The sequence below is a fragment of the Streptomyces cyaneofuscatus genome (assembly GCF_000718135.1).
Lineage (GTDB): Bacteria > Actinomycetota > Actinomycetes > Streptomycetales > Streptomycetaceae > Streptomyces > Streptomyces cyaneofuscatus.
Window position 1 is genome coordinate 339,634 of the sequence record NZ_JOEM01000005.1, and the last position, 55,617, is coordinate 395,250.

Consider the following 55,617-nt stretch of genomic DNA (forward strand, 5'->3'; position numbering starts at 1 on the left):
CGTGCTGGCCCTGTTGCTCGGCTCCCAGTTCATGATCGCGGTGGACTTCTCGATCCTGAACGTGGCGCTGCCGGTCGTCGGGGAAGGGCTCGGCTTCTCCCTCGCCCACCTCCAGTGGATCGCCACGTCCTTCGCGCTCGCCGCCGCCGGGTTCACCCTGCTCTTCGGCCGGGTCGCCGACCTCGTCGGCCGTAAGAACCTGTTCGTCGGCGGCATGGTCGTCCTCGGCCTCTCCTCCGCGCTCGGCGGCCTCGCGACCTCGCCCGAGGTGCTGCTGACCGCCCGGGTGCTGCAAGGGCTGGCCACCGCGGCCGTCACCCCGGCCGGGCTCGCGCTGCTGACCACCGCGTTCGGTGAGGGGCCGCTGCGGGAGCGGGCGCTCGGGCTCAACGGGGCCCTGATGTCGGCCGGGTTCACCGCCGGGGCGATCCTCGGGGGCCTCCTGACCGACCTGCTCTCCTGGCGCTGGGCTTTCTTCGTCAACGTACCGGTCGCGGCCCTGGTCGTGATCCTCGCCCCGTCCGCGATCACCGACAGCAGGCCGGAGCGGCGCCCGAAGCTGGACGTGCCGGGCGCGGTCACCGTCACCGGCGGGTTGCTGCTGCTCGTCCTCGGCCTCACCCGGGCCGGCGAGACCGGCTGGACCGCCCCCGCCACGCTGGCCTCGCTCGCGGCCGGGGCCGTACTCCTGGTCGCCTTCGTCCGCATCGAGCAGCGGGCGGCGGCCCCGCTCGTCCCGATCCGCATCCTGAAGCGGCGCAGCGTCGTCTGGGGCAACACGGCCGGGCTGATCGCCTTCGCCACGGAGACCTCGCTGGTCTTCCTGCTGACCCTCTACCTCCAGGAGATCCTCGGCTACTCCCCGCTCGCCACCGGCCTCGCCTTCGGGGTCCTCGGCATCGGCACGGTCGTGGGCGGTGTGCTCGGCGGACGGGCGGTGGGCCGGTTCGGCAGCCGGCGCGCGATCGTGACCGGCGGGGTCGTGCAGGCCGCCGCCACCCTCTCCCTGGTGGCGCTCGGCACCTCCGGAGCCTGGATCTGGCTGCTGCTGGCGGCCACCTTCATCGGTGGCGTGGGCAACATGCTGATGATCGTCGGCTTCATGGTCACGGCCGCCTCGGGGCTGCCGGACGAGGAGCAGGGCCGGGCCACCGGGCTGGCGACGATGACCCAGCAGGTCGGCATCGCCCTGGGCATCCCGGTGATGAGCGCGGTGGTCACCGCCAGGACGGGGGCCCTGACCGGCCCGGACGCGGTGCTGTCCGGCGTCTCGGCGGCCGTCCTCGTCAACGCGGCGCTGGTCCTGGCGGGCGCCCTGCTCGCGGGCCGCTTCCTGGCGGTACGGGACGGGGGCGGGGCGCGGGACAAGGGGTGAGGCGCGAGCGATGCGGGGCACGGGGCGGTTCCGCCCGTGGCCGACGGGCGGAACCGCGCCGATCGCGGGAGGATGCGGACATGGCTGCCCCCGCGCCTGATCCCCAGCCCGCCTCTGACCCCGTACGCGACATAAGCCCCGGTCCCGGTCCCGTACGCGACACAAACCCCGGCCCCGGTCCCGTACGCGACACGAATCCCGGCCCCAGCACCACTCCCGATGCGGACGCGGACGCCCCACCCGGCCCCGATCCGCTGACCGTCCCGAGCATGTCCGCGGGCCCGGACTTCGTCCTGCGCCCCTGGGAGATGAGCGACCTGCCCCTGATCCGCGAGGCCGCGCAGGACCCGTACATCCCCCTCATCACGACGGTCCCGTCCCGCTACTCGGACCGGGCCGCCGAGGAGTTCGTCCGCAGGCAGTGGGACCGGGCGGCCACGGGTGCCGGGTATCCGTTCGCCATCGTCCGCTCCCGGGACCGGCGCCCGGTGGGCGCCATCGGGCTCTGGCTGCGCGATCTGCCGGAGGGCCGGGCGTCGATCGGGTACTGGATGGTCCCCTACGGGCGCGGCCAGGGCGTCACCCGCGCCGCGTTGCGTACGGTGACGGGCTGGGCCCTCCGCGACCTCGGCATCCCCCGCCTCCAGCTCTTCATCGAACCCTGGAACACCGCGTCCGCCAGGATCGCCGTGGACGTCGGCTACCGGCACGAGGGGCTGCTGCGCGGCTGGCAGCAGGTGGGCGACGAGCGCCGGGACATGGCCGTGTACGGGCTCCTGAACAGCGACGGGCCGGTGGATGGCCGGGCGGTGGCCTCGAACTGAACACCGAGGCGTTACGATCGCGGGCACCGCCGCCGAACGGCAACCGCACGGCAGCCGAGCTCCAGGAGTACCGAACTTGTCCGCACCACGCATCGGCGTATCCATCGTGACCATGGGGGACCGCCCGCAGGCGGTCGAGGCGCTGCTGGCGTCGGTCGCCATGCAGGACGTCCGGCCCACCCGGCTCGTGATCATCGGCAACGGGACGGAGCTGCCGGACTACACCGCCACCCCCGGTCTGGAGAACCTCGACGGCGGGGTGACCACCATCGAGCTGCCGGAGAACCTGGGCTGCCCGGGCGGCCGGAACGAGGGACTGCGCCGGTTCGCCGAGATCGGTGACGTGGACGTGGTCATCGAGCTGGACGACGACGGGCTCCTGGTCGACAAGGACGTCTTCCGCCGGGTCCAGGACCACTTCGCCGCCGACGACCGGCTCGGCATCGTCGGTTTCCGGATCGCCGACGAGACCGGCGAGACCCAGCGCCGCCACGTGCCCCGGCTGCGGGCGGGCGACCCGATGCGGGGCGGCCCGGTGACGGCCTTCCTCGGCGGCGGTCACGCGTTCTCCATGAAGATGCTGGCGCAGACGGGTCTGTGGCCCGCGGAGTTCTTCTTCACCCACGAGGAGACGGACCTCGCCTGGCGGGCGCTGGATGCCGGCTGGAAGGTGGAGTACGACCCCGAGCTGCTGCTCCAGCACCCGAAGACGAGCCCCGCCCGGCACGCGGTCTACTACCGGATGACGGCCCGCAACCGCGTCTGGCTCGCCCGCCGCAACCTGCCCCTCCCCCTGGTCCCGGCCTACCTCGGCACCTGGACCCTGCTCACCCTGGCCCGCACCCGCGACGCCAAGGGCCTGCGCGCCTGGGCGGGCGGCTTCGCGGAGGGCGTGCGCACCCCGTGCGGCGAGCGGCATCCGATGCGCTGGTCGACGGTGTGGCGGATGACGCGGCTGGGCCGCCCGCCGATCATCTGACCTGCCGCCGGGCCGGGCTCACGGGCTGGCCGTGGCCGGGCGTATCCGTACGTCGTACGCGTTTTCCGTCACGCGCATCACTCCTGCTCTCCGTGCCGCCTGTCCTCCCCCGTGCGGGTGGGGAACAATGACCCCGCGCAGCAGATCACGCGGAGGGGCCGGGGCGCAGGGGAAATACCGTGCGCCGGGAGCCCGGCAGGCACAGGGGGAGGTAGATCGCGATGCACTGGATCTGGTGGATTCTGATCCTGTTCTGGACCGGTGGCTTCGCCTGGGCGGCCGACACCGCCCGCACCGCCCTGCGCAACCGGCACGAACGAAAACTGGAACTGCTGGAGGCGGCGAAGCAGGAGCGCCTCGCACTGGAGGCCGCGCACAAGTCGCCGGAGCCGGTCTGCGGCTGCACCCACCACCTCGCGAAGCACGACAAGCGGGGCCGGTGCCATGAGCAGGTCGAGGTGCCGACGGCCTGGGACGAGAACAAGAAGCCGCTGCGCTACGAGGCGGGCCAGTGCAACTGCCAGCAGTACGTGGGCCCGCAGCCGCTCTCGCAGGTGTACGCGGAGGAACTGACGGACCGCTGGCCGACGGACCCGGCGGCCTAGCTCAGGTGATGCCGCGCCCAGTCGGAGACGGCGCTCATCCGGGCGGCGGCCTTGGCGGGGTCCCCGGTCCGGATCGGCTGGTCCACCTCGAAGTCGTAGCCGGTCAAACCGCTCTCCTCCTCCGCGATGCGCGCGATGCGATAGGCCAGTTCCATCACCGCCGACGCCCCCGCCCCCGAGTGGCGGTAGGCGACCTCGACACCGGCGGTGTCCCCGCAGTAGTCGAACTGCACGCGCCCCGGCGGGCCGACCGTCTCAAACGTCAGGCTGTACAGGTACTCCGCGGATTCGACCGCCCCGATCTCCCCCGAGACCCGGTCCAGGATCCGGTCCCATGCGGCCCGCTGCACGTCGGTCAGCCGGAGCAGGGGCAGGTCGGCGTCCGGGTCGAAGTCGGCGTTGAGACGGTCCACCGCCTCGTGGAGCGTCGAGTCGGCCGGTATCCGCACCAGCATGATGTCGTAGGTCATCGGACGAATCTACGAGACTCCGGGAACGCGAAAGGCCTCGGGCCAGGTTGATCACCCGGCCCGAGGCCTTCTGTCGCTCACCGGCAGACGAGTCGCGCTGTACGCCGGGTTCTGTCTCCCGGTCGCCTCGCGGCGGCCGGGGAGACGGCCATCCATCTAGGACCGGCATTGCTGCCGGCCTCGTGCGGTCTACCCGTGAACTCGGGCGAGCAGCCCTCGAACGTTCACGCAGGGCCGTCCCATTGCTGGAACGCCCCCTCTTGACCTTGCTCCGGGTGGGGTTTACCTAGCCGCCTGAGTCACCTCAGGCGCTGGTGGTCTCTTACACCACCGTTTCACCCTTACCCGGGACCGAGGTCCCGGGCGGTCTGTTCTCTGTGGCACTGTCCCGCGGGTCACCCCGGGTGGCCGTTAGCCACCACCCTGCCCTGTGGAGCCCGGACGTTCCTCGGGAGGAGTCCCGAAGGATCCTCACGCGGCCGTCCGCACGGCTCGTCTGCCGTGTCCGCCATCCTACCGGGCCGTATCGGCGGCTCAGCCGAAGTCCCCGGTCAGTCCCCGGCCCCCAGGTCGAAGGCGGCGCTTGACCTTGCCGCAGCGTCAGGGTTTCTACTGGCCGCATGCGTATCGGAGAGATCGCCGCGCTCGTCGGAGTCACCTCCCGGGCCGTTCGGCACTACCACCACATCGGGCTGCTGCCCGAGCCCGCCCGGCGGGCCAACGGGTATCGGGCCTACACCGTCCGCGATGCCGTGCTGCTGGCCCGGATCCGGCGGCTGACCGAGATCGGGCTCTCGCTGGACGAGGTGCGGGACGTGCTGGCGGATGACGCGGGGCGGGAGCTGGTCGAGGTGCTCGGGGAGCTGGACGCGGATCTGGCGCGGCAGGAGCGGGAGATCCGGGAGCGGCGGGAGGTGCTGGCGGCTTTGCTGGAGGCGCCGCCGACCTCGGACGGGCCGCTCTCGCCCGCCCTGGCCGCGCTCCTGGAGAGTGTGCCCGCCACCGGGTCGCCGGCCGCGGCGAAGGACCGGGAGCATCTGGCGTTGCTGGACACGGCGGGCGGCGGGGCCGGGGCCGAGCTGTACGCGGCGCTGCGGCCGCTGGCCGAGGCCCCCGGTGTCGCCGGGCTGTACGAGCGGCTGGACGAGCTGGCCGGCGCCGCGGTGGACGATCCGCGGATCGCGCCCCTGGCGGCCGAGCTGGTGGCCGCCGTACCGGACGAGGTGCTGGCGGTGATCCCGGACGGGGAGCCGTCGCCGACGGGGTTCGGGCAGGTGCTGCTGGAGGACTATCCGCCCGCGCAGCGCGAGGTGGTGCGCCGGGTGATGGAAGCGCTGGCCGTCCGGGTCCGCGCGACGCGAGGGAGGTCGGTGTGAGAGGGATAGCTCTGCGGGCGGCCCGGGCCGCCTTGTGGGTGGTGCTGCCCGCCGAACTGGCGCTGGTGGTCTGCCTGATGGGCGGGGTACGGATCACCGGGGCGGTCCTGCTGGCGGCCGAGGCGCTCGTCCTGGGCGTGCTCGCGCTGGAGGCCGCCGCGATGTGGCCGCTGTACACGGCCCGGCGGCGGGCCGGCGACGGGCGCCGGGCGGCCGCCCTGTCGGCGGTGCGTGCCGTGGTGCCGGTGGCGGTGCGGCGGCTGATGGTGCACGAGCTGCGGGCGCTGCACAGCCTGGGGGTGTGGGCCGTACGCCGTCGGCACCGGATCCCCGAGGGCGCGCTGCCCTTCTCGTACACCGAACCGCAGACCGGGACCATGTGGGCGTTCTTCTTCGCCTCCGTCCTGGAGACCGTGGTGCTGGCCCTGGTGATCCCCTGGCCGCTGGTCCACCTGGTCCTGCTCGTGGTCGGCGTGTACGGGACGGTGCTCATCGTCGCCCTGCACGCGGCCTGCGTGACCCGGCCGCATGTGGTGGGGGCCGACGGTTCGCTGCGGCTGCGCTACGGCGCCCTGTTCGACCTGTCGGTGCCCGCATCGCTCATCACCGCCGCCCGGGTGGAGCGGCGCTACGACGCCGGCGGGCTCGTGCGGGTCGGGGAGGACGGGGTCCTCGACCTGTCGGTGGGGAGCCAGACGACGGTGACCGTGGAGCTGGCGGAGCCGGTGGAGTTCGTCCGGCCGCTGGGGCAGCGCGGGAGCGCGCGGACGCTCCGGTTCCACGCGGACGACGCACGGGCGGCCGTCGCCGCGCTCGGGCCGAAGCCGGTCACGCCGGAGCGAACAGCACCGTCTTCGACGCCGGGCCCGCCCGCGTGAGCCGGACCCGCAGCCGCTCCCCCAGCGGAAGCGGAGCCGTACCGCCCTCGATCCGGCCCACGATCGCCGGGTCCCGGAGGTGGACCGTGCCGGTGGTCGGGTTCCGGTCCCCGACATCGACCACGTACGCGTCGAACAGCTCGCCCACCCGGCCCTCCAGCAGCGCCGCCTCCACCAGGTCGACGCAGGCCCGCTCCACGGTGTTCGCGCGGCGCGTCCCCTCGGCCATCTCCTTCGGGAGCGCGGGGAGCGCCTCCCGTACCCACTCCGGGGGTTCCCTCCCCGCAGTGGCCGCCAGGCAGAGCTCGGAGGCGTACCGGTCGACCAGGCGGCGCAGCGGCGCGGTGCAGTGCGTGTAGAGGTCGGCGACGGCCGCGTGCACGGCGGGGTCGGGGAGGTCGCCGTGGTCGAAGGCGGTGTAGCCGGCGCCGCGCAGCAGGGTGGTGCACTCCTGGAGGAACGCCGCGTGGGTGCCCTGCCCCGGGTCGAGGGAGCGGACGACCTCCGCGTACGGGACGTGGTGCGGCCAGTCGATGCGCAGGGCGCGGGCGGAGCGCCGCAGCCGGGCGACGGCTCCGTCCGGGGCGATCGGCAGGGTGCGGAGGATGCCGGTGCCCGCCTCGGCCATGAGGTGGGCGGCGGCGATGCCGGTGAGGAGCGAGACCTGGGCGTTCCAGGCCTCGGCGGGGAGCGGGGCGCGGTAGGCCAGGCCGTAGGAGTCCGCCCGTACGACGATCTCCTGCTCGGGGACGTTCAGCGAGATGCCGCCACGGGCCAGTTCCTGTTCCTCGCGCAGCCTGCCGATGTCCCGGAGCAGGGCGAGCGGTTCCTCGGCGGTACCCGCGTCGATCTGCCGCTGGACGCCCGCGTAGTCGAGCTTCGCGCGGCTGCGGACCAGGGCCCGGGTCACGGCGGTGGCGACGGCCCGCCCGTCGCCGTCCAGGTCGATCCGCCAGAGCGCGGCCGGGCGGGTCGCACCGGGGAGAAGGCTGGCGGCGCCCTCGGAGAGGACCGTGGGGTGGAGAGGGATGCGGCCGTCGGGAAGGTAGAGGGTGGTGACCCGGCGGTGGGCCTCGGCGTCGAGCGCGCCGCCCGGGCGGACGAAGGCGGCGACGTCCGCGATGGCGTAGTGCACCCGGTAGCCGCGCCCGTCCCGGCGGCGCTCCAGGTGCATCGCCTGGTCCAGGTCGGTGGATGCGGGCGGGTCGATGGTGAGGAAGGGCAGGTCGGTGGCGTCCTCATGGGCCGACAGGTCCGGGTCCCGCACGGCCGCCTCCGCCTCGGCCATCGCTTCGGCCGGGAAGCCGGCGGGGAGGCCGAGCTCGGTGCGCAGTGCGCGCAGGGCGGCCCCGAGCGAGCAGTCGGCCGCTCCGGTCATACGCAGATGGCGGCGGGGCATGGACCGAGCGTAGGCCGGGAGGGGGCGGGCGGCATCCGGGGCCGTGGCCGTGGCCGTACGGAGAAGGCGGACCCCGCACCGTACAAGGAGCCCGTCCCCGCCCCCGTACCCTTGCCGAGGACCCGGAGAGCCCGCACGCCCCCGGGCCCGCTCGTCGTGCGTACGAAGGAGAACCGCCGTGCTCGTGCTGTTGCCGCCCTCCGAAGGAAAGGCCGCCTCGGGGCGCGGGGCTCCCCTGAAGCCGGAGTCCCTGTCGCTGCCGGGGCTCGCCGAGGCGCGGGCGGCGGTCCTGGAGGAGCTGGTCGAGCTCTGCCAGGCGGACGAGGAGAAGGCCCGCGAGGTGCTCGGGCTGAGCGTGGGGCTGCGGGGCGAGGTCGGGAAGAACGCCGAGCTGCGGACCGCCGGGACCCGGCCGGCCGGGGAACTCTACACGGGCGTCCTGTACGACGCCCTCGACCTGGCCACCCTCGACGCGGACGCCCGTCGCCGCGCCGCGAAGTCGCTGCTGGTCTTCTCCGGGCTCTGGGGCGCGGTCCGGATCAGCGACCGGATTCCGCCGTACCGCTGCTCGATGGGCGTGAAGCTCCCCGGCCTCGGCGCGCTCGGCGCGTACTGGCGTACGCCCATGGAAGCCGTCATGCCCGAGGCCGCCGGGGGCGGGCTCGTCCTGGATCTCCGGTCGTCCGCCTACGCGGCGGCGTGGAAGCCGAAGGGTGAGGTGGCCGCGCGGACGGCGAGCGTCCGGGTGCTCCAGTCGCAGATCGTGGACGGCGTGGAGAAGCGGTCCGTCGTGAGCCACTTCAACAAGGCGACCAAGGGGCGGATGGTCCGGGATCTGCTGTCGGCGGGGGCTCGGCCCAAGGGTCCGGCCGAGCTGGTGGATGCGTTGCGGGATCTCGGGTACGTGGTGGAGGCCGAGGCCCCTGCGCGGGCCGGGCGGCCGTGGTCGCTCGATGTGGTGGTGACGGAGATCCACTGAGCGCCGTTGCGCTCTCCGCAACGGCCGTTGCACCTATCGCAGTCGGCGCGGCAGGATGGGTGCCATGACCTCCTCCCCCGCCTCGCCGCCGCCCGCCGCTCCCTCCGACACCTCCGTACTGGACCTCGCCCCGGTCGTCCCCGTCGTCGTCCTGCACGACGCGGCCGACGCCGTGCCGCTGGCGCGGGCGCTGGTGGCGGGCGGGCTCCCGGCGATCGAGGTGACCCTGCGGACGGCGGCAGCGCTGGAGTCGATCCGGGCCATCGCCGCCGAGGTGCCGGGCGCGGTCGTCGGCGCGGGCACGGTCATCTCGCCGCAGCACGTACGGGACACCGTCGACGCGGGGGCCCGGTTCCTGGTCAGCCCGGGGTGGACGGACGCGCTGCTGGAGGCGATGCGGGAGTCCGGGGTGCCGTTCCTGCCCGGCGTCTCGACCACCTCCGAGGTGGTGGCCCTGCTGGAGCGCGGGGTGAGCGACATGAAGTTCTTCCCGGCCGAGGCCGCGGGCGGCACCGCCTACCTCAAGGCCCTCTCCGCCCCGCTCCCCCAGGCCCGCTTCTGCCCGACCGGCGGCATCTCGCTCGCCTCCGCCCCCTCGTACCTCGCCCTGCCCAACGTGGCGTGCGTGGGCGGCAGTTGGATGGTTCCGGGCGATGCGATCGCGGCGAAGGACTGGGACCGGGTGGCCAGGCTGGCGGCGGAGGCGGCGGCGCTCGGAGCATAGGACCCTCAGCGTCGGAGCGTAAGACCCTCAGCGCACGATCTGGATCGCGTACAGGCCTCCGATCCCCAGCGCCAGCACCCCCAGCAGCAGCCGCAACGCCGTCTCCGGCAGGCGGGGTTGGAGGCGTGCACCCAGGTACCCCCCGCAGAGGCCGCCGAGGCCGCAGGCCAGGCCGAGCGACCAGTACGGGGCGATGTCGCCGGTCGTGGTGAGGGAGAGCAGGGCGTACGTCCCCGCGCCGACGACCGAGGTCACGAAGGTGGCGGCCAGCGCGGCCGGGGCCACCTTCGCGACCGGCATCCCGCGCCCGACCAGGATCGGGCCGAGGAGCGAGCCGCCGCCGATCCCGTAGATGCCCCCGGTGACACCGACGGCCATGGCGAGGCGGGTGATGGTCCGGGGAGACACCTCCGACGGCTCCCGGGCGGGGGCGGCGCCGGGAGCGGTGCGCGCGGCGCGGAGCAGCGTACGCAGACAGAGCCAGCCGCCCAGCGGGAGCAGCAGCACCGCGATCAGCAGCCGGAAGACCGACGGGCCCGGCACCGCGAAGACCCGGATCACCGCGCCGACGACGACCCCGGGAACGGTGCCGAGGACCAGCAGCCGGGTCAGGGGCCCGCGCAGCCTGCCGCTCCTGTGGTGGCGCAGCAGGGCCCCGGGCCCGGCGACCACGTTGTAGAGCAGGTTGGTCGGGGTGACCGCCGGGCTCGGCACCCCGAGCACGCTGACCTGGACCGGCAGCAGGAACACCGCCCCCGACACCCCGACCGGGGCGGTCGCCACCGAGATCAGCAGCCCGGCGGCGAACCCGAGCAGCCCGGTCGGCCAGTCCATGCCAGGTCCTCAGTTCCCGCTAGCGCAGGTGTGAGGTGTCGTTGAGCAGGCGTACGGAGGCGTTGCCGTCCCCGTAGTACGCGACGGTCGAGATCGAGGCCACCGACAGCTCCATCCGGAACATCGCCTTGGCCGGAGCCTCCAGCGCCAGCCGGACCAGCGTCTTGATCGGGGTCACGTGGGTGACCAGCAGGACCGTGCGGCCCGCGTACCGGGCGGTCAGGCGGTCCCGGGCGGCCGCGACCCGCTCGGCGACCTCCGCGAAGCTCTCGCCGCCGCCCGTCGGCGCGGTCTCCGGGTCCGCGAGCCAGGTGGTCAGGTCGTCCCCGTACCGCTCACGTACCTCGCCGAAGGTCAGCCCCTCCCACGCGCCGAAGTCCGTTTCGCGCAGGCCGTCCTCGATGCGGACGGCCAGGCCGAGGCGGTCGGCGACGGCGGCGGCCGTCTCGCGGCAGCGGCGCAGCGGTGAGCTGACGATCTCCTGGACGGTGCCGAGGGCCGCGAAGTGGGCGGCGGCCCGGGCGGCCTGGTCGCGGCCGATGGCGGAGAGTTCGGGGTCGGTGCCGCCGCTGCCGGAGAACCGCTTCTCGGGGGTGAGCAGCGTCTCGCCGTGCCGGAGCAGGACGAAGGTGGCGGGTGCGCCGAGGTCGGGGGCGGCGGCCCAGCCGACCTGCGGGGCGGCTGTGACGTCGGTGGGCTCGGGTTCTTCCGAGGCCCCGGTGTCGACCTCGAACAGCGTTCCGGTGTCTGCCGCACCCCGCGCGGCCGCCAGCGCCGCCCGCGCCTTCGCCGCTCCCGCCGCCGCGTCGCCGGGCGGGCCCCGGTCGGGCAGCGGGGTGCGGGCGGGCGCGTCCAGCTCGGCCGTGGAGGCGGACGCCTCCCACTGCCGGCCGTCGCGGCCCGCGTCCATCGCCTCGTTGGCGAGCCGGTCCGCGTGCTTGTTCTGGGCGCGCGGGATCCACTCGTACGTGACGGAGGACGGCGGCAGGATCGCGGTGGCCCGGGCCGCCAGTGGCTTCATGTCGGGGTGCTTGATCTTCCAGCGCCCCGACATCTGCTCGACCACCAGCTTGGAGTCCATCCGGACGCGGACGTCCAGGGCCTCGTCCGGGAAGAGCGCCTTCGCGGCCGTCAGGCCGGCGATCAGGCCCCGGTACTCGGCGACGTTGTTGGTCGCGACGCCGATGTACTCGGCCGCTTCGGCGAGGGTCTCCCCGGTGGCCGCGTCGATGACGACGGCGCCGTAACCGGCGGGCCCCGGGTTGCCCCGGGAGCCGCCGTCGGCCTCGACCACCAGCCGGCGGACAGCGCTCATTACAGGCCCGACTCCGAGGTGCGGACCAGGATGCGGTGGCAGTTCTCGCAGCGCAGCACCGTGTCGGGGGACGCGGCCTTCACGTCGTTGACCTCGGTGATGTTCAGCTCCAGACGGCAGCCCTCGCAGCGGCGCTGGTAGAGGCGGGCGGCGCCGACGCCGCCCTGCTGGGCGCGGAGCTTGTCGTACAGCTTCAGCAGGTCGGCGGGGATGACCTCGGCGACGACCTGGCGGTCCTTGGTCACCGTGGCGATCTCGGCGTCCAGCTCGGTGAGGGCGGCGTCCCGGCGGGCGGTGGCGTCGTCGACCTTGGCCTGGACGGCGGAGACCCGCTGGGTCAGCTCGGTGACCCGCTCCTGGGCGGCCTCGCGGCGCTCCATGATCTCCAGGACGACGTCCTCCAGGTCGCCCTGGCGCTTGGCGAGCGAGGTCAGCTCGCGCTGGAGGCTCTCCAGGTCCTTGGGCGAGGAGACCGCGCCGGAGTCCAGGCGCTGCTGGTCGCGGACGGCGCGCTGGCGCACCTGGTCGACGTCCTGCTCGGCCTTGGTCTGCTCGCGGGTGGTGTCGCTCTCCTCGGTGGTGGAGGCGACCAGCAGGTCACGCAGCTGGGCGAGGTCGTTGCTGAGCTGCTCGATCTCAGCGTGCTCCGGCAGCGAGGTGCTCTTGTGGGAGAGCTGGGAGAGACGGGTGTCGAGTGCCTGGACGTCGAGAAGTCGGATCTGGTCGGCGGGCGCGGCGTTCAGTTGGGGGCTCCAGAGGAATGGTGGGTGGTCCAGGGGTCGGTGACCTGCGTCGAGACATGGACCCGCAGGTCCCATCCGTGGCGGTCGGAAAGCGCGTCGAGCTGCGCGGCGGCCTGCTCGCACCAGGGCCACTCGGTGGCCCAGTGCGCGGCGTCGACCAGGCCGAGCGGCGAGTGCTGCACGGCCTCGGACGCCGGGTGGTGGCGCAGGTCGGCGGTGAGGAAGGCGTCGACGCCGGTGGCTCGTACGGCGTCGAAGAGGCTGTCGCCGGAGCCGCCGCTGACGGCGACGGTGCGCACGAGCGCCTCCGGGTCGCCGGCGAGGCGGATGCCCTGCGCGGTGGCGGGCAGCCGCGCGGCGGCCCGGGCGGCGAAGGCGGCCAGGGTCTCGGGGTGGTCCAGCTCGCAGATCCGGCCGAGTCCGCGCCGCCCGTGCGGGTCGGTGGGGTCCGGTACGAGGGGTCCGGTGACGCGCAGGTCCAGGGCGCCGGCCAGGGCGTCGGAGACGCCGGGGTCGGCGGTGTCGGCGTTGGTGTGCGCGACGTGGAGCGCGACGCCGTGCTTGATGAGGGTGTGGACGACCTTGCCCTTGAAGGTGTCGGCGGCGACCGTCGTCGTCCCGCGCAGATAGAGCGGGTGGTGGGTGACGATCAGCTGGGCGCCGAGCTTCAGGGCCTCGTCGGCGATCGCGTGGACGGGGTCGACGGCGAACAGCACCCGGTCGACCTCGCCGTCCGGGTCGCCGCAGACCGTGCCGACCGCGTCCCATCCCTCGGCCCGCTCGGGGGGCCAGAGGGCGTCGAGGGCGGCGATGACTTCAGACAGACGGGGCACGGGGGAAAGGCTACCTGTCCGGCGTGGTCCGCCGCCCCGGGCCGCCGGACCTGTACGCCAGGACCGGCGGCCGGACACGAATCGTTACTTCAGCCGCTCGCCCGGTCACTCCACCAGGTCCGCGCGGAGGTGACTACTTCACCAGGTCCGCACGGAGGTGACTACTTCACCAGGTCCGCACGGAGGTCGTCGAGGACCAGGCCGGCGGCGGTGACGCCGAGGCCCAGGTACCAGGTCTCGTCGGAGACGTCTTTGGCCCGGCCCTCCTTCACCGCGTCGAGCTTCTTCCACAGCGGGTTGGCCTGCGCGGTGTCGCGCTGGGTCGCCTTCGCGTCGCCGTAGACACCGGTGAAGATCCAGTCGGCGTCCGCCTCGTCGATCCGCTCCGGGCTGATCTCGGTGGCGAGGTCGTCGATCTGCTGGTTCTTCGGGCGGGGCAGGCCGACGTCCTCCAGGATCGTGCCGATGAACGACGCCTTGGCGTAGAGGCGGAGGCGGTCGGGCATGTAGCGGACCATCGAGACGGTCGGCTTGTCGGCGCCGATGTCCTCGCCGAGCTTCTCCGCCTTCGCCTGGTAGGCGGCCAGCGCCGAGTGGGCCCGCTCGGTGCGGTCCAGGGCGGCCGCGTTGAGGAGGTAGTTCTCCTTCCAGGTGAAGCCCGGGCGGATGGAGAAGACGGTCGGGGCGATCTTGGACAGCTCGTCGTACTTGTCGGCCGCGCGCAGCTGGCTGCCGAGGATCAGGTCGGGCTTCAGGCCCGCGATGGCTTCCAGGTTGAGGCTGTTGATCGTGCCGACGCTCTTCGGGCTCCCCGCGCCCTTCTCCAGGTACGAGGGGATGGCCGCGTCGCCCTCGCTGGGCGCGTAGCCGACGGGCTTCAGGCCGAGCGAAACAACGTTGTCGAACTCGCCGACGTCGAGGACGACCACGCGCTTCGGGGCGGCCTTGATCTCGCTCTTGCCCATGGCGTGGGTGACGGTACGGGGGAACCGGCCGGGCTCGGCCTCGGTGCCGTACGCCGCCGTCTTCTTCGCCGCGTCCGCGAAGTCCTTGCCGCCGGTGGCGACGGCCGCCTTCTTGTCACCGCCGGCGTCCGCCTTGCCCGTGTCCCCGCCGTCGCCGCTCCCGCAGGCCGAGAGGGAGAGGGCGGCGGCGACCGCCAGGGCGACTGCGGCGGTGGGGCGGGGCCGAAGGGACATCGGTTGCTCCTGCTGGTGCGCGTACGTGCATGGGGCACGCCTGTTTGGTTAGGGCTGCCTCACCCTAGGCGCGGCCGCCTCCGCCAGCACACTCACCCCCTCCCGCTCAGGAGAATCCGGGCATCACCACCCTTATGTGTGAAGTGCGGTGGCTCGTGTTGTTCGGCTGGAAGTGCGAAAACTAGCTTTCGTAGCCGGAGGTGACGAGTCCATGACTGCCTGTGCCATCGAGGGCGGAACCGCCGGGGCCGCCACGACGGCGGATCCCGGCCCTGAAGAGTCCGGCGAGCCGGAGGAACCCGTCGGCGCGGAGTCCGCCGGGGCGGAGGGGGCTGCCGGGGCGGAGGGGGCTGCCGGGGCGGTTCGGGCCGGGCCCGCCACACCCTGGGCCGGTGCTCCCCGCGCCCCGGGGACGTTCACGCTGACCGCCGACGGCGCGTACGGGGCCCGGCTGACGGCGGCGCCCGGTGCGCCCGGTGAGCAGCGGGCCTGGTACCCGGAGCGCTGGACGCTGGACGGGCCCGAGCCCTATGCCGTACCGCTGCCGCTCCACCAGCCCGAGGAGCCGGACGCGCAGGTGGTGCCGCTGGCCGACGGGCGGGTGCTGATCCGGCGGCGGGTGGCGGACCGCCAGATGTTCTCGCTGCTCTACCCGACCGGGCCCGCCACCGGCGAACTGGTCCTCGGCGCGGTCGAGTGCGACGGGATGACGCTGCTGCCGCCCTCGCCGGACGGCTCCACCGTGTACGGCCTCTCGGCGGGCGACCACTCCTCCCTGCTGTGGCTGGTGGCCGGCGGCGCCTTCGGTCCTGAGCTGGTCGCGGAGATCCCCGGGCACTGCTCGGGCGGGGTCTGGCTGGACCGGGCGGGCCGGATGCTGGCCCTGGACCGGCAGCTGCCGGGCGGCGGGCCGGTCAAGGCGGTCGCCGTGGACCTGGAGCGGAACGGCGAGGTGACCCCGCTGCTCCAGATCGCCCCTTTGAGCGACGACCGGCTGCTGCTGGCCGACCCGGACAGCGGGCTGCTGCTGATCCGCTCGGACGCGCCGGGCCACGACCGGCTCGGCTGGGGTGTCCTCGGCAGCTGTCTGCCCGTGCGCTTCCCGGAGTGCCTGCGGCCGGCGGATGTGGCGGTGACCCCGTTCGCGGTGCAGCCGGGGCAGATGCTGATGCCGGAGAGCTGCGCCGTCGCCCTGCGCATCGACGGGGCGGCGGGGAGCTGGGTGGGGGTGTGGCGTCCGCAGGGGCGGCGGCTGCACCAGCTCGCGGCGCCGGAGGGCTGGTCGGCGGGGGCCGGTTACTGGAGCCGGGACGGGGTGCTGCACCTGCCGTACGCGAACGCGGCGACGCCCTGCGCCGTGGCCCGGATCGAGGCCCCGGGCGACGACGTACCGCTCCCGGAGACCGGCGGGACGGACGGGACCGACGGCGATGCGAGCGGAACGGAACCGTCCGGCGCCGTCACCCCTCCTGTCGTGTGTAAGCCGGTTCCGTTGGGGCAGGCGCCTCTGCACCGAGCGGCGGCGCCACCTGACTAAACTCGGCGCCTGGGCTACGCAGCCGTACCGGGCGGGCGCCGACGGTGACCGCGCCGGAGGGCGGCAAGGCTTGCGAACACGAGTACGCAACACGCATACGTACGTGCGACACAGGTAACAGGTAAGCGATCACAACGGGGTGACTTCCCAGATGTCTGAAGCCCGAACCGACACGACCACGCCGCGTACGCCGGGGGGCGACGCGGAGGGGGCCGGGACCGGCGGTTCCGGAAAGCACCGAGGGGGTGCGTCGATGGAGAACACGTCGGTGCAGCCGCACGGGCGCCACCGCAGGCCCGCCCAGGAGGAATCCAGGGCGGCCTGAGCTGTAGCGCAGCAGCATGAGTTGGGCCCGGGTGCATACGGCTGTTCGCCGTATGCACCCGGGCCCACTTTTTGCTTTCCCCTACTCCCGCTTGAGGCCGAGCACTTCGGCGGCCGCGAAGGTCTCGTTCGGCGGCCGGTCCGCGTAGTACGGGGTGATCAGCTCGTCCAGCTCGGCGAAGGTGAACGTCTCCTTCGCCGCGTCGAACTTGGCCGCCACCCTGGGCCGTTCGACGATCGCGACCATGCCCCCGTGGACGACGAGCAGCTGCCCGTTGACCCCGGCCGCGGCGGGTGAGGCGAGATAGCCGACGAGCGGGGAGACATGCTCGGGGGCCAGCGCGTCGAGCGTGCCGTCGGCCGGTTCCTGGAAGCCCGCGAACACGTCCTCGGTCATCCGGGTCCGGGCGCGCGGGCAGATGGCGTTGGCGGTGACGCCGTACTTGGCGAGGGCGAGCGCGGTGGAGGTGGTGAGGCCGACGATGCCGCCCTTGGCCGCCGCGTAGTTGGGCTGCCCGGCGGAGCCCGCGAGGTACGCCTCCGACGAGGTGTTGACGACCCGCCCGTAGACCGGGCCCCCGGTCTCCTTGGAGCGGGAGCGCCAGTGGGCGGCGGCGAAGTGGGTGGTGTTGAAGTGGCCCTTGAGGTGGACGCGGATGACCGCGTCCCACTCGTCCTCGCTCATCGAGAAGATCATCCGGTCGCGCAGGATGCCCGCGTTGTTGACCAGGATGTCGAGCTTTCCGTAGGCGGAGACGGCCAACTCCACGAGTTCTCGCGCCTGTTCGTGGTCGGAGACGTCTCCGAGGTGGGCGGTCGCCCGGCCGCCCGCCGCACGGATCTCGGCGGCGACCTCCTCGGCGGGGGCGGCGGACGCCTCGCCCGAGCCGTCGCGGCCGGGCTGCCCGTAGTCGTTGACGACGACAGCCGCGCCGAGCCGGGCCAGTTCGAGGGCCTCGGCGCGGCCGAGACCGCGGCCTGCTCCGGTGACGATCGCGGACAGCCCGTCCAGCGGGAGGGGAAGTGACATCACGGTCCTCGGCTTCCTTCGGTACGGGCGGGGTTCGGAGTCGGGCGGGGTTCAGAGTTCGATGCAGGTACGCAGCGACTCCCCGGTCCGCATCTGGTCCAGCGCGTCGTTGACCTCCTCCAGCCGGACCCGGTGGGTGATCATCGACTCCAGGTCGATCCGGCCGGCCCGCCAGAGCGCGATGGCCCGCTCGTAGGAGCGCAGGACGTCCCCGCCGCCGTACATCGAGGGGAGGATGCGCTTCTCGTCGAAGAACAGCTCGAACATGTTGACCTGGAAGTGGTCGTCCATCGCCCCGGCGCCGACGACGCAGAGGGTGCCGCCGCGCCGGGTGTGCTCGTAGGCGGTGCGGGCGGTGGCGGACTTGCCGACGACCTCGAAGACGTAGTCGAAGCCCTCGCCGCCGGTGATGCGCTGTTTGGCGTCGGCCAGTTGGTCGGGGGCGACGGCCTCGGTGGCGCCGAAGCGGAGGGCGGCCTCGCGGCGGGAGGCCACCGGGTCGACAGCGACGATCTGGGCGGCGCCCTGGACGCGGGCGCCCTGGATGGTGGAGATGCCGACGCCGCCGCAGCCGATGACGGCGACCGACGAACCCGCCTCCACCTTTGCTGTGTTGATGGCCGCGCCGAGGCCGGTGGTGACCCCGCAGCCGATCAGGGCGGCGATCTCGAAGGGCACGTCGTCGGGGATCGGCACCGCGCAGCCCGCGCCGACGACGACCTCCTCGGTGAAGGTGCCGGTGCCCGCGAAGCCGAAGACGTCGCCGCCGGGGCGCTTGAAGTTGGGGGTGCCCGCGTTCATGAAGCCCGCGAGGCAGAGCTGGGTCTGGCCGCGCTTGCAGGACGGACAGGCTCCGCAGGCGGGCAGCCAGCAGACGAGGACCCGGTCGCCGGCGCTGAGGCCGCTCACCCCGTCCCCGACGTCGACGACCTCGCCCGCGCCCTCGTGGCCGGGGATGAAGGGGGCGGGCTGGGGGAGGATGCCGCTCATCGCGGAGACGTCGGAGTGGCAGAGGCCGGTGGCCCGGATGCGGAGCTTGACCTTTCCGGGGCCGAACCCCACCGCCTCGACGTCGTCGAGGACTTCCAGCTTCTCCTGGCCTATCTCGTGCAGTACGGCTGCGCGCATGGGTACGGCTCCCCTCGAATCGGCTGCCAGAAAGGGTGCTGCTGAGTGCTGCTGGGTTCCGGTGTGCTCAGGAGTGTTCGACGAGCGTGTCCGCGAGGACCGGTGCGTCGTCCCGCTCTGCGGCGCTGACCGTCACCTGGACCCGGCCGTCCCCGGCCGCCCACATCCGGATACGGAGGGTCTCGCCGGGGAAGACCACTCCGGCGAAGCGGGTGCGGTAGGCGGTGATACGGGAGACGTCGCCGTCCAGCAGGGTGTCGGTGACGGCCTTGAGGGTCATGCCGTACGTGCACAGCCCGTGCAGGATCGGCCGGTCGAAGCCGGCCAGCTTGGCGAAGGCGGGGTCCGCGTGGAGCGGGTTCCAGTCCCCGGAGAGCCGGTAGAGCAGCGCCTGGTCCTCGCGGATCGGGCGTTCGACCGTGCGGTCCGGGTCGCGGTCCGGCGGGGTGAGGCGGTCGGACGGCCCGCGCTCTCCGCCGAAGCCGCCCTCCCCCCGTACGAAGATCTGGGCGTCGTTGGTCCAGAGCGGACCGTCCTCGTCGCTCGCCTCGGTACGCAGCACGATGACGGCGGCCTTGCCCTTGTCGTACACCGCCGCGACCTTCGAGGTCTGTTCGGCCCGGCCGGTCACGGGGATCGGCCGGTGCACGCGTACGGTCTGGCCGCCGTGCAGGACGGCGGCGAGGTCTACGTCGATGCCGGGCGCGCCCATCCCGCTGAACGCGGCCGTTCCGGCGCCGGCGACGGTGGCGAAGCTCGGCAGCACCTGGAGCCGGGACTCCAGGGTGTAGCGCAGCTCGTCGGGGTCGGTGGCGGGGATCCCCGCGCCGAGGCCCAGGTGGTAGAGCTGGACGTCCTTGTGGTTCCAGGCGATCTCGGCTCGGCGGGGGTCGGCGGCGAGGGCCGCTGGGGCATCGATGGGCATGGCGAAGCCGCTCCTTGACGGGGGAGACCGACGGGAGGCCGACGGGAGGCCGACGGTGGAGACCTCGGTGCGGCTGTCCGCACCGCCGACCGCACCGAGGCCGCGCGGGGACCGGCAGGACGCGCCGTTCTAGAACGCGTTCTAGCCGATGGCCCATGTATAACGCAGCCCCCGGAAGTTGGGAAGACTGCTGACATCACGTCAGATACGCTGCCCCCGCATGCGGTTGCTCAGACCCGCTCCTGCGCCTTCACCTTCGCCGCCTGCTCCTCCCGTACGCGGGGCGTCCGGTGGTTCGGCAGCCACGCCAGCATCACCAGGACCCCGACCAGCAGCACCCCGCACGCCGTACGGAACGCCGTGGCGTACCCGGCGGTGACCTCGGCCGGGTCGACCGAGCCCGCCGTGCGGGCGGCGGCGACCGTGGACAGCACCGCGAGGCCGAGGGCGCCGCCCATGGTGCGGGAGGTGTTGACCAGGCCGGAGACGAGTCCGGCGTCCCCGGCGGCCGCGCCGGAGGTGGCGAGGGTGGCCAGCGGGGTGGAGGCGAGCCCGGCACCGGCCATCATCAGGACGCCGGGCAGGCAGATCGCGGTGAGGTAGGAACCGTCGACGCCCATGGTGGACTGCCAGCCGAAGCCCGCGGCGGTGATCAGCACCCCGCCGACGGCGAGACTCTTGGCCCCCGTGCGCGCCATGATCCGGGGCGCGGCCTTGGAGCCGATGATGACGGCAGCCGAGGTCGGCATCAGGGCCAGACCCGCCTCCAACGGCGAGTAGCCCAGCACGTTCTGGGCGTAGACGGTCATGAAGTACCACATGGAGAAGGTCGCCGACCCCATGAGGAACATCGACACGTTGGCCGAGGAGACGGCCCGTACGCCGAACACCCGCAGCGGGATCAGCGGCACCGACGTCCGCGCCTCGACCAGGACGAACGTGGCCAGCAGCACCGCTCCCGCGAGCAGCGGTACGAGGGTGGCGGCGGCCGTCCAGCCGACGGCCTCCGTCTGGACGATGCCGTACGCGACGGTGGCGAGGCCCGCGGTGACGAGGACGGCGCCCAGCAGGTCGATGCGGCGGCGGTCGCCTGCCCTGCCCTCGGTGATCCACAGGGCGGCGGCGACCAGGACGAGGGCGCCGACGGGGACGTTGATGAGAAGGACCCAGCGCCAGGAGAGGGCGTCGGTGAGGACCCCGCCGATGAGCCCGCCGGCCGCGCCGCCGCCCGCGCCGACCGCCATCCAGGTCGCTATCGCCTTGGTCCGGGCGGGCCCCTCGGGCACGGCGGCGGTGAGGATGGTGAGCGTGGCGGGGGCCAGGACGGCGGCCCCGAGGCCCTGCGCTCCCCGGGCCGCGAGGAGCTGCCAGCCCTCCTGGGCGAAGCCGCCCGCGAGGGAGGCCGCGGTGAAGACGCCGAGCCCGACGAGGAACATCCGCTTGCGCCCGTAGATGTCGGCGGCCCGCCCGCCCAGCAGCATGAACCCGGCGAACGCGATCGAGTAGGCGTTGACGACCCACTGGAGCGCGCTGTGGCTCAGCCCCAGGTCGGCGCGCATGGAGGGCAGCGCCACGTTGACCACGGACACGTCGAGGACGACGAGGAACTGGCCGGTGCAGGCGGCGAGCACGACGGCCCAGGCGCCGGTGGGTATGCGGGAGCGGGAGGTACGGGTGGGCGCGGGTGCGGGGACGTCTGCCATGCCGGTCATGGTCGCAGGTAGTGGATGCCCCGTACATCGGGTATCGGTAGGAGATCCTGGGCCCGGGGCGTCCTAGGTCAGAAGTCCTGGCCCCGGCCCTCGTCGGCGAACCCGCCGGGCCCTCACCGCCGCAGCAGCGTCACCACCGCCGCCCCGCCCAGTCCGATGTTGTGCGCGAGGCCGGTGCGGGCGCCCGGGACCTGGCGCGGGCCCGCCTCCCCGCGCAGCTGCCAGGTCAGCTCGGCGGCCTGGGCGATCCCGGTCGCGCCCAGCGGGTGCCCCTTGGAGATCAGCCCGCCCGACGGGTTGACCACCCACCGACCGCCGTACGTCGTCGCCCCCGACTCCACGAGCTTGCCGGACTCCCCCTCGCCGCAGAGGCCGAGCGCCTCGTAGGTGAGGAGCTCGTTGATGGAGAAGCAGTCGTGCAGCTCGATCACGTCGAGATCGCCGGGGCCGAGGCCGGAGGCCGCGTACACCTGCTCGGCGGCGGCACGGGACATCGGGGCACCGACCGCGTCGATGCAGGTGCCGGAGGCGAAGGAGGCGTCGGTGTCGGTGGTCATGGCCTGGGCGGCGATCTCCACCGCCCGCTCCCCCAGGCCGTGCGCCTCGACGAACCGCTCGGAGACCACCACGGCGGCCGCCGCGCCGTCGGAGGTGGGTGAGCACTGGAGCTTGGTGAGGGGGTCGTGGACGGTACGGGCGGCGAGGATCTCCTCCACCGTGTACGGGTCCTGGAACTGGGCGTACGGGTTGTCCACCGAGTGCCGGTGGTTCTTGGCCCCGACCGCCGCGAGCTGCGCGGGCGTGGTCCCGTACCGCCGCATGTGCTCGCGGGCCGCGTTGCCGAAGATCTGCGCGGTGGGCGGGGACATCTCGAAGCCGTGGGCGGCGGCCATGACCCCGTAGTGCCGGGCGACAGGTGAGGCCGCGAAGTCCCCGCTCCCCTCACTGCCACCGCCCAGTGAGCCCCGGGCCATCTTCTCGAAGCCGACGGCGAGGACGCAGTCGCCGGCGCCGCCCTCGACGAACTGCCGGGCCAGCATCAGGGCGGTGGAGCCGGTGGCGCAGTTGTTGTTGACGTTGTAGACGGGGATGCCGGTCAGCCCCAGCTCGTAGACGGCCCGCTGCCCGGCGGTGGAGGCCTGGAAGCAGTAGCCGACGGGGACCTGCTCGACCTGGTCGTACCGGACCCCCGCGTCCGCCAGCGCGGCGGCGCCCGCCTCGCGGACCATGTCCCAGTACTGCCAGTCGCGGGTCTCCGGCTTCTCGAATTTCGTCATGCCGACGCCGACGATGTAGGCCTTCATCTTCCGAGTCCTCTCTTCTGCCCGTGCTCAGTCCCGGGGGAGGCCGAGGATCCGCTCGGCGACGACGTTCAGCTGGATCTGGGTGGTGCCGCCCGCGATGGTCAGGCAGCGGGACATCAGGAAGCCGTGCAGGGCCCGCTCCCCCGCCTCCGGTTCGTCCACCGCCCCTGCCGGGCCGAGGAGTTCGAGGGTGAGTTCGGCGACCTTCTGCTGGTGGACGGTCTGGACGAGCTTGCGCACCGAGGCCCCGGCGCCCGGTTCGAGGCCGGAGACCTGCTGGAGGGTGGTGCGCAGCCCGATGCAGGCGAGGGCGTGCGCCTCGGCGGCGAGTGCGCCGATCCGGGTACGGGTGGTGTCGTCGAGCCCGGCCGAGCGCGCGATCAGCGCCTCAAGCCCGCTGTCGAAGGTCATCTGGTCGGCCATGTGGACGCGTTCGTTGCCGAGCGTGTTGCGGGCGACCCGCCAGCCGCCGCCCACCTCGCCGACGACGGCGTCGGCGGGCAGGAGCACGTCGTCGAAGTAGACCTCGTTGAAGAGGGCCTCGCCGGTGATCTCCTTCAGCGGCCGGATGTCGATGCCCCGGGCCCTCTTCATGTCGACCAGGAAGTAGGTGAGCCCCCGGTGCTTGGGCGCGTCCGGGTCCGTGCGGGCGAGCAGGATGCCGTGGTCGGCGGTGCGGGCGGCGCTCGTCCAGACCTTCTGCCCGGTGATCCGCCACCCCTCGGCGGTCCGTACGGCCCGGGTGCGCAGGGCGGCCAGATCCGACCCGGCCTCGGGCTCGGAGAAGAGCTGGCACCACTGGAGGTCGCCGCGCAGGGTGGCCGGCAGATAGCGCTCGCGCTGGGCCTCGGTGCCGTACGCGATGAGCGAGGGCACGACCCAGGTGGCGATGGAGAGGTCGCTGAGCCGGATGGACTGGTCGCTCAACTCCTGCTGGATCGCGAGCTGTTGTACGGGGCCCGCGCCCAGCCCGTACGGGGCGGGCAGGTGCGGGGCGGCGTAGCCGGTGGCGGCGAGGGCACGGCGGGCCTCGCGGGGCGCCAGGCCCCGGGCGGCGGCGAGGTGGGGGCGGGCGTCGGCGCGGTGGCGGGCGGCCTCGGCGGGGAGTTCGAGGGAGAGTTCGCGGCGGGCACCGGCCCCGGCGAGGCGGGCGGCGCGCAGGTGGTGGGCGTCGGCGGCGCCGAGGAGCTGGCGGGCGAGGACGGCCCGGCGCAGCTGGAGGTGGGCGCCGTGCTCCCAGGTGAAGCCGATGCCGCCGAGGATCTGGATGGCGTCCTTGGCGCAGCTGTACGCGGCCTCCGGCGCGGTGGCGGCGGCGAGGGCGGCGGTGAGCTCGCGCACTTCAGATGGTTCATCGGCGGCGCGGGCCGCGTCCCAGGTGAGGGCGCGGGCCTGTTCGAGGCGGACGAGCATGTCGGCGCAGAGGTGCTTGACGGCCTGGAACGCCCCGATGGGCCGCCCGAACTGCTCGCGCACGCGGGCGTGTTCGGCGGCCGTGTCCAGGCTCCGGGCGGCGGTCCCGCAGGCGTCGGCGGCAAGGAGGACGGCGGCCAGGTCGCGGACGAGCGCGGAGTCGAGGGGCAGGGTCCGGTGCGCCGGTACGAGGACGGCGTCGGCCCGCACCTCCGCTGTCGGCCGGGTCGGGTCGACGCTGCGGTGCGGGCGCACGGTGAGCCCCTCGGCCCCGGCGTCCACAAGGAACCAGAGCACCCCGCCGGACGCTTCGGCGGCGGGCAGGAGCAGCAGGTCGGCCGCCTCGCCGGAGAGGACGGGCGGGGCGGCCCCGTCGAGGCGGTGGCCACCCTCGGCCGGGGTGGCGGTGAGGGTGCCGGGGGTGAGGGCGAGGGCTGCGGTGCGCTCCCCGGCGGCGAGGCCCCGGAGCAGGTCCCGGACCAGATCCCGGTGCGGGCCCCGGACCAGGTCCCCGGCCCCCGCACCCGTCGCTCGCCGCACCACCGCCCCCGTCAGCGCGGTCGCGAGGTACGGCCCCGGCAGCGACCCGTAGGCCGCCTCCTCCAGGACCACGGCGAGGTCAAGGAGACCGCCGCCCCCGCCCCCGTACTCCTCGGGCAGATGGATCCCGGCCAGCCCCTGCCCGGCGAGCGCCTCCCAGTACGCGGGGCGCACCCCGCACGGAGCGGGGCTCCCCGCGTCCAGGAGCTTGCGCACCTCGCCGGGCGGGACGGCCCGCGCCAGCCACCCCCGTACGGAGTGCGCCAGCGCGCGGTGCTCCTCGGTGATGCCGATGCCGGTACCGATACCTGTGCCGATGCCCATGCGAATCCTCGCCGGTCGCAGCCACTGGAACGGCGCAAGAGTAGAACACGTTTCAATTGGACGGAAGACCTGACGGACAGTCAGGGAGTTGTTGGAAAGTCGGCGGGCCCGAACCGGAATAGGACCCACCAGGGAAGCGTTCACCATGCACACACTTGGGGGGAGCCCGGGTGGTCGAGGCTGCCCGGGAGGCCCCACGGATGCGACGGACGAAACAGACACGGCACACAGGGGGCCTCCCCCGGCCGCCGAAAGCGCGCTCAGGACCCATCGTGCCCGTCCTCGCCTTCGCGGGGATCACCGTCGCGGTCATGCAGACCCTGCTCGTCCCGGTCATCAAGGACCTGCCGGTCCTGCTGAGCACCGACCCGGCCAACGCCACCTGGGTGATGACCGCGACCCTGCTGGCGGGCGCCGTCTCGACCCCGATCATGGGCCGGCTCGGCGACCTCTACGGCAAGCGCCGGATGCTGCTCGCCTCGCTCGCCGTCATGGTGATCGGCTCGCTGATCTGCGCGTCCACCGACGACCTGGTCGTGATGATCGTCGGGCGCGCGCTCCAGGGCTTCGCCATGGGCGCCATCCCGCTCGGCATCGGGATCATGCGCGACGAGCTGCCGCGCGAGAAGCTCGGCTCGGCGATGGCTCTGATGAGCTCGTCGATCGGGGTGGGCGGCGGACTGGCGCTGCCCGCCGCCGCGCTGGTCGCCCAGCACGCCGACTGGCACGCGCTCTTCCTCGGATCGGCCGGACTCGGCGTGCTCGCGATGGTGCTCACGTACGCACTCGTCCCCGAACCCCCGCTCCGCGCGCCCGGCACCTTCGACTTCATCGGCGCCTTCGGCCTCTCGCTCGGCCTGGTCCTCCTGCTCCTGCCGATCACCAAGGGCGGCGACTGGGGCTGGGCCTCGGCCCCCACGCTCGGCCTGCTCGCCGCGTCCGTCACGGTCCTGGTGCTGTGGGGCCTGTTCGAACTGCGCACCCCCGCGCCCCTGGTCGACCTGCGCACCACCGCCCGCCGCGAGGTGCTGCTCACCAACCTCGCCTCGATCATGGTGGGGGTCGCCTTCTACGCGGTCTCCCTGGTCCTGCCGCAACTGCTCCAGCTCCCCACATCCACCGGCTACGGCCTCGGGCAGTCCATGGTGGTCGCCGGGCTCTGCGTGGCCCCGCTGGGCGTGACGATGATGTTCGTCGCCCCGCTCTACGCCCGGATCTCGGCCCGCCGAGGCCCCAAGTCCACGCTCATGCTCGGGATGCTGATCATCGCGATCGGTTACGGGGCCGGGCTCGGGCTGCTCAGCGCCGCCTGGCAGACCGTGCTGATCGCGGTCGTCCTCGGCGCCGGGATCGGCCTCGCCTACTCCTCGCTGCCCGCCCTGATCATCGGTGCCGTCGACCCGTCGGAGACCGGCGCGGCCAACGGGCTCAACACCCTGATGCGGTCCATCGGTACGTCGGTGTCGAGCGCGGTCATCGGCATGGTGCTGGCCAACACCTCGGTGACGATGGGCTCGGCGCAGGGCCCGGTTCAGGTGCCGTCGATGGAGGGGTTCCGGATCTCGTTCCTGATCGCCACGGGGGCCGTGCTGATCGGCCTGGTGCTGGCGGCGTTCCTGCCGTCGCAGCGCCCGTCGGGCCACCCGGTGCTGCTGGCGAGCAGCTCGGACGCCGGGCCCGCTCCGGTCGCCCCGGTCGCCCCGGTGCAGGCGGCCCCCGCTGCGACGGCCGGCCGGACCGTACGGCACGATGGGGCGCCGTCGTAGGCAGACCCGCTGCCGTATGCCCTGTGCAGACCCGCCCCCACCTGGAGGAACCCCGTGACCGCCGCCACCCCCTCCCCGTCCCCGGACGTGCTCGCCGCGTTCGAGGCCGCCAAGGGCTTCATGCCGGTCCACGAGGGGCTCGCCCTGCACGCGGCCGCCACCGAGGCCGGGGCGCTCGGGCTGCCCCTGCTGGAGGTGGGCACGTACTGCGGGCGCTCCACGATCCTGCTGGCCGACGCGGCCCGGACGGCCGGGGTGGGCGCCCTCACCGTGGACCACCACCGGGGAAGCGAGGAGCAGCAGCCGGGCTGGGAGTATCACGACCCGAGCGTGGTGGACCCCGAGGTCGGGCTGATGGACACCCTCCCGACCTTTCGCCGCACGCTGCACCGGGCAGGTCTGGAGGAGCACGTGGTGGCGCTCGTCGGCCGCTCCCCGCAGGTCGCCGCGGTCTGGGCCGGGCCGCTGGGCCTCGTCTTCATCGACGGCGGGCACACCGACGAGCACGCGAACGGCGACTACGACGGCTGGGCCCCGCATGTCGCCGAGGGCGGGCTCCTGGTGATCCACGACGTGTTCCCGGACCCGGCCGACGGCGGGCAGGCCCCGTACCGGGTGTACCTGCGGGCGCTGGCCTCGGGGGCGTTCACCGAGGTGTCGGTGACGGACTCGCTGCGGGTGCTGCGGCGCACGGACGCGGGCATCTGAGGCGTACCCGGGCGCGGGTCCTGAGGCGTACCCGGGCGCGCCTCCCCCGTACGGATAGCATCGCCGCGTGCCGTACGACGACAGCGTTCCCCCCACCCGCCGCGCCCGCCCGCTCCTCGCGGCCGCCGCGCTGGCCGCGCTCTGCCTGACGACGATCACCGGATGCGGCGGCTCCCCGGACACGGCGGAGGGGAAGGGCACGGACGCCTCCGCTTCCCCTTCCGCCTCCGCTTCCACCTCCCCTTCCGCCTCGGCCGCTCCGGAGGCTTCCCCCAGCGCCTCGCTCCCCCAAGGTCCGCTGACCGGCAGGACCGTGGTGATCGACCCGGGCCACAACCCGCGTAACCGCGAGCACACCGAGGAGATCAACGAGCAGGTCGACATCGGCACCGGCCGCAAGGAGTGCGACACGACCGGCACGTCCACGGACGACGGTTACGCGGAGGCCCGATTCACCCTCGATGTGTCGCACCGGCTGCGGGAGTTGCTCCAGGCGCAGGGGGCCCGGGTCCTGCTGACGCACGACGACGACCGGCCGTTCGGGCCCTGCATCGACGAGCGGGCCCGGATCGGCAACGAGGCGAAGGCCGACGCGGTGGTCTCGGTGCACGCGGACGGCTCGGCGGTGGGCAACCGGGGCTTCCATGTGATCCTGCCGGCGGCGGTGAAGGGCGGCGGGGCGGACACCTCGAAGATCGTGAAGAGTTCGGCCGACCTCGGGGCCCGTATCGCCGGGCATTTCGTCCGCACGACCGGAAGCGCGCCTTCCAACTACATCGGCGGCGGCACCGGTCTGGACACCCGTGACGATCTCGGCGGACTGAATCTGTCGACCGTGCCCAAAGTCTTCGTGGAATGCGGCAATATGCGTGACCCGAAGGACGCGGCCCTGCTCACCGACGCGCGTTGGCGGCAGAAGGCGGCCCAGGGGATGGCGGACGGCATCGCCGCCCACCTGAAGGGGTAGGTCTGCCCGGCGGGCAAGGGGTGGGTCTGCGGGGATATTGGGGGGATAACTGTTCAAGAACCGGGCACGGGCGCAACCCGCCCGGTCAGACGATAGATTCATCCGTACGATGGGGAGCCACCCCCGAGCTTCATGCCGTGCCCGCCGCAGAGGCGGCAGCGACGACCGCCCCGACGAGACGACCGACTAAGGACCTTCACGTGAATATCCGCTCCCTCACTCGAGGCGACGGCGTGGTGATCGGAGCAGCGGTCGTGCTGTTCATCGCCTCTTTCCTCGACCTCTCCGGCTACGACTGCCCCTCCGGCGTGGACTGCTCCCGGTTCAGCAGCCCGAACGCCTGGGACTCGCTCGGGCTCCTGATGAGCGTCTTCCTCGCCGGCATCATCGGCGCGGCGCTGGTGATCGTCGGCCGGCTGTCGCCCCGCAAGGTCGTGGGGCTCGACCTCGGCCAGTTCGGGACCGCGTTCACCGTCTTCGCGCTGTGGACCGCCTTCTGGACGATCATCGACGTCAGCGACGCCGGCGCCGGCCTGATCCTCGGCCTGCTGGGCACGCTCGTGCTCGCCGCGGCCACGGTCGCCGGCCCGCTGGTCCCCGCGCTCAAGGCCCCGCTCGTCGGCGCCCCGAAGCCGCCGCAGGCCGTGCAGCCGCCGTACGGTGGCCAGCCGGGCCAGGGCTACGGCTACCCGGGCGCCCAGCAGCAGCCCTACGGCGCGCAGCCGAGCCAGGGGTACGGCTACCCGGGTGCGCAGACCGGTGGCCAGCCGGGTCAGCCGAGTCAGGCCGACCCGGCCGCGGCTCAGGCGCAGGCCGCCCAGGCCCAGCAGTCCGCCCCGCAGGGCGGCGCGGCTCCGGCGGGCGACTTCACCCCGTTCTGGTTCGCCGTTCCGGTGGCCCGCCCGCTGTACGGCGAGGACGGCGCGCCGAACCCGATCGCCGAGCTGGCGCCGGGCACCTGGTACCTCGCGGTCGAGCAGCGCGGTCAGGGTCTCATCGCCCAGACGCAGGACGGCCGTCGCGGCGTGCTCCAGGACACGACGGGCATCCAGCGCGGCTGATCCCGTACGCGTGACCCCTGCGGCCCCTCGCCCTTCCGGGCGGGGGGCCGCTGCCGTACAGTCCATGCCTCACGCTGCTCACCTGACGGACCGTCACTTACGGCCGGAGGCAACGGAACCGGAGGCAACGCCATGCGGCTCGGACTGGCACTCGGATACTGGGGCCGCGGCCCGGACCCCGGCCATCTCGCCCTCGCCCAGGAGGCGGAGCGGCTCGGCTACGACTCGGTGTGGACGGCGGAGGCGTGGGGCTCGGACGCCTTCACCCCGCTGACCTGGATCGCGGCGCACACCTCACGGATCGGGCTGGGTACGGGCATCGCACAGATGGCGGCCCGCACACCCACCGCGACAGCCATGCACTCGCTGACCCTGGACCACCTCTCGGGCGGCCGGCTGCTGCTCGGCCTCGGTCTGTCCGGGCCGCAGGTGGTGGAGGGGTGGTACGGGCGCCCCTTCCCGAAGAGCCCGCTGACCGCGACCCGCGAGTACGTCGAGGTGATCCGCCAAGTGCTGGCCCGCGAGGCCCCGGTGGAGGTGACGGGCCGCTTCCACTCCCACCCGTACACCGGCCCGGACGCCACCGGTCTCGGCAAACCGCTGAAGCCCATCACGCACCCGCTGCGCTCCTCACTCCCGGTCCTGCTGGGCGCGGAGGGGCCGAAGAACATCGCGCAGACGGTCCGGATCGCGGACGGCTGGCTGCCCCTCTACTGGTCCCCGCACCGCACGGACGTTTACGAGGCCTCGCTCGCCGGACTCCGCGAGGGCTTCATGATCGCACCGATGGCCCGCGCGCACGTCTGCGACGACGTGGCGGAGGGGCTGCTGCCGGTGAAGGCGATGCTCGGCTTCTACATCGGCGGGATGGGGCACGCGGCCCGCAACTTCCATGCGGACCTGATGGCGCGGATGGGGTTCGAGGAGGAGGCGCGACGCATCCAGCACCTCTTCCTCCAGGGCCGCAAGGAGGAGGCGGTCCAGGCGGTCCCGGACACCTTCGCCGACGAGATCTCCCTCATCGGCTCGCGCGCCCGGATCGCGGAGAAGCTCGCGGAGTGGCGCAAGGGCCCGGTGACGGACCTGCTGGTCACCGCCCCGGACCCGCACACGCTGCGGGTCCTGGCGGAGCTGAACAGCTAGGGCGGGTCCGGCGGATCTTGGCCGGGTCCACGCCGCCGGACACGCCCTGGCGGTCCGGGCTCACCCGAATGACGACCGGTCCAGCCAGAAGTCCAGCAGCTCCGCGTCGCCGAGCACCTCGACCCGCTCGCTCGTCGGCTCCAGACGGCGGTTGAAGACGAGCATCAGATCGGTGAGCGACCCGCGCAGGGCGACCGTCGCCTTCTCGTGGTCGTGCCGCCAGGTGAAGCGGTCCTCGCCGAGCTCGATCAGCCACTCCGCCCCGGGCACGTCGGTGGCGTGCAGGTGCAACGAGCGTCCGCCGCCGCGCAGTTCGTCCGCCTCCGGGTCGCCGCCCTCCTGGGCGAAGGAGACGATCCGCAGCCACTCGTCGATGGTGTCGGCGGCCACCTCCGGGGCGACCGTGTACGGCACCCGCGCGGCGAGCGCCGCGTCCGCCCGGTGCACCACCGTCTCGTGCGTTACGCGCCGCGCCCAGAACGCCGTACTCCGCTCCCACGCCCAGGTCCACACCTCGGCGTCCGGCCCCGCCTCCCGCAACGCCTCGACGGCGGCGGCCGCCCCCTCGGCGAGCCAGGCGTCCAGCGCGGCCGGGTCGTCACTGCCGGGCCCCTCGAACCCCGGCACCTTCTCCTCCGGGACGTCCTCGGTGGCCCGCCCGCGCACGATCTCCCCGACCCATCGGTGGGCACCGCCGACATGCACGGCGAGCTGCCGCAGGGTCCAGTCGGGGCAGGAGGGGACGTTCGCGGTGAGATCCGCGCCCTCGAGGGTGGCGCGCAGGGCGTCGGTCTGCGCGAGGATTTCGTGGCAGTAACGGTCGTAGGAAAGAAGAGTCATGCCGGGGACCCTAGCCGCGCCACCGGAGTAGATCACCCGGATATCCGCCAGGACCAGGGACCAGGGGCCGGGGACCAGGAGCCGGGGCGGCCAGGGGCGGTCAGGAGCGGTCGGCAAGAATCAGGGGGAGGCTCTTCCCCCCTGCCGGCATCTCGAAGAAGGGATACGTGACGCACTGATGCGGTTCTCCCCCGACGCCGTGGTCTTCCGCGTCCGACTCAATCTGGAGCGGGTGCACACCGCGGAGGCGGCGCTGCGCGCCTGGCTGCCGCTGGTCTCCGAACTCCGCCCGGTTACGGCGAAGTTCGAGGAAGCCGACCCGTCCGGACTGCGTCGGGGATTCCTGGCCGACCTCCTCGTGGTCCTCCCCCGCACGCAGGACAGGGCCGCAGAGAGCGGGACCGTGCGGGACCGGCTGCTCGCCTCGGTGGGCGTGCTCGCCCATCGGCTCGGCCTGGACCCGACGGCGTTCGAGGTGGACGAGAACGGCGCCGGTGGTGTGCTGAATGTGAAGGACCCCACGGACACGGAAGACGCCACGGAGGGGGGCAGCGGTACGGCCCATGGGGCCTACCTCGTCCTTGCCCTGACCGGCGCGGACCCGCTGAACCCCGAGGGCAGCGAGATGGACTACGAGGACACAGGCGAGGACCTGCTCTGACGGCGTTCTCCGCGGCCTCCCGGCAGGGACATCACGACGGGTGACCGGCCTCGGCGCTCCCGGTCAGCTCTCGCCAGTCCCCGCAAGGCCCGCCACCCGGTACCGCCATTCGGGTTTCACTCAGGGTAAAGCGGTAACCAGGACCCCATGTCCTACAGAACCCGTTCTTCAGGCAGCAGTTCAGCGGCGAGGATCATCGCCGTCGTGGCCGACATCCTGGCCTTCATCATCATTCTCTGGATCCTGATGTACCTGCTGGACGCCAACCGGGGCAACGACTTCGTGCAGTGGGTGCACGACGCGGCCACCTGGCTGGCGGGCTGGTCGTACGACCTGTTCACGTTCGACGCGGCGTGGGCGCGAGTCGTGGCCGGTTACGGTCTCGCGGCCGTGGTCTACCTGTTCATCGGGCACGCCATCGCCGGCCGGATCCGCCGCTGACGGCGGACCGGCCGAACGAACGGTCAGCGCCGGACTGCTACCGGCGAGCGCCTACCGGCTACCGGCAGCAGTCCGGCTCCAGGCCGACCGGCAGCCGCTCCCCGGAGAAGACCGCGGTGGTCGCCTCGTCCCCCCCGAGTGCGGCCACCGCCAGCAGCAGGGAGCCCGCCGTCCAGGTGGTGAGCTCCTCCGGCCAGAAGGCCTTGTTGCCCTCGAAGACGTACCCGGTCCAGTAGAGCCCGCCCTCGGCGCGCAGGTGCTGGATCGACTGGAGGATCTCCAGGGCCCTGTCCGACTCCCCGGTCACCCAGAGGGCGAGGGCGAGTTCGCAGCTCTCGCCGCCGGTGACCCAGGGGTTGGGCAGCACGCAGCGCACCCCGAGGCCGGGGACGACGAAGCGGTCCCAGCCCTCCTGGATGCGGGCGGTGGCCTCGGCCCCGGTGACGGCACCGCCGAGGACCGGGTAGTACCAGTCCATCGAGTAGCGGTTCTTGTCGAGGAAGCGCTCGGGGTGGTTGCGGATCGCGTGGGCCAGTGCCCCGGTCGCCAACTCCCAGTCGGGCTGCGGCTCTTCGCGCCGCTCGGCGATGGCGAGCGCGCAGCGCAACGCCTGGTGGACGGAGGACGACCCCGTCAGCAGGGCATCATCCACCGCCGTCCCGTCCGCCTCCCTCTTCCAGCCGATCTGCCCGCCGGGCTGCTGGAGTCGGAGCACGAACTCGATCGCCGCGAAGACGGTCGGCCACATCCGGTCGACGAACGCGTCGTCCCCGGTGGCGAGATAGTGGTGCCAGACGCCGACGGCCACGTATGCGCAGAAGTTGGTCTCGCGGCTGCGGTCGGTCGGCTGCTGCGGGTCGCCGTCGTGGTAGGCGGCGTACCAGGAGCCGTCGCCGTTCTGGTGGCGGGCCAGCCAGTCGTAGGCGCGCTCGGCCGCCTCGTGCTCGCCGGCCGCGTCCAGCGCCATCGCGGCCTCGGTGTGGTCCCACGGGTCGAGGTGGTGCCCCCGGAACCAGGGCAGCGCCCCGTCCTCTCGCTGTACGGCGGCGAGTGCGGCGACCGTCTCGGCGGCCTGAGCCGCCGTCAGTACCCCGGGAAGGACCAGATGCTCGGTCTGTTCGGGAGTGCTCACGCCTGCGCCTTCGGAAGGTGCGGCTTGGTGGCGTACGCGACGAAGCTCTTGCCGACGACCGGGTTGAGCAGCTGCTCGGCGACCCGGGTGGCGAGCGGCTTCTTCATGATGTCCCAGACCAGCAGCTTGTGGTACGCCCGCACCGGCAGCGCACGATCGTTGTCGACGCCGAAGGCGCACTTCAGCCACCAGTACGGCGAGTGCAGGGCGTGGGCATGGTGGGTGCCGTACGGCTTGAGCCCGGCCTCGCGGATGCGGGCGAGGAGCTGGTCGGCCTTGTAGATGCGGATGTGGCCGCCCTCGACCTCGTGGTAGGCGTCGGAGAGGGTCCAGCAGATCTTCTCGGGGCCGTAGCGCGGGACGGTGATGGCGATGCGGCCGCCCGGCTTGAGGACCCGGACCATCTCGGCGAGGACGCCCTTGTCGTCCGGGATGTGCTCCATGACCTCGGAGATGATCACGACGTCGAAGGAGTCGTCGGGGAAGGGCAGGTTGAGGGCGTCGCCCTCCATCGCGGTGGCGGTGGCGCCCTCGGGGGCCTCCCCGGCCTCCTTCATGGCGGCGAACCACTTGGCGACCTCGCGGATCTCCTCGCCGTTCTGGTCGAGGGCCACCACCTGGGCGCCGCGCCGGTAACACTCGAAGGCATGCCGGCCGGCACCGCAGCCCAGGTCGAGCACTCGGTCGCCTGCGGCGAGCGGGAAGCGGGTGAAGTCGACGGTCAGCACGAGGGCCTGCCTTCGAGGTCGGAGGTACGGGTTCAGAGAAGCGGGTTACGGCAGCCGGTGAACGGGATCGCCGTCACCTGCGGGCCCCGGCTTGACGCACGGCGATCGCCTGACGGTACAGCTCGGCCGTTCCGGCGGCCGCCCGGGCCCAGGTGAAGTTGGCCAGCACCCGCTCCCGGCCCGCCGCGCCGAGGCGGGCGCGCAGCTCCGGGTCGGCCAGCAGCCGGGCGAGCGCCCCGGCCAGGGCGTCCGCGTCGCCGGGCGCCACGGCGAGGCAGGTCTCCCCGTCGCGGCCGGAGACCTCGGGGATCGCGCCGCCGGTGGTGGCGACGAGCGGCGTGCCGGTGGCCATGGCCTCGGCGGCGGGCAGCGAGAACCCCTCGTACAGCGACGGCACACAGGAGACCTGGGCGCTGCGCACGAGGTCGACCAGCTCGGCGTCGCTGATGCCCTTGACGAACTCGACGGCGTCGGTGAGCCCGTGCCGCTCGATGGCCCGGGCGACGGGCCCGTCCTCGGCGCGCTTGCCGACGACCACGAGGTGGGCGGCGGGGTTCTCCGTACGGAGCTTGGCGAGCGCGTCGACCAGGTGCACGAGCCCCTTGAGCGGGACGTCGGCGCTGGAGGTGGTGACGATGCGCCCCGGCACCTCGGCGACGGAGGGGTCGGGCGACCAGAGGTCGGTGTCGGCGCCGATGTGGACGACGCTGATGCGGTCCGCCGGTACGCCGAGGTCCTCGACGATCTCGGCGCGGGAGGAGCCGGAGACGGTGAGGACGGTGTCCAGCTTGCGGGCGACGCGCTTCTGCATCCGGGTGAAGGCGTACCAGCGGCGTACGGAGGCGCGCCGGCGGCGGCTGGTGGCGGCGGCCAGGTCGAGCCGGCGGTCCACGGTGATGGGGTGGTGGATCGTCGTCACGAGCGGGGCCCCGAGGTCGCCGAGGAGCCCGTAGCCGAGGGTCTGGTTGTCGTGGACGACGTCGAACTCGCCGCGCCGGGCCAGGAGATGGCGGCGGGCGCGGAGGCTGAAGGTGAGCGGTTCGGGGAAGCCGCCGGTCCACATGGTGGCGACCTCGGCGAGGTCGACCCAGTCCCGGTACTCGCCCCACTTCGGCGTACGGAACGGATCGGGCTGCCGATACAGATCCAGGCTGGGGAGCTCGGTGAGCGGAACGCCCTCGTCGAGCACGGGGTAGGGCTGCGCGCCGATGACCTCGACACTGTGCCCCAGCCGCGCGAGCTCACGCCCGAGGTGCCGTACGTACACACCTTGGCCACCGCAGAACGGGTTGCCCTTGTACGTGAGGAGCGCGATGCGCAGCGGCCGGTCACCGGCCCCGGCGGCGGAGCTGCTGCCGCCCGTGCGGGGGCCCGTCTCTATGGCCTCAGCGGTCACACTCGGCCCCCTTCTGACTGCGTGTTCGCCGGAGCGTAACCGGTAGCGCTAATCTAGAACAAGTTTCAGACTCGATCGTTCGACGTGCATCGAATCTACCGGCAGGTAGCGACGGTGTGAGGCCCGGATCAGGTGATTCGCGCCACGACGGAGGCCCTGGCATGCTGTGCGCGCCCGGACGCGTGCGCTTCGTCCGCCCGGGTGCGGGATCAACGCCATGGATCGTGAACGGGGACAGCATGACCGCGGACGCCAGACCGGCAGCCCAGCCGCCCACGGACCGCGCGACGCCTCCGCTCACCGAGCGGCAGGAGGCCCGCCGCCGCCGTATCCTGCACGCCAGCGCCCAGCTCGCCAGCCGCGGCGGGTTCGAGGCGGTGCAGATGCGGGAGGTGGCGGAGGCGGCCGGGGTCGCCCTGGGCACCCTCTACCGCTACTTCCCCTCCAAGATCCACCTGCTGGTCGCCACGATGCAGGACCAGCTCCAGCACATGCACTCCACGCTCCGCAAACGCCCCCCGGCCGGGGACGACGCGGCCCAGCGGGTCGCCGAGACCCTGATGCGCGCCTTCCGCGCCCTCCAGCGCGAACCCCACCTGGCGGACGCCATGGTCCGCGCCCTCACCTTCGCGGACCGCAGCGTCAGCCCGGAGGTGGACACGGTCTCCCGCCTCACGACGGCGATCATCCTGGACGCGATGGGCCTGGAACACCCGACGCCGGAGCAGCTTTCGGCGGTCCGGGTGATCGAGCACACCTGGCACTCCGCGCTGATCACGTGGCTGTCGGGCCGGGCGTCGATCGCCCAGGTCAAGATCGACATCGAGACGGTCTGCCGCCTGATCGACCTGACCGAGGAGGGCGGAGCGACACCATGGCGTGGGCAGTAGGGACAGGCCTGCTCCTGGGGCTGCTGCTGATCGCCATGGGAACGGCCACGCTCCGAACAGGCTGGATCGTGCCCACAGCACGCCGCCACGTCACCAGGCCCCCACTCCACGGCCTCGGCGCCCTGCTCATGAGCCCCTCGTGCTCCAGAGCCTCCTGCACTTCCGCGTCCTGCCGGGCGCCTCCTGGGAGGCCCGCTTCTACGGCGGGAACGCCCTGCTGCTCGGCGGGATGCTCCTGCTGATCCTCAGCCAGTCGCTGCCGCCGCGCCGCCGCCGCGATCCCGCATGAGGGCATGAGGGCATGACCATCAGACCGGCATGACCTCGACGTCGTACGACGGAATCCAGGGGTTACGGGTCATGAAGGACCAGCCCATGGGCTGCGCCTGGGCGACGAGGATCCGGTCGAAGGGGTCTTCGTGCACCATCGGAAGTAGCCCGGCCCGCACGCCGTGCGCGGCGGTCACGGGCAGGCTCGGAAACGCGGTCGTCACCGGCGTGGGTGGGGTAGTGCTTCCCCGACTGCTGCCCGGCGACGGGGCACGGCTCGTGCTCATCGTCCTCTCCCTGGCCGCGCTCCTGCTGCTTCTGCGGAGGCAGCAGGAGCAGTGACCCAGCAGGCGCCGCCGACGCGGTTGTCGTGCGATGAGGAGCAGGTCGGAAAAGGGTCACTCCTCCGGCGGGAACACCACCTCCCCCGACCCCACCAGCGTCAGCGTGATCGCCTCGACCGGGCAGCCCTCCGCCGCTGCGAGGATCTGCTCGCCGGCGTCGCGGTCCTCGGTCCGGGGGTGGGACTGGCGGGCCGTGTCCAGGTGGAAGGCGTCCGGGGCGTGGTTGACGCACATGCCGGAGCCGATGCAGACGGAGCGGTCGACCTCCACGTGCCAGCGGTCGCCCATCATGCCTCCCGGTAGCCGGCGGGGAGGTGGATCATCTTGTGCTCGAAGAACTCGCCGTAGCCCTCGGGGCCGAACTCTCGGCCCAGGCCGGAGTTCTTGTAGCCGCCGAACGGGCCGAGCATGTCCAGGCTGAAGGTGTTGACGCTGTACGTACCGGTGCGGACGCGGCGGGCGATGTCGATGCCACGTTCGGTGTCGGCCGTCCAGACGCTGCCGCTGAGGCCGTACGGGGAGTCGTCGGCGATGCGGACGGCCTCGGCCTCGTCGCCGTACGGGATCAGGCAGATCACCGGGCCGAAGATCTCCTCGCGGGCGATGCGCATGGAGTTGTCGACCGAACCGAAGAGGGTGGGTTCTACGTACCAGCCTCGTTCCTGGGAGGCGGGGCGGCTGCCGCCCGTGAGGATCTTGGCGCCTTCCTCCTGGCCCAACTTGATGTATTCCAGGGAGCGTTGCTGTTGGCGCTGCGCCACCAGCGGGCCCAGTTCCGTGGTCGGGTCCAGCGGGTCGCCCACGCGCAGTGCGCCCGCCGCTGCCGCGAACGCCTCCGCTATCTCGTCGTAGCGGGAGCGCGGGGCCAGGATGCGCGTCTGGGCCACGCACGCCTGGCCGTTGATCATCCAGGCGAAGGGGACGATGCCCGCGACCGCCGCCTCCAGGTCCGCGTCCGGGAGGATGACTGCCGCCGATTTGCCGCCCAACTCCAAGGTGACTCGGGTCAGGTTGCGCGACGCCACCTCCATAACGCGGCGGCCTGCCGCCACCGAGCCGGTGAAGGAGACCTTGTCCACGTCCGGGTGGCCCACCAGGTATTCGCTCACCTCGCGGTCCGCCGGGAGGATGGAGAGGACCCCGGGCGGCAGGCCCGCCTCCGCCGCTATCTCCGCCAGGAGGTAGGCGTCCAACGGGGTTTCCGGGGAGACCTTCAGGACCGCAGTGCAGCCGGCCAGGAGTGCGGGGGCCAACTTCGCCGCGGCCGTGAACTGCGGGACGTTCCACGGGACCACCGCCGCCACCACCCCTACCGGCTCGCGGCGGACCAGGAGCGGGCCCAGGACTCCGTCGCGGCGCTCCTCGTACGGGAACGTGCGCGCCACCGTGATCGCCGAGTCCCACACCATCATCGCGGCCAGCGCCTGCACCATCACGCTCGCGCTGTACGGGGTGCCGTTCTGGGCGCTGATCAGGCGCGCGAACTCCTCGTACCGTACGGCGAAGGCGTCCTTGATCCGGGTGATCACCGCGATCCGCTCGTCCTGCGTCATCCGGGGCCACGGGCCCTCGTCGAAGGCGTGGCGGGCCGCGGCGACCGCGCGGTCCACATCGGCCTCGGAGGCGTGCGGTACGCGGCCGATGACCTGTTCGGTGTGCGGGGAGACCACCTCGATGACGCCGGTGCCGAGCGGATCGGTGAACTCCCCGCCGATGAACAGCTTTCCGTGTTCCACCAGCTCCGTACGTTCCGTCATGGCCGTTGCCTCCCGCGAAGCGAACCCGTGCACCGCAACTGACTGCTCGTCAGAACTGATACCAGTTCGTGTTCCAGGAGTCCACGGCGTGGACCGTACCCAGGAAGCGTCGATTTGGTTGGCCTGGGCTACCAATGGAACGAGTTCTCGTTAGAGTGGAGGCAGTTCGCGCCGCCCGCCGAGCAGAGATGGGGAGCCCATGACTCAGGTGACGCAGGTGGCCCAAGTGGCCGACCACGGCGGGGGCGTCCACAGCATCAAGGTCCCCATCCCGGACAACCCCCTCGGCCACACCCTCGTCCACCTCGTCGACACCGACCGGGGGCCCGTCCTCATCGACACGGGGTGGGACGACCCGGCGTCCTGGGACACCCTGACCGCCGGGCTCGCCGCCCTCTCCACCTCCGTCGCCGACGTCCACGGTGTCGTCATCACCCACCACCACCCCGACCACCACGGGCTCTCCGGCCAGGTCCGCGAGGCGTCCGGGGCCTGGATCGCGATGCACGAGGCGGACGCCGCGATCGTCCGGCGTACCCGGGAGGCCGCGCCCGGCACCTGGCTCGACTACCTCGCCCGCAAGCTCGCCGCCGTCGGCGCGCCCGACGACCACCTCGCCCCGCTGCTCGCCGCCCGCGCCACCGGCCGGCTGCGGACCCTGCCCGGGCTGCGCCCAGCCCTGCCGGACCGGGAGATCGTGCCCGGCGAGCTGCTCCCCCTCGCCGGGCGGCGGCTGCGCGCCGTCTGGACCCCCGGGCACACCCCGGGCCACGTCTGCCTCCATCTGGAGGAGCGGCATCCGGCGAATCTGCCGGGGCACGGGCGGCTGTTCTCCGGGGACCACCTGCTGCCCGGGATCAGCCCGCACATCGGGCTGTACGAGGATCCGGACGACACCGCCGTCACCGATCCCCTCGGGGACTATCTCGCCTCGCTGGAGCGGGTCGGGCGGCTCGGGGTGGCCGAGGTGCTGCCCGCCCACCAGCACGCGTTCACCGATGCGGGCGGACGCGTACGGGAGCTGCTGGACCACCACGAGGAGCGGCTGACCGGGCTGCTCGCCCTGCTCGTCACGCCGCTCACCCCGTGGCAGCTGGCCGAGCGGATGGAGTGGAACCGGCCCTGGGAGCAGATCCCGCACGGTTCGCGGTCGATCGCCGTCTCGGAGGCCGAGTCCCATCTGCGGCGGCTGGTGAAGCTCGGGCGCGCGGAGGCGGTGCCGGGCGCCGACCCGGTCACGTACATCTCCGTGTGAGCCAGCCCGCACCCGCCCCGCGCGCTGCTCCCTCCGGACCACGCCCGCGGTCTGCCGCCCCGAGCGGGGACGCTACGGCCCGGTAGAGTGGGCAGGTCGCCATCATGCCCGTACAGGGGGAAGCCGGTGCGAACCGGCGCCGGCCCCAGCCGTGAACCGTCCGAGCCGTCCGCGCGACGGCAGCCGGAACGTCCCTAGGGCGGAGTGTGAGCGGCCGGGGGCAGTGTGACCACGGGCCCCAGGGTCACCGGGAACCCGGTGGCAAGGGTCACCGGAGCCCCGGTGACCGGCACCGTCGAGGTATACGGGGCCGGAGCCCGGTGCCCTCGTGCGCCCGGGAGAGCCGGCCCCCGCAGGAGAGGCACAGCCCGCCATGACCGTACGCCGCAGCGCAGCCGCGCTCGCGACCACCGCCGTTCTTCTGGGCGCGGCCGCACCCTTCGCGGCCGCACCCGTCGCGGTCGCCGCGCCGACCCCGTCCCCGTCGGTCCAGCTGCCGCTGGGGCTCTACGGGACCACGGACCCCACGTACGACGGGGTGTGGCGGCAGTCGCTGGCCTTCCTGGCCCAGAAGATCGAGTACGTCACGCCGTCGAAGCAGTCCGTGGACTGGCTGCTGGAGCAGCAGTGCGACAGCGGCGCCTTCACCTCGTACCGGGACGACGCCTCCGCGCCCTGCGACGCGTCGACCGTGATGGACACCAACGCCACGGCCGCCGCCGTCCAGGCCTTCGTCGAGCTGGGCCAGCACCGGGACGCCGCCGACAACGGGGCCGACTGGCTGAAGTCCGTGCAGAACGAGGACGGCGGCTGGGGGTACAACCCGGGCAGCCCGAGCGACGCCAACTCCACCGCCGTCGTGATCGGCGCCCTCGCCCGTACGGGCGTCCCGATCAACGAGGTCACCACCGCCGACGGCAACACCCCGTACACCGCGCTCCAGGCCCTCGCCATCCCGTGCGGGAAGAAGGACGGTGGCGCCTTCGCCTACCAGCCCGGCAAGAAGGGCGAGCTCGTCGCCAATACCGACGCGTCGGCCGCCGCCGTGCTCGGGCTGCTGGGCAAGGGCATGGCCATCGGGGACGCCAACGCGGTGAAGGACCCCGTCTGCACGAAGGGTGACGACCTCACCGCCGAGCAGAGCGCGCAGAACGGCGCCCACTACCTCGCCGCGACCCTGGCCGCCTCCCCCTACCTGGAGCAGCCGCCGATGCCGGGCGCCGAGGAGAGCGAGCCGCAGCCGGACTTCGGCAACACGGCGGACACGGTCGTCGCCCTCGCCGCCTCCGGGCACAAGGACAAGGCCGCCGCCTCGGTGGAGTGGCTGGAGAAGAACTCCAAGGACTGGGCGCAGCAGGGCGGGCCCGCCGCCACCGCGCAGCTGATCTTCGCCGCGCACGCCACCGCCGCCGACGCCCGCGACTTCGGCGGGGTCGACCTGGTCGCCCAGCTCAACGCGACCGGCCCGGCCCCCGCCGTGACCGCGCTGCCGTCCCCGACGCCGACCGGTCCGCAGCCCTCCAGCGGCACCGAGAGCGAGGACAGCGGGCTCAGCCTGTGGTGGCTGGTCGGCCTCGGTCTGTTCTTCGGCGCGGGTATCGGTTTCCTGCTCTCCATGCGCCGGAAGAAGCAGCAGCCGTGACGCGAACCTCGTCGGCGCCGGCCGTGACGCGAACCTCGTCGGCGCCGCTCCGGAGTCCGTTCGCCGCTCTCCTCGCCGTCCTCCTCGCCGCCTCGGGCGTCCTGCTCGGGGCCGGCGGGGCTCAGGCCGCCGGGTACCGCTACTGGTCCTTCTGGGAGGGCGACGGCAAGAGCTGGGCCTACGCCACCCAGGGTCCGTCCCTCGTGCGGCCCGACGACGGTACGGTCCAGGGCTTCCGGTTCGCCGTCAGCGAGGACTCCGCCGACGCCGACCGGCCGCGCCACGCTCCCGACTTCGGGGCGATCTGCGCGGACACCCCGGCGAAGGGCGGCGCCAAGCGGGTCGCCCTGGTGATCGACCCCGGTACGGCGGAGGACGCCCCGGCCGGGGAGAAGCCGCCCGCGCTGCGCACCGCCTGTGCCCAGGTCGCGCCGGACGCCAGCAGCGCGGAGGCGCTTGCCTCGGTGGCGAAGCCGCTGCGGTACGACAGCAGCGCGATGATCTGCGCGATCTCCGGCTACCCGAAGTCCGGCTGCGGCGAGCAGGTGTCGGGCGACGGCAGCAAGAAGGACGGCAGCGGGAAGCCGACCGACACCGCCTCCGCCTCCGCTTCCTCGGCCCCGGCAGCGGATGACGGGGGCAGCGGCGGTGGTCCCTCCGCCGGTCTCCTCCTCGGCATCGGCGCCGTCCTGCTGCTGGGCATCGCCGCCGTGTTCCAGGCCCGCCGGCGCCGATGACGTCTGCCCCGGGGACGGCCCGGCTGCTCCGCCGTGCCCTGCACGCGCCCGAGGCGGGCCGCTCCAACGCGCTGCCCGCCGGGGCGTGGTGGCTGTGGGCGCTGGGCCTTGCCACCGCCGCCTCCCGGACGACCAACCCCCTGCTGCTCGGCCTGCTGGTCGGGGTGGCGGGGTACGTGGTGGCGGCCCGGCGTACGGACGCGCCCTGGGCCCGTTCCTACGGGGCGTTCATCAAGCTCGGGCTCTTCGTCGTGGCGCTGCGCCTGGTCTTCTCCGTCTTCCTCGGCTCGCAGATCCCGGGCTCGCACACCGTGTTCACGCTCCCCGAGGTGCCGATGCCCGACTGGGCGCAGGGGGTGCGGATCGGCGGCCGGGTCACGGCGGAACAGCTCGTCTTCTCGCTCTACGACGGGATGAAGCTGGCCACCCTGCTGATCTGCGTCGGCGCGGCGAACTCGCTCGCCAACCCGGCCCGGCTGCTGAAGTCCCTGCCCGGCGCGCTGTACGAGGTCGGGGTCGCCGTCGTCGTCGCGATGACGTTCGCCCCGAACATGGTCGCCGATGTGGTCCGGCTGCGGACCGCGCGGCGGCTGCGCGGGCGGCTGACCGGTGGCGTGAAGGCGGTCGCGCAGATCGGCCTGCCGGTGCTGGAGGGGGCGTTGGAGCGGTCGGTGGCGGTGGCCGCGTCGATGGACGCGCGCGGGTACGGGCGTACCGCCCAGGTCCCGCCCGCCGTCCGCCACACCACCAACGTCCTCACCCTCGGCGGGCTGCTCGGGGTGTGCGCCGGGACGTACGGGCTGCTCGCCGCGCAGGGGGCCGTGTACGGGCTGCCGGTGCTGCTGGCGGGGCTCGTCGCGGCGATGGCGGGGCTGCGGCTGGGCGGGCGGCGCTCGGTACGGACCCGCTACCGCCCGGACCGGTGGGGCGTGCGGGCCTGGCTGGTGGCGGGGTCGGGTGCGGTGGTGGCGGCCGCGATGATCTGGGCGGGCTCGCTCGATCCGGAGGCGCTGCACCCCGGGGTCGTCCCGCTGACCGCGCCCGTGCTGCCGCTGTGGCCGGCGGCGGCTGTGCTGGTCGGGCTGGCGCCCGCGCTGGTCGCCCCCGTACCGCCGACAGCACTCGGCCTTGAAGAACACGACCATCGCGGCAAGGAGCAGGCGTGATCAGGTTCGAGCAGGTCTCCGTGCGGTACGACGGGACGGACCGGCCCACGCTCTCCGGCGTCGATCTCGCGGTCCCGGAAGGGGAGTTGGTGCTGCTCGTCGGCCCGTCGGGGGTCGGCAAGTCGACGTTGCTCGGTACGGTGTCGGGGCTCGTCCCGCACTTCACGGGCGGGGTGCTGAGCGGCCGGGTCACGGTGGGCGGGCGGGACACCCGTACCCACAAGCCGCGTGAACTGGCCGATCTGGTGGGCACGGTGGGGCAGGACCCGTTGGCCCACTTCGTCACGGACACGGTCGAGGACGAACTCGCGTACGGCATGGAGTCGTTGGGCCTGGCGCCGGACGTCATGCGCCGGCGCGTGGAGGAGACGCTCGATCTGCTGGGCCTGGCCGAGCTGCGGGACCGGCCGATCGCGACCCTCTCGGGCGGCCAGCAGCAGCGGGTGGCGATCGGTTCGGTGCTCACCCCGCACCCCAAGGTGCTGGTCCTCGACGAGCCGACGTCCGCGCTGGACCCGGCGGCGGCCGAGGAGGTGCTCGCCGTGCTCCAACGGCTGGTGCACGACCTGGGCACGACCGTGCTGATGGCCGAGCACCGGCTGGAGCGGGTGGTGCAGTACGCGGACCAGGTCGTCCTGCTGCCCGCGCCGGGCGCCGCGCCCGTGATGGGGGCGCCCGCCGAGATCATGGCCGTCTCGCCGGTCCGGCCGCCGGTCGCCGAGCTGGGGCTGCTGGCGGGCTGGGACCCGCTGCCGCTGTCGGTACGGGACGCTCGGCGCGGGGCCGGGGAGCTGCGGGAACGGCTGGCGTCGGCCTCACCGCCCGGGTCTCCCGTGAGCGCGGGTGTCTCCGTGGTGCCTGCGCCCATGTCGGGCGGCCCCCGTCCGGGGCGTCTGGCGCGGCTCCTGGGTCGTACGAAGGCCGCGGAGACACCCGGTCCCGCCGATCCCATCTCCCGGGTCGAGTCCCTCGGCGTGCGGCGCGGGCGGATCGAGGCGCTGCGGCGGGTCACGCTCACCGTGGCGCCCGGCGAGACCGTGGCGCTCATGGGCCGCAACGGGGCCGGCAAGTCCACACTGCTCGGCGCGCTGGTCGGCATGGTCGAGCCCACCTCCGGCTCCGTACGCGTCGGCGGCCTGGCCCCCGCCCGTACCGATCCGCGCGCCATGATCCGCCGGGTCGGCCTCGTCCCGCAGGAGCCGCGCGACCTGCTGTACGCCGACACGGTGGCCGCCGAGTGCGCCGCCGCCGACCGGGACGCGGGCGCGGCCGAGGGCACCTGCCGGGCGCTGGTCACCGAACTGCTCCCGGGCGTGGAGGACGGCACGCATCCGCGCGACCTCTCCGAGGGGCAGCGGCTCGCCCTGGCGCTCGCGCTGGTGCTGACCGCCCGCCCGCCGCTGTTGCTGCTTGACGAGCCGACGCGGGGGCTGGACTACGCGGCGAAGGGCCGGCTCGTCGGCGTACTGCGGTCGCTGGCGGCCGAGGGGCACGCGATCGTCCTGGCGACGCACGATGTGGAGCTGGCGGCGGAACTGGCCCACCGGGTGGTGATCCTCGCCGACGGGGAGGTCGTCGCGGACGGCCCGACCGGGCGCGTGGTCGTCTCCTCCCCCGCCTTCGCCCCGCAGACCGCGAAGATCCTCACCCCGCAGGAGTGGCTGACCGTCTCGCAGGTGCGCGCGGCGCTGGAGGCGGGCGCGTGAGCGGTGACGGAGTCGACGTACGGGTGCGGGCTCCCCGGCCCGTGCGGCTCGGGCCGAAGTCGGTGGCCGCGCTGGTGCTGGTGAGTGCCGTCGGGGTGGTCGCCTTCGGGTGGCCGCTGCTCGCCGGTGCCGGGTCGGGGCTCGCGCACGCGCAGGACGCGCCGTGGCTGTTCGCCGCGCTGCTGCCGCTGCTGGTCGCGGTGGTGGTGGCGACGATCTCGGAGTCCGGGATGGACGCCAAGGCCGTCGCCATGCTCGGCGTGCTGGCGGCGGTCGGGGCGGCGCTGCGCCCGCTGGGGGCCGGGACGGCGGGCCTGGAGCCGATGTTCTTCCTGATGGTGCTGAGCGGGCGGGTGCTGGGTCCGGGCTTCGGCTTCGTGCTCGGCTCGGTGACCATGTTCGCGTCCGCCCTGCTCACGGGCGGGGTGGGGCCGTGGATGCCGTTCCAGATGCTCGCGATGGGCTGGTTCACGATGGGTGCGGGGCTGCTGCCGGGCGCGGACCGGCTGCGTGGCCGGGCCGAGCTGGCGATGCTCGCGGTCTACGGGTCCGTGGCGGCGTTCGCGTACGGCACGATCATGAATCTGTACGGCTGGACGATCATCCCGGGGCTGGGCTCGGGCATCTCATTCGTCGCCGGCGACCCGCTCCACGGGAACCTGGTGCGCTTCCTCGCGTACTGTGCGGCGACCTCGCTGGGGTGGGACCTGGGGCGGGCGGTACTCACGGTCGTCCTGACGCTGACCATCGGCCCGACGCTGCTGAAGGCGCTGCGGCGGGCGACCCGGCGGGCGGCGTTCGACGCGCGGGTGGGGTTCGAGAAGCCCTAGGGATGGACGGCCCCCTGGGCTCCTGGTGGTGCTCCGCAGCTACAGCCGCTGGATGATCGTGCCCGTGGCCAGCGCGCCGCCCGCGCACATCGTGATGAGCGCGAACTCCTTGTCGCGGCGTTCCAGTTCGTGCAGGGCCGTGGTGATCAGGCGGGCGCCCGTCGCTCCGACCGGGTGGCCGAGCGCGATCGCGCCGCCGTTGACGTTGACCTTCTCCAGGCCGTCGAGGTCCGCCTCGAACTCCTGGGCCCAGCTCAGCACGACCGACGCGAAGGCCTCGTTGATCTCGACGATGTCGATGTCCTTCAGCGACATGCCCGCCTTGCCGAGCACCGCCCGGGTGGCGTCGATCGGACCGTCCAGGTGGAAGTGCGGGTCGGAGCCGACGAGGGCCTGGGCGACGATCCGGGCCCGGGGCTTGAGCTTCAGGGCGCGGGCCATCCGCTTCGAGGACCAGAGGATGGCGGCGGCCCCGTCGGATATCTGGGAGGAGTTCCCGGCGGTGTGGATGGCCTTCGGCATGACCGCCTTCAGCCCGGCGAGCGCCTCCATCGAGGTGTCGCGCAGCCCCTCGTCCCGGTCGACCAGCCGCCACATGCCCTGGCCGGCCGCCTGCTCCTCCTCGGTGGTGGGGACCTGGACGGCGTACGTCTCGCGCTTGAAGCGCTCCTCGGCCCAGGCGGCGGCCGCCCGCTGCTGCGAGAGCAGGCCCAGCGCGTCGACCCTCTCGCGGGTGAGGCCGCGTTTGCGGGCGATGCGCTCGGCGGCCTCGAACTGGTTGGGTAGGTCGACGTTCCACTCGTCGGGCCAGGGCTTGCCAGGACCGTGCTTGGACCCGCTGCCCAGCGGCACCCGCGACATCGCCTCGACGCCGCAGCTGATCCCGACGTCGATGGCTCCGGCGGCCACCATGTTGGCGACCATGTGCGAGGCCTGCTGCGAGGAGCCGCACTGACAGTCCACGGTGGTCGCGGCGGTCTCGTACGGCAGGCCGACGGCCAGCCAGGCGTTGCGGGCCGGGTTCATGGACTGCTCCCCGGCGTGGGTGACGGTGCCGCCGACGATCTGCTCGACGCAGTCGGCCTGGATGCCGGTGCGGCCGAGCAGTTCACGGTAGGTCTCGCCCAGCAGGTAGGCGGGGTGCAGATTGGCGAGCGCGCCTCCACGCTTGCCGATCGGGGTGCGTACGGCTTCGACGATGACGGGTTCCGCGGCCATGAGCTCGTCCTCTCCTCGCCCTTCCGTCGGGGGCGTCCCGGCGCCCACGGAAGGAACTAGTACGCGTTCTAGTTATGCAAGCAGTCTCGTGACGCGGGACCGACTGCGCAAGGGGCGTGCACCGACCGCGTACACCCCCCGCACGCGCCCCCGCTTCAGGCACATCGACTGTGCGGGACCCCGACGGGGAACGGATCCGGCCAGGACTCTTGCGACTTGTAGAACTCGTTACTACCTTGCGGGCAGATTCTGATGGAGCGTCAGGAACGCCAGGCAAGGGCGGCTGTCGGACGGTTCGCCGCCAGATCCGGAGTGGAGAGGTGCCCATGCGCTGCCCCCATCTGCCCGACGGGTTCGACTTCACCGACCCCGACCTCCTCCAAGCCCGCGTCCCGCACCCGGAGTTCGCGCTGATGCGGCAGACGGCGCCGGTGTGGTGGTGCACGCAGCCCGCCAACATCTCCGGCTTCGGCGACGAGGGGTACTGGGTCGTCACCCGCCACGCGGACGTCAAGTACGTTTCCACGCACCCTGAGTTGTTCTCCTCGAACGCCAACACCGCGGTCATCCGCTTCAACGAGACGATCAGCCGCGACCAGATCGAGGTCCAGAAGCTCATCATGCTCAACATGGACCCGCCGGAACACACCCGGGTCCGCCAGATCGTCCAGCGCGGCTTCACCCCGCGCGCGGTGCGCTCGCTGGAGCAGGCGCTGCGAGGACGCGCCCGGTCCATCGTGGAGACCGCCCACGCCACCGCCGGGGCCGACGGCTCCTTCGACTTCGTCACGAACATCGCGGTGGAGCTGCCGCTCCAGGCGATCGCCGAACTCATCGGCGTACCGCAGGAGGACCGGTCCAAGATCTTCGACTGGTCCAACAAGATGGCCGCGTACGACGATCCCGAGTACGCGATCACCGAGGAGGTCGGCGCCGAGGCGGCGATGGAGATCGTGGCGTACTCGATGAATCTGGCGGCGGCCCGCAAGGAGTGCCCGGCCCAGGACATCGTGAGCCAGCTGGTCGCGGCGGAGGGCGAAGGGAACCTGTCCTCCGACGAGTTCGGGTTCTTCGTGATCCTGCTGGCGGTGGCCGGCAACGAGACCACCCGTAACGCGATCAGCCACGGCATGCACGCCTTCCTCACCCACCCCGAGCAGTGGGAGCTCTACAAGAGGGAGCGGCCGAAGACGACGGCCGAGGAGATCGTGCGCTGGGCGACCCCCGTGGTCTCCTTCCAGCGGACCGCCACCCAGGACGTGGAGCTGGGCGGTCAGCGGATCCGGAAGGGCGAGCGGGTCGGGCTGTTCTACTCCTCGGCCAACAACGACCCCGAGGTCTTCGACGCCCCGGAGGCCTTCGACATCACCCGCGACCCCAACCCGCACCTCGGCTTCGGGGGCGGCGGCCCGCACTTCTGCCTGGGCAAGTCGCTGGCCGTGATGGAGATCGACCTGATCTTCAACGCCATCGCGGACGTGCTGCCGGATCTGCGGCTGCTGGAGGACCCGCGGCGGCTGCGGTCGGCCTGGCTGAACGGGATCAAGCAGCTTCAGGTGAGTGCGTCGCCCTCATAGGGGCGCCCCGCGAGCATAGGGGCGCCCCACGAGTGGCGGGGCCGGCGCGGCGGGCGGACCATATAGGGACGCGGCGATCCATGCCGAAGGGGTGCCGGGACGGTGTTCGACGTCGTCCCGGCACCCCTTCGGGCTGTTCGTTACTTGCCGACCGCCTCGGCGCGTACGGGTTCGGGTTCGGGTTCCACCGCCTGCTTCACGGGTTCCGCCGCCCCCGGCTTATCCCCGGCCACCACCTTCCGCGGCCCCGACAGCAGATACGTCAGCCCGAAGCCCAGCGAGACGACCAGCGCCCCGCCGGCCGCGTCCAGCACCCAGTGGTTGGCGGTCGCCACGATCGCGGCGATGGTGAAGAGCGGGTGGAGCAGGCCGAGCGCCTTCATCCACAGCTTCGGGGCCAGCATCACGATGACCACCCCGCACCACAGCGACCAGCCGAAGTGCAGTGACGGCATCGCCGCGTACTGGTTGGTGACCGTGGTCAGCGTCCCGTAGTCGGGCTTCGCGAAGTCCTGCACCCCGTGGACGGTGTCGATGAAGCCGAGGCCGGGCATGAGCCGGGGCGGGGCCAGCGGGTAGAGCCAGAAGCCTACGAGCGCCAGCAGGGTGGCGAAGCCGATGGAGGAGCGGACCCAGCGGTAGTCGGCGGGGCGGCGCGCGTACAGCACCGCAAGGATCGTCAGCGGGACGATGAAGTGGAAGGTCAGGTAGTAGTAGTCGAAGAACTCCCGCAGCCAGGTGATCTGCACGACCGTGTGGTTGACCCAGAGTTCGATGTCGACGTGCAGCCACTGCTCGATGGCGTGGATCTGCCGGCCGTGCTCCTCGGCGAGCGGGCGGCCCGCGGTGGCGGCGAGGCGGACCTGCGCGTACGCGGAGTAGACGACGCGGATGAGCAGGAGTTCCAGCAGGAGGTTGGGGCGGTGGAGCGCCCGGCGCCAGAACGGCAGGAGCGGCACGCGTCTCCAGCGCGCGGCGACCGGTTTCGCGTAGTCGGTGGGGATCGGCTGCTGCCAGTGCGGCGAGGTCCGCAGGAGGAACGGGGCGAGGCAGGCCGCGCCGAGCGCCGCGATGAGCAGCACGTTGTCCCGTACGGGGATGACCAGGCCGACGTTCGGCAGCAGCATCTTGCCGGGGAGCGTGAGGACGAGCACCACGACGGCCGGCCAGACCAGCCGGTCCGAGGCCCGCTTGCCGACCTTGCCGACGACGGCGAGGAGCACCCAGAGGAGCTGGTGCTGCCAGGCGGTCGGCGAGACGGCCACGACGACGCAGCCGGTCACGGCGACGGCGAGGAGCAACTGCCCGTCCTGGGCGTAGCGGACCGCGCGGCGAACGCCGACGACGATGACCGCGGCGGCGAGGACGAGGAACAGGGCGATCTCCGTCGGCCCCTCGAGGCCGAGCCGGAGCAGCGCGCCGTGGAGGGACTGGTTGGCCAGGCTGTCCGGCCGCTCACCGAGCCCGGCGCCCGCGACATGGTGCACCCAGTACGTCCACGAGTCCTTCGGCACCGCGGCCCAGGCGGCGGCCGTGCAGAAGGCGAAGGCGGCCACCGAGACCACCGAGGCCCGTCGCTTCCCGGTCAGCCAGAGGAGAGCCGCGAAGAGGAGGAGCGTCGGCTGGAGGGTGGCGGCGAGGCCGACGAGGACGCCCTGCAGCCGGTGGTCCCGGGCGACGAAGCAGGCCAGCAGCACCAGGAGGACCGGCAGGATGCTGGTCTGGCCGAGGTGGAGGGTGTTGCGGACCGGCAGCGACAGCATGAGCAGGGTGATCGCGACGGGCACGGCGAGCAGCGCCGTACGCCGGCCGACCGGTGCGGGCAGGGCCCGGGCGGCGACGACACCGAGGGCGGCCACCAGGAGCAGGGTGCCGAAGGTCCACGCGATGCCGAGGGCCGCCTCGGCCGACGCGGTGAGCGGCTTCAGCACCAGACCGGCGAAGGGCGTTCCGGTGAACCGGCCGCTGTCGTACAGCGAGCCCGTCACGTGCAGGACGCCGTTCTCCCCGATCCAGGTCTCCAGATCGGTGAGCCGTTCGCCGGGCGGCTGCCGCAGCACCACCGCCATCTGCCGTACCGCCAGCACGGCCACGATCAGCCAGAGCAGGACCCGGGTCAGCCCGGTCCTCGTCTCCGTGTTCGTCATCGCGTCCGCCACCGCACCACCGCGCACACTGTGATCCGCATTTGTCACGCTGCGCCGACCCTCCCACCGTTCCATGCCCCGCCCCTTCGACTCGGGGCAGCGCAGGATGAAGCCTCGCATTGCCCTACGAGGTAGACACAATCAACCCCCTCTTTGCCTGACTGTCATCATGCTTTCGTCCGGAAGAATGCCTGTCCTAAAAAACGATCAGGTGTGCGCCGGACCGCTGGGGGTGTCCGCCTGCCAGGCGGCGAAGAGCGGTACGTCGGTGTCGGCGGGCAGCACGACGATGCCGAACGGGCGGTCGAAGGCCAGGTGCAGGACCCGCTGCGGCGGCGGGGCCGCGCTCCCGGCCCGCATCGCGACCACCGTCACCGCCGCCGCCTCCACGCCCTCCTCGGCGACCTTCAGCACAGCCTCCTGAACCACGTCGGAGATGGTGAGCGGCAGGGGCGAGAGGCCGGAGAAGTCCGCCGCGTCGGAGGTGGCGAGCCGGACCCCGAGCGCGGGCAGCTGTCCGGTGACGGTGATGCGCGTACGCAGGGTGAGGCGCGGCAGGGCGATGGTCACCAGGTCCGTCTCGGGCGGGGTGCCTGCCGCCCGGTCCGCCCATCCGGCGGGCAGCACCTGCCCGGCGCTCGCGCCCGGCTCCCCGAGGACGAACCTGACCCGGGCGCCGTCTCCGCCGCCCTCCCCTCCGGTGCAGCGCAGTTCGACGACGTACGTGCCGTCCACCGCCCAGACATCGGCGAGCGGCACGCCCTTCGTCATGGTCGGCACCGGGCGGGTCGTGCCGGAGGCGTCGGTGAACGGCCGGTCGCGGGTCAGCCAGCCCTCGAACGGCTTCTCCCAGCGGGCCTTCAGCACCAGGACGTTGACGAGGGCGAGCAGGGTCTCGGCGGTGATCTCCAGCGGCAGCGCTTCGATCAGCCCGCCGGTGGCCTCCCGTACCCAGGCGTCGACGGCCCCCGGGTCCAGCCCGTCGTCGAACCGGACGTCCGGCAGCGCCTCGCGGTACGCGTCGCTCACCGGCACCCGGCTCCACACCCGGGTCGCCACCCCCAGCGCGCCGGTCAGCGCCAGCTCGCGGGCCGCCGCCGTCACGACGGGCCCCGCCTCCCGGTCCGCCGTACCGAGCAGCGCCCGCAGCTCCCGGGCGGTCCCGCCGCGCGCGCCGGCGGCCACGGCGGCGAGCGCCAGCCACAGTCCGGCGGGCGAGCAGACGAAGCTGCCGCCATGGGCCGGCTTCCCGGTGGCGAGCGCGTCCCGTATCCAGCGGTCGGCGAGGTGCTGGACGGCTCGGGCCCGCGTGGTGGCGTCCACATCGGTGTCGGCATCGGTGTCGGTGGTGGGTCGGTTCACTGGTGCCCCCTGCACGTAAATCACGTCGTCCTTCGGCCGTGAGGGAGCAAGAATGCCGCACATGACCTGGACCGTGACCGCCGAACGATTCGACTCCCCCGACGCCACCGCGCTGCGCCGCGACTACTACGACGAGGTCGCGAGCCGCTACTGGCAACGGCCCGCCACCGCCGCGGAGATAGCCGAGGGGCTGGCCGACGACGGCGCGGACCTGCTGGCTCCGCCGACCGGTCAGTTCGTCGTCGGCCGCCACGAGGGCAAGGCCGCGAGCTGCGCCGGGCTGGTGCTGACGGAGGAGGCCGCGCCGGGCTCGGCGGAGCTGACGCGGGTGTACGTACGCCCGGCGTTCCGGTCCACGGGCGGCGGCGGGCTGCTGCTGGCCGCGATCGAGGAGGAGGCGCGGGCGCTCGGGGTGCGGCTGCTCCGGCTGGACACCCGTCTCGACCTGGTCGAGGCGCGCGGGCTGTACGCGAAGCACGGCTACGGGGAGGTGCCGGCCTTCCACCGGCGCAACCCGTACGCGGAGGTGTGGTTCGCGAAGGAGCTGTGAGGGTCCGCGAGGGGCTTCGGGGGCGGGCCGGTCAGGGCCGGCGGTCAGGGTGGTCCCTGGCGTCCCCGTGCTCCCCGAAGCGCCGGTGGTCCGGGTGGTCGATGTCGTGGTGCCGGTCCGCCGCGTGGTCGCGGGGCGGCGCGGGCGTGTGCGGGCGTTCCTTGCTGGACCCGCTGACCTCGGCGGTCAGCTCGGCGACGAGTTTGACCAGGTCGGTGGGGCGCTCGGGCCCCCACCAGTCCCCCAGCAGTTCGGCGAGGGAGTCCTCCCGGGCCTGGGAGAGCCGGACGACCGCCTCGGCCCCCGATTCGGTGAGGATCATCTGGAGCCCCTCGCGGCGGGCCAGTCCGCGCCCCTCCACCTGCCGGGCCGCCTCGGTGATCACCCGTAGCGGTACGGGGGTCACCTCGGCGAGCCGGGCGGGCTCGACGGTGCCGTGCCGCTTGATCCGCAGCAGCAGCCAGCTCGCCGCCGGCAGCAGGTCGTACCCGGCGCGCGCGGTGATCTTCTCGTAGATCTCCCGGCGCCCCTCCCGGGTGGCCAGCACCGAGAGTGCGCGGGCGCACTCGTCGTACGAGGAACGCTCCACCGGGTTGGACGCGAGCGTCTGGCTGGTGTCGGGGGCGGTCACCGAGCCCCGGAGCTTGTCCTCCCGCAGGAACCAGGCCAGTACGAAGGCGATCAGGACGACAGGGGCCGCGTACAGGAAGACGTCCGTGATGGAGGTGGAGTACGCGTCCAGGATCGAGGGGCGCAGGCCGGCCGGGAGCATCTGGATGGAGCGGGGGTCGGCCGCCAGCCGTTCGGCGTCGACGCCCGGGGGCAGGGACCGGCCCGCGAGGGCGCTGTCGAGCTGACCGGTGAGCCGGTTGGTGAAGACGGTGCCGAAGATGGCCACGCCGAACGAGGCGCCGATGGAGCGGAAGAACGTCGCGCCGGAGGTGGCGACGCCGAGGTCCCGGTAGGAGACGGCGTTCTGCACGACGAGGACGAGGACCTGCATGACGAGGCCGAGCCCGGCGCCGAAGACGAAGAAGGAGAGGCTCATCTCCCAGGTGGAGCTGGCCGGGGTGAGCCGGTGGAGGAGCAGCAGTCCGGCGGCGGTGAGGGCGGTGCCCGCGAGGGGGAAGACCTTCCAGCGGCCGGTGCGGCTGACGATCTGGCCGGAGGCGGTCGAGGTGAGCAGCAGGCCGAGGACCATGGGCAGCATGTGCACACCGGACATGGTCGGGGTGATGCCGTGGACCACCTGGAGGAACGTGGGCAGGTAGGTCATCGCGCCGAACATCGCGAAGCCGATGACGAAGCTGATCACGGCGACGAGGCTGAAGGTCCTGACCCGGAAGAGTTTCAGCGGCAGCACCGGTTCCGCCGCCCTGCGCTCCACGGCGACGAACGCGATCAGCAGCACGACGGCGAGCACCGCCAGCGCGATGATCTGCACCGATCCCCAGGCCCAGGTCGTGCCGCCGAGGGACGCCACCAGGATGAGGCAGGTGGCGACGGAGGCGATGAGGAAGGTGCCGAGGTAGTCGATGGTGTGCTTCTCGCGGTGGACCGGGATGTGCAGCACGGCCGCGATGACGAGCAGCGCGACGACGCCGATCGGCAGGTTGATGTAGAACACCCAGCGCCAGCTGAGGTGCTGGGTGAAGAAGCCGCCGAGCAGCGGCCCGAGCACGCTCGTCGCTCCGAAGACGGCACCGAACAGGCCTTGGTACCTGCCGCGTTCGCGTGGGGTGACGATGTCTCCGACGATCGCCATCGAGAGCACCATGAGCCCGCCGCCGCCGAGCCCCTGGAGAGCGCGGAAGCCGATGAGCTGGGGCATGTTCTGGGCCATGCCGCAGAGCGCGGAGCCGATCAGGAAGATGACGATCGCGGTCTGGAAGAGCTTCTTGCGGCCGTACTGGTCGCCGAGCTTGCCCCAGAGCGGGGTCGCCGCCGTCGCCGCCAGCAGATAGGCGGTGACCACCCAGGAGAGGTGGTCGAGACCGCCGAGCTCGCTGACGATGGTCGGCAGCGCGGTGGAGACGATGGTCTGATCGAGTGCCGCCAGCAGCATGCCGAGGAGCAGCGCGCCGATCGCCACCAGGACGGTCCGGCGGGACTGCCCCTCGCCGGGGACCATGGGCGGGCTCAGCTGCTGGGCCATGGGCGTCTCCTCGATCCGCTGCGATCCGCTGATTCACTGCACTCCGCTGATCCACTACACCCCCATCCTGGCCGTTCCGCCCCGTTATGGCCTGTCGGGCACCGGCGGGGCATTGGGCTTCGCCGGAGCGGGCTGCATAATCGCAGGCAGTTCAAGGGGAGGGGACCCACGATGACCGGACACGCATGCCCGGAGTGCGGCAGACGGACGGCCGGCGAGCCCGGCACGGAGCACCGGGTGCCCTGCCGGTGCGGTACGGACACGGGCGCGACGCCGCTCACGGGGGACGAGCTGCGCGCCGCCCGCTCGGCGGAGATGGCGGCGGCGGAGGACTTCGACCCGCTGCGGATCAGGCCGTACGTGACGTTGGGGGACGCGTCGGCGGGTGAGGGTGGCGG

General features: G+C 72.9%; 50 protein-coding genes and 1 other RNA gene (2 of these 51 cut by a window edge). 27 read left to right on the top strand and 24 right to left on the bottom strand.

From position 1 onward, the window contains the following. From IF17_RS0110590 to IF17_RS0110605, 4 genes are all read left to right on the top strand, one after another. Positions 1–1,375, top strand: partial view of an MFS transporter gene (locus IF17_RS0110590; protein ID WP_051883945.1) — the 3' portion only. The gene continues 20 nt to the left of window position 1, outside the view; 1,375 of the gene's 1,395 nt are visible here — the last part of the coding sequence; its start codon lies off the left edge, out of view; the stop codon is at positions 1,373–1,375. 269 nt (positions 1,376–1,644) lie between these two features. Continuing rightward, on the top strand, positions 1,645–2,199 hold the full coding sequence (locus tag IF17_RS0110595) for a GNAT family N-acetyltransferase (protein ID WP_030564496.1): 555 nt from the start codon (positions 1,645–1,647) through the stop codon (positions 2,197–2,199). A 76-nt stretch (positions 2,200–2,275) separates the two neighbouring features. Beyond that, on the top strand, positions 2,276–3,178 hold the full coding sequence (locus tag IF17_RS0110600) for a glycosyltransferase family 2 protein (RefSeq protein ID WP_030564498.1): 903 nt from the start codon (positions 2,276–2,278) through the stop codon (positions 3,176–3,178). Between the two features lie 221 nt (positions 3,179–3,399). Next, complete coding sequence (locus IF17_RS0110605) at positions 3,400–3,783, top strand: hypothetical protein (protein WP_030564500.1); 384 nt, start codon at positions 3,400–3,402, stop codon at positions 3,781–3,783. Here the strand turns inward: IF17_RS0110605 and IF17_RS0110610 are convergent. Together IF17_RS0110610 and rnpB are read right to left on the bottom strand one after the other, a co-directional pair. Next, entirely contained in the window at positions 3,780–4,253 is a 474-nt protein-coding gene (locus IF17_RS0110610) for a hypothetical protein (RefSeq protein ID WP_030564502.1), read from the bottom strand. The genes IF17_RS0110605 and IF17_RS0110610 overlap by 4 nt on opposite strands. Positions 4,254–4,337: 84 nt before the next feature. Continuing rightward, positions 4,338–4,748: RNase P RNA component class A (gene rnpB, locus IF17_RS1000000137095), an RNA gene on the bottom strand. A gap of 125 nt (positions 4,749–4,873) precedes the next feature. Between rnpB and IF17_RS0110615 the strand changes: the two genes are divergently transcribed. Then, the gene (locus IF17_RS0110615; RefSeq protein WP_030564504.1) at positions 4,874–5,629 is read left to right on the top strand and encodes a MerR family transcriptional regulator; all 756 of its coding nucleotides are present in this window, start codon (positions 4,874–4,876) and stop codon (positions 5,627–5,629) included. After that, on the top strand, positions 5,626–6,507 hold the full coding sequence (locus IF17_RS0110620; protein WP_030564506.1) for a hypothetical protein: 882 nt from the start codon (positions 5,626–5,628) through the stop codon (positions 6,505–6,507). The genes IF17_RS0110615 and IF17_RS0110620 overlap by 4 nt, the downstream gene beginning before the upstream one ends. On the opposite strand, the gene IF17_RS0110625 is transcribed toward IF17_RS0110620, so the two are convergent. Further along, complete coding sequence (locus IF17_RS0110625; RefSeq protein WP_032771834.1) at positions 6,458–7,906, bottom strand: RNB domain-containing ribonuclease; 1,449 nt, start codon at positions 7,904–7,906, stop codon at positions 6,458–6,460. The two genes, IF17_RS0110620 and IF17_RS0110625, sit on opposite strands and share 50 nt — an antisense overlap. Before the next feature lie 178 nt (positions 7,907–8,084). On the opposite strand from IF17_RS0110625, the gene yaaA reads away from it, so the two are divergent. Next, positions 8,085–8,885 (top strand): peroxide stress protein YaaA, encoded by an 801-nt coding sequence (gene yaaA / locus IF17_RS0110630; protein ID WP_030564510.1) that lies wholly within the window; start codon positions 8,085–8,087, stop codon positions 8,883–8,885. A gap of 64 nt (positions 8,886–8,949) precedes the next feature. Continuing rightward, complete coding sequence (gene eda, locus IF17_RS0110635; RefSeq protein ID WP_030564512.1) at positions 8,950–9,609, top strand: bifunctional 4-hydroxy-2-oxoglutarate aldolase/2-dehydro-3-deoxy-phosphogluconate aldolase; 660 nt, start codon at positions 8,950–8,952, stop codon at positions 9,607–9,609. Positions 9,610–9,636: 27 nt separating this feature from the next. Here the strand turns inward: eda and IF17_RS0110640 are convergent, their stop codons facing one another. The 5 genes from IF17_RS0110640 to IF17_RS0110660 all read right to left on the bottom strand — a co-directional run bounded on the left by IF17_RS0110640 (position 9,637) and on the right by IF17_RS0110660 (position 14,533). Continuing rightward, on the bottom strand, positions 9,637–10,443 hold the full coding sequence (locus IF17_RS0110640) for a sulfite exporter TauE/SafE family protein (RefSeq protein WP_030564514.1): 807 nt from the start codon (positions 10,441–10,443) through the stop codon (positions 9,637–9,639). Between the two features lie 19 nt (positions 10,444–10,462). Next, the gene (locus IF17_RS0110645; RefSeq protein WP_030564515.1) at positions 10,463–11,758 is read right to left on the bottom strand and encodes a bifunctional RNase H/acid phosphatase; all 1,296 of its coding nucleotides are present in this window, start codon (positions 11,756–11,758) and stop codon (positions 10,463–10,465) included. Continuing rightward, positions 11,758–12,501: a zinc ribbon domain-containing protein gene (locus tag IF17_RS0110650; protein WP_179115473.1), complete on the bottom strand. Its 744-nt coding sequence runs from the start codon at positions 12,499–12,501 to the stop codon at positions 11,758–11,760. Before IF17_RS0110650 ends, IF17_RS0110645 begins: the two co-directional genes overlap by 1 nt. Then, complete coding sequence (locus tag IF17_RS0110655) at positions 12,498–13,334, bottom strand: Nif3-like dinuclear metal center hexameric protein (RefSeq protein WP_030564519.1); 837 nt, start codon at positions 13,332–13,334, stop codon at positions 12,498–12,500. The genes IF17_RS0110650 and IF17_RS0110655 overlap by 4 nt, the downstream gene beginning before the upstream one ends. Before the next feature lie 161 nt (positions 13,335–13,495). Next, positions 13,496–14,533, bottom strand: a complete 1,038-nt coding sequence (locus IF17_RS0110660; protein WP_030564521.1) for an ABC transporter substrate-binding protein — start codon at positions 14,531–14,533, stop codon at positions 13,496–13,498. Between the two features lie 211 nt (positions 14,534–14,744). Here IF17_RS0110660 and IF17_RS0110665 point away from each other — a divergent pair, with 211 nt between their 5' ends. Then, positions 14,745–16,070, top strand: coding sequence for a hypothetical protein (locus IF17_RS0110665; protein WP_030564523.1), 1,326 nt, complete (start codon positions 14,745–14,747; stop codon positions 16,068–16,070). A 406-nt stretch (positions 16,071–16,476) separates the two neighbouring features. On the opposite strand, the gene IF17_RS0110670 is transcribed toward IF17_RS0110665, so the two are convergent. From IF17_RS0110670 to IF17_RS0110695, 6 genes are all read right to left on the bottom strand, one after another. Next, positions 16,477–17,424 carry a 3-oxoacyl-ACP reductase gene (locus IF17_RS0110670; protein ID WP_030564525.1) on the bottom strand — a complete coding sequence of 316 codons (948 nt, stop codon included), beginning with the start codon at positions 17,422–17,424 and terminating at the stop codon, positions 16,477–16,479. A 51-nt stretch (positions 17,425–17,475) separates the two neighbouring features. Continuing rightward, positions 17,476–18,552 carry a Zn-dependent alcohol dehydrogenase gene (locus tag IF17_RS0110675; protein ID WP_030564527.1) on the bottom strand — a complete coding sequence of 359 codons (1,077 nt, stop codon included), beginning with the start codon at positions 18,550–18,552 and terminating at the stop codon, positions 17,476–17,478. A gap of 67 nt (positions 18,553–18,619) precedes the next feature. Then, entirely contained in the window at positions 18,620–19,477 is an 858-nt protein-coding gene (locus tag IF17_RS0110680; protein ID WP_030564529.1) for a MaoC/PaaZ C-terminal domain-containing protein, read from the bottom strand. Between the two features lie 230 nt (positions 19,478–19,707). Next, positions 19,708–21,189, bottom strand: a complete 1,482-nt coding sequence (locus IF17_RS0110685) for an MFS transporter (protein WP_030564531.1) — start codon at positions 21,187–21,189, stop codon at positions 19,708–19,710. 113 nt (positions 21,190–21,302) lie between these two features. Continuing rightward, on the bottom strand, positions 21,303–22,493 hold the full coding sequence (locus IF17_RS0110690) for a lipid-transfer protein (protein ID WP_030564533.1): 1,191 nt from the start codon (positions 22,491–22,493) through the stop codon (positions 21,303–21,305). 27 nt (positions 22,494–22,520) lie between these two features. Continuing rightward, positions 22,521–24,770 (bottom strand): acyl-CoA dehydrogenase family protein, encoded by a 2,250-nt coding sequence (locus IF17_RS0110695; protein WP_030564535.1) that lies wholly within the window; start codon positions 24,768–24,770, stop codon positions 22,521–22,523. A 200-nt stretch (positions 24,771–24,970) separates the two neighbouring features. Between IF17_RS0110695 and IF17_RS0110700 the strand changes: the two genes are divergently transcribed. The 5 genes from IF17_RS0110700 to IF17_RS0110720 all read left to right on the top strand — a co-directional run bounded on the left by IF17_RS0110700 (position 24,971) and on the right by IF17_RS0110720 (position 30,415). Next, positions 24,971–26,536 carry an MFS transporter gene (locus IF17_RS0110700; protein ID WP_030564537.1) on the top strand — a complete coding sequence of 522 codons (1,566 nt, stop codon included), beginning with the start codon at positions 24,971–24,973 and terminating at the stop codon, positions 26,534–26,536. A gap of 54 nt (positions 26,537–26,590) precedes the next feature. Continuing rightward, entirely contained in the window at positions 26,591–27,244 is a 654-nt protein-coding gene (locus IF17_RS0110705) for a class I SAM-dependent methyltransferase (protein WP_030564539.1), read from the top strand. A 67-nt stretch (positions 27,245–27,311) separates the two neighbouring features. Beyond that, entirely contained in the window at positions 27,312–28,211 is a 900-nt protein-coding gene (locus IF17_RS0110710; protein ID WP_030564541.1) for an N-acetylmuramoyl-L-alanine amidase, read from the top strand. Positions 28,212–28,411: 200 nt separating this feature from the next. After that, the gene (locus IF17_RS0110715; protein WP_078615847.1) at positions 28,412–29,272 is read left to right on the top strand and encodes a hypothetical protein; all 861 of its coding nucleotides are present in this window, start codon (positions 28,412–28,414) and stop codon (positions 29,270–29,272) included. Between the two features lie 132 nt (positions 29,273–29,404). After that, positions 29,405–30,415 (top strand): LLM class F420-dependent oxidoreductase, encoded by a 1,011-nt coding sequence (locus IF17_RS0110720; protein WP_030564545.1) that lies wholly within the window; start codon positions 29,405–29,407, stop codon positions 30,413–30,415. Between the two features lie 60 nt (positions 30,416–30,475). Here the strand turns inward: IF17_RS0110720 and IF17_RS0110725 are convergent, their stop codons facing one another. Further along, positions 30,476–31,255: a maleylpyruvate isomerase family mycothiol-dependent enzyme gene (locus IF17_RS0110725; RefSeq protein WP_030564547.1), complete on the bottom strand. Its 780-nt coding sequence runs from the start codon at positions 31,253–31,255 to the stop codon at positions 30,476–30,478. A 178-nt stretch (positions 31,256–31,433) separates the two neighbouring features. Between IF17_RS0110725 and IF17_RS0110730 the strand changes: the two genes are divergently transcribed. Beyond that, positions 31,434–31,916: a hypothetical protein gene (locus IF17_RS0110730; protein ID WP_030564549.1), complete on the top strand. Its 483-nt coding sequence runs from the start codon at positions 31,434–31,436 to the stop codon at positions 31,914–31,916. A 147-nt stretch (positions 31,917–32,063) separates the two neighbouring features. Further along, on the top strand, positions 32,064–32,357 hold the full coding sequence (locus tag IF17_RS0110735) for a hypothetical protein (protein ID WP_015608233.1): 294 nt from the start codon (positions 32,064–32,066) through the stop codon (positions 32,355–32,357). A gap of 58 nt (positions 32,358–32,415) precedes the next feature. On the opposite strand, the gene IF17_RS0110740 is transcribed toward IF17_RS0110735, so the two are convergent. The 3 genes from IF17_RS0110740 to IF17_RS0110750 form a co-directional block, all read right to left on the bottom strand. Beyond that, positions 32,416–33,489: a glucosidase family protein gene (locus IF17_RS0110740; protein WP_030564552.1), complete on the bottom strand. Its 1,074-nt coding sequence runs from the start codon at positions 33,487–33,489 to the stop codon at positions 32,416–32,418. Then, complete coding sequence (locus IF17_RS0110745; protein ID WP_018511751.1) at positions 33,486–34,217, bottom strand: class I SAM-dependent methyltransferase; 732 nt, start codon at positions 34,215–34,217, stop codon at positions 33,486–33,488. The genes IF17_RS0110740 and IF17_RS0110745 overlap by 4 nt, the downstream gene beginning before the upstream one ends. Before the next feature lie 73 nt (positions 34,218–34,290). Further along, a complete protein-coding gene (locus IF17_RS0110750) occupies positions 34,291–35,613 on the bottom strand; it encodes a glycosyltransferase family 4 protein (RefSeq protein ID WP_030564554.1) in 1,323 nt (440 codons plus the stop codon). Between the two features lie 239 nt (positions 35,614–35,852). On the opposite strand from IF17_RS0110750, the gene IF17_RS0110755 reads away from it, so the two are divergent. Together IF17_RS0110755 and IF17_RS1000000139700 are read left to right on the top strand one after the other, a co-directional pair. Continuing rightward, positions 35,853–36,503, top strand: a complete 651-nt coding sequence (locus IF17_RS0110755) for a TetR family transcriptional regulator (RefSeq protein ID WP_032771835.1) — start codon at positions 35,853–35,855, stop codon at positions 36,501–36,503. Between the two features lie 139 nt (positions 36,504–36,642). Next, positions 36,643–36,792, top strand: coding sequence for a hypothetical protein (locus IF17_RS1000000139700; RefSeq protein ID WP_244890452.1), 150 nt, complete (start codon positions 36,643–36,645; stop codon positions 36,790–36,792). A 379-nt stretch (positions 36,793–37,171) separates the two neighbouring features. Here IF17_RS1000000139700 and IF17_RS0110775 read toward each other — a convergent pair whose 3' ends face one another. Together IF17_RS0110775 and IF17_RS0110780 are read right to left on the bottom strand one after the other, a co-directional pair. Next, the gene (locus IF17_RS0110775) at positions 37,172–37,405 is read right to left on the bottom strand and encodes a ferredoxin (RefSeq protein ID WP_030564561.1); all 234 of its coding nucleotides are present in this window, start codon (positions 37,403–37,405) and stop codon (positions 37,172–37,174) included. Next, positions 37,405–38,874: an aldehyde dehydrogenase gene (locus IF17_RS0110780; RefSeq protein WP_030564563.1), complete on the bottom strand. Its 1,470-nt coding sequence runs from the start codon at positions 38,872–38,874 to the stop codon at positions 37,405–37,407. Before IF17_RS0110780 ends, IF17_RS0110775 begins: the two co-directional genes overlap by 1 nt. A 199-nt stretch (positions 38,875–39,073) precedes the next feature. On the opposite strand from IF17_RS0110780, the gene IF17_RS0110785 reads away from it, so the two are divergent. The 6 genes from IF17_RS0110785 (at position 39,074) to IF17_RS0110810 (ending at position 46,210) form a co-directional block, all read left to right on the top strand. Beyond that, positions 39,074–40,129, top strand: coding sequence for a Strvi_7410 family MBL fold metallo-hydrolase (locus IF17_RS0110785; RefSeq protein ID WP_030564566.1), 1,056 nt, complete (start codon positions 39,074–39,076; stop codon positions 40,127–40,129). A 373-nt stretch (positions 40,130–40,502) separates the two neighbouring features. Continuing rightward, a complete protein-coding gene (locus IF17_RS0110790; protein ID WP_030564568.1) occupies positions 40,503–41,771 on the top strand; it encodes an SCO2321 family membrane protein in 1,269 nt (422 codons plus the stop codon). Then, positions 41,768–42,508: an SCO2322 family protein gene (locus IF17_RS0110795; protein ID WP_030564569.1), complete on the top strand. Its 741-nt coding sequence runs from the start codon at positions 41,768–41,770 to the stop codon at positions 42,506–42,508. The genes IF17_RS0110790 and IF17_RS0110795 overlap by 4 nt, the downstream gene beginning before the upstream one ends. Then, on the top strand, positions 42,505–43,674 hold the full coding sequence (locus tag IF17_RS0110800; protein ID WP_030564571.1) for an energy-coupling factor transporter transmembrane component T: 1,170 nt from the start codon (positions 42,505–42,507) through the stop codon (positions 43,672–43,674). Before IF17_RS0110795 ends, IF17_RS0110800 begins: the two co-directional genes overlap by 4 nt. After that, positions 43,671–45,380: an ABC transporter ATP-binding protein gene (locus IF17_RS0110805; RefSeq protein ID WP_030564573.1), complete on the top strand. Its 1,710-nt coding sequence runs from the start codon at positions 43,671–43,673 to the stop codon at positions 45,378–45,380. The genes IF17_RS0110800 and IF17_RS0110805 overlap by 4 nt, the downstream gene beginning before the upstream one ends. Next, positions 45,377–46,210, top strand: a complete 834-nt coding sequence (locus tag IF17_RS0110810; protein WP_030564575.1) for an ECF transporter S component — start codon at positions 45,377–45,379, stop codon at positions 46,208–46,210. Before IF17_RS0110805 ends, IF17_RS0110810 begins: the two co-directional genes overlap by 4 nt. Positions 46,211–46,249: 39 nt before the next feature. Here IF17_RS0110810 and IF17_RS0110815 read toward each other — a convergent pair whose 3' ends face one another. Next, entirely contained in the window at positions 46,250–47,428 is a 1,179-nt protein-coding gene (locus tag IF17_RS0110815) for a steroid 3-ketoacyl-CoA thiolase (protein ID WP_030564577.1), read from the bottom strand. A gap of 326 nt (positions 47,429–47,754) precedes the next feature. On the opposite strand from IF17_RS0110815, the gene IF17_RS0110820 reads away from it, so the two are divergent. Then, the gene (locus IF17_RS0110820; protein ID WP_030564579.1) at positions 47,755–49,005 is read left to right on the top strand and encodes a cytochrome P450; all 1,251 of its coding nucleotides are present in this window, start codon (positions 47,755–47,757) and stop codon (positions 49,003–49,005) included. A gap of 140 nt (positions 49,006–49,145) precedes the next feature. Here the strand turns inward: IF17_RS0110820 and IF17_RS0110825 are convergent, their stop codons facing one another. Next, positions 49,146–51,227 (bottom strand): bifunctional glycosyltransferase 87/phosphatase PAP2 family protein, encoded by a 2,082-nt coding sequence (locus tag IF17_RS0110825; RefSeq protein ID WP_030564581.1) that lies wholly within the window; start codon positions 51,225–51,227, stop codon positions 49,146–49,148. A gap of 132 nt (positions 51,228–51,359) precedes the next feature. Then, a complete protein-coding gene (locus IF17_RS0110830) occupies positions 51,360–52,514 on the bottom strand; it encodes a serpin family protein (protein WP_030564583.1) in 1,155 nt (384 codons plus the stop codon). Between the two features lie 61 nt (positions 52,515–52,575). Here IF17_RS0110830 and IF17_RS0110835 point away from each other — a divergent pair, with 61 nt between their 5' ends. Continuing rightward, entirely contained in the window at positions 52,576–53,064 is a 489-nt protein-coding gene (locus IF17_RS0110835) for a GNAT family N-acetyltransferase (protein ID WP_030564585.1), read from the top strand. 31 nt (positions 53,065–53,095) lie between these two features. Here the strand turns inward: IF17_RS0110835 and IF17_RS0110840 are convergent, their stop codons facing one another. Beyond that, on the bottom strand, positions 53,096–55,219 hold the full coding sequence (locus IF17_RS0110840; protein WP_030564587.1) for an MDR family MFS transporter: 2,124 nt from the start codon (positions 55,217–55,219) through the stop codon (positions 53,096–53,098). A gap of 171 nt (positions 55,220–55,390) precedes the next feature. Between IF17_RS0110840 and IF17_RS0110845 the strand changes: the two genes are divergently transcribed. Beyond that, a protein-coding gene (locus tag IF17_RS0110845) for a peptidoglycan-binding domain-containing protein (RefSeq protein WP_078615848.1) crosses the window boundary here: on the top strand, positions 55,391–55,617 show its beginning. The gene runs 955 nt beyond the window's last position; the window shows 227 of its 1,182 coding nt (coding positions 1–227); the start codon lies at positions 55,391–55,393; its stop codon lies beyond the right edge, outside the window.

What these genes read in the sequence shown, in the direction of transcription:
- IF17_RS0110595 (WP_030564496.1), top strand. Translation starts at nt 1,645, where the DNA reads ATGTCCGCGGGCCCGGACTTCGTCCTGCGCCCCTGGGAGATGAGCGAC.
- IF17_RS0110605 (WP_030564500.1), top strand. Translation starts at nt 3,400, where the DNA reads ATGCACTGGATCTGGTGGATTCTGATCCTGTTCTGGACCGGTGGCTTC.
- IF17_RS0110610 (WP_030564502.1), bottom strand. Translation starts at nt 4,253, where the DNA reads ATGACCTACGACATCATGCTGGTGCGGATACCGGCCGACTCGACGCTC.
- IF17_RS0110615 (WP_030564504.1), top strand. Translation starts at nt 4,874, where the DNA reads ATGCGTATCGGAGAGATCGCCGCGCTCGTCGGAGTCACCTCCCGGGCC.
- IF17_RS0110625 (WP_032771834.1), bottom strand. Translation starts at nt 7,906, where the DNA reads ATGCCCCGCCGCCATCTGCGTATGACCGGAGCGGCCGACTGCTCGCTC.
- eda (WP_030564512.1), top strand. Translation starts at nt 8,950, where the DNA reads ATGACCTCCTCCCCCGCCTCGCCGCCGCCCGCCGCTCCCTCCGACACC.
- IF17_RS0110640 (WP_030564514.1), bottom strand. Translation starts at nt 10,443, where the DNA reads ATGGACTGGCCGACCGGGCTGCTCGGGTTCGCCGCCGGGCTGCTGATC.
- IF17_RS0110645 (WP_030564515.1), bottom strand. Translation starts at nt 11,758, where the DNA reads ATGAGCGCTGTCCGCCGGCTGGTGGTCGAGGCCGACGGCGGCTCCCGG.
- IF17_RS0110660 (WP_030564521.1), bottom strand. Translation starts at nt 14,533, where the DNA reads ATGTCCCTTCGGCCCCGCCCCACCGCCGCAGTCGCCCTGGCGGTCGCC.
- IF17_RS0110665 (WP_030564523.1), top strand. Translation starts at nt 14,745, where the DNA reads ATGACTGCCTGTGCCATCGAGGGCGGAACCGCCGGGGCCGCCACGACG.
- IF17_RS0110670 (WP_030564525.1), bottom strand. Translation starts at nt 17,424, where the DNA reads ATGTCACTTCCCCTCCCGCTGGACGGGCTGTCCGCGATCGTCACCGGA.
- IF17_RS0110675 (WP_030564527.1), bottom strand. Translation starts at nt 18,552, where the DNA reads ATGCGCGCAGCCGTACTGCACGAGATAGGCCAGGAGAAGCTGGAAGTC.
- IF17_RS0110680 (WP_030564529.1), bottom strand. Translation starts at nt 19,477, where the DNA reads ATGCCCATCGATGCCCCAGCGGCCCTCGCCGCCGACCCCCGCCGAGCC.
- IF17_RS0110685 (WP_030564531.1), bottom strand. Translation starts at nt 21,189, where the DNA reads ATGACCGGCATGGCAGACGTCCCCGCACCCGCGCCCACCCGTACCTCC.
- IF17_RS0110690 (WP_030564533.1), bottom strand. Translation starts at nt 22,493, where the DNA reads ATGAAGGCCTACATCGTCGGCGTCGGCATGACGAAATTCGAGAAGCCG.
- IF17_RS0110695 (WP_030564535.1), bottom strand. Translation starts at nt 24,770, where the DNA reads ATGGGCATCGGCACAGGTATCGGTACCGGCATCGGCATCACCGAGGAG.
- IF17_RS0110700 (WP_030564537.1), top strand. Translation starts at nt 24,971, where the DNA reads ATGCGACGGACGAAACAGACACGGCACACAGGGGGCCTCCCCCGGCCG.
- IF17_RS0110720 (WP_030564545.1), top strand. Translation starts at nt 29,405, where the DNA reads ATGCGGCTCGGACTGGCACTCGGATACTGGGGCCGCGGCCCGGACCCC.
- IF17_RS0110725 (WP_030564547.1), bottom strand. Translation starts at nt 31,255, where the DNA reads ATGACTCTTCTTTCCTACGACCGTTACTGCCACGAAATCCTCGCGCAG.
- IF17_RS0110730 (WP_030564549.1), top strand. Translation starts at nt 31,434, where the DNA reads ATGCGGTTCTCCCCCGACGCCGTGGTCTTCCGCGTCCGACTCAATCTG.
- IF17_RS0110735 (WP_015608233.1), top strand. Translation starts at nt 32,064, where the DNA reads ATGTCCTACAGAACCCGTTCTTCAGGCAGCAGTTCAGCGGCGAGGATC.
- IF17_RS0110755 (WP_032771835.1), top strand. Translation starts at nt 35,853, where the DNA reads ATGACCGCGGACGCCAGACCGGCAGCCCAGCCGCCCACGGACCGCGCG.
- IF17_RS0110775 (WP_030564561.1), bottom strand. Translation starts at nt 37,405, where the DNA reads ATGGGCGACCGCTGGCACGTGGAGGTCGACCGCTCCGTCTGCATCGGC.
- IF17_RS0110780 (WP_030564563.1), bottom strand. Translation starts at nt 38,874, where the DNA reads ATGACGGAACGTACGGAGCTGGTGGAACACGGAAAGCTGTTCATCGGC.
- IF17_RS0110785 (WP_030564566.1), top strand. Translation starts at nt 39,074, where the DNA reads ATGACTCAGGTGACGCAGGTGGCCCAAGTGGCCGACCACGGCGGGGGC.
- IF17_RS0110790 (WP_030564568.1), top strand. Translation starts at nt 40,503, where the DNA reads ATGACCGTACGCCGCAGCGCAGCCGCGCTCGCGACCACCGCCGTTCTT.
- IF17_RS0110800 (WP_030564571.1), top strand. Translation starts at nt 42,505, where the DNA reads ATGACGTCTGCCCCGGGGACGGCCCGGCTGCTCCGCCGTGCCCTGCAC.
- IF17_RS0110815 (WP_030564577.1), bottom strand. Translation starts at nt 47,428, where the DNA reads ATGGCCGCGGAACCCGTCATCGTCGAAGCCGTACGCACCCCGATCGGC.
- IF17_RS0110820 (WP_030564579.1), top strand. Translation starts at nt 47,755, where the DNA reads ATGCGCTGCCCCCATCTGCCCGACGGGTTCGACTTCACCGACCCCGAC.
- IF17_RS0110825 (WP_030564581.1), bottom strand. Translation starts at nt 51,227, where the DNA reads ATGGAACGGTGGGAGGGTCGGCGCAGCGTGACAAATGCGGATCACAGT.
- IF17_RS0110835 (WP_030564585.1), top strand. Translation starts at nt 52,576, where the DNA reads ATGACCTGGACCGTGACCGCCGAACGATTCGACTCCCCCGACGCCACC.
- IF17_RS0110840 (WP_030564587.1), bottom strand. Translation starts at nt 55,219, where the DNA reads ATGGCCCAGCAGCTGAGCCCGCCCATGGTCCCCGGCGAGGGGCAGTCC.